Raw genomic sequence first — 54,197 nt, 5'->3', positions numbered from 1 at the left:
GAAATCCCGCCGGGTGTGCCGGTGACGCGTTCGACCAAGGTGTCGGCCATGACCTGGCCACGGGTCGGGACAACCCCACCGGACCTGACATCGCCACTGGAACGGGCAGAATCAGCCACCCGGCACAGAGCACCGTAAACAGCCACCCCTTGGGCCACCGGTAACAGGGCGGTCAGGTAAGTCATGGAGTCCGGCGCCGGACGCAGGCTCACCGTCCGCTCACCGGCGGCACGGCTCGCACGCCCAACCACCGGCCAAGGATCACGCCGATACGCAGCAGCCTTCGCCGCCGCAACGATCACCTTATCCCCGGCACCATCGAAGGTCCCGGTATCGGCGGCGAGCTCCTCATCCACCGCGGACCGGTCCTCGACAGACAAACACGCTGTTTCCTTCACCAAAAGCGTCGCCCGCCACTCATTCAACTGCCCCGACTCCAACGCGGCCAAAGTCCGCGGCATCTCCAACACAAGAGCCTTCGCCAAACCCAACAACCGGGACCCACGATTCGGCGACTCCCTCCGCGCCAACGCCACCTGCACACCCGAACCACTGCCACGTTCGGACGCAGGAACACCCGCCTCGGCCTGCTCGGCACGCTGGGCACGATCAAAAGCCAGAGCCGCCCGCGCCTGCAAAGCGGTAATGGCCGACTTCAGGTTCTCCAGTCCGCGGATTTGGTCGATCAGCCCGGCGCTGTCGGCGCCCAAGCTGACGGTGCTCAGGAGCGAGATCAGATCGGAAACCCCGGGCCCACCCGAGGAGCCGCCAACTTCCGGAACACGAAGAAGGCCTACGGCATCAATCGCCTCGCCCTCCCGCATTTGCTCCATGCCCCCACTCTTCCAGCCAGCCGAGGGCGCGATAAGACCGCGATGCTCCTATGTGGAAAACCATCCAGCCCGCTCCGAGGAACGCCCGCCGGTCACAAAAGAGAGGCCGCCGCTCACGCCTTGCGCTGGAGGGTGACTCCGGTCATACTAAATGAACGCTATTCATTTAGTGACTGTCGTCTCACGGAGTAAAGCCCCCCATGATTGAAATCAGACACCAGGAAGCCGCAACTTCCATCGCCGCCCGTCCGGCAATGAATGTCCGCCCGGTCGAACTGGCCTACCCCAACGCCAAGCCAGCCGCGAACCAAACCCAGGTAGCTGACGCGTGAGCGCTTGGCGCATGCCATCGGAAACGGCTCCGCAGGACCGCGTCTGGATGGCCATCCCCACCGGCGGCTACACCCTGGCGGAGTTATCGCGTGCACTTTCAACGACCCCGTGGACGAGAAGGCACTCCGCATTCTCTCCGACGCCTACCCCGGACGCCGCGTAGTCAGTATGGACGCGCGCGAACTCCCCGCACGGGGCGGCGGCATCCACTGCATTACCCAGCAGCAGCCTCGGCCATCTAGAAAGGGCCTCATATGAGCCAGACAATCCGCCGCAGCGGTAATGAAGCTGCCGAATCGCACCAGATCAGCGGCAAGGGACTGAAGACGGGGCAGTTGGGGCTCCTCGCCGTCGTCGTTCTTGGCATTTCAACCATCGCCCCGGCGTACACGCTGACCGGTGCGCTCGGTCCAACCGTCAATGAAGTCGGGCTCCAGTTGCCCGTCATCTTCCTGATCGGGTTCATCCCGATGATCCTCGTATCGCTTGCCTACCGGGAACTCAACGCAGACTCCCCGGACAGCGGCACCACCTTCACGTGGGTCACCAAGGCCTTCGGTCCGTGGGTGGGCTGGATGGGTGGCTGGGGCTTGCTTGCAGCCAACATCATCGTCCTCTCCAACTTGGCCGGCGTCGCCGTGGACTTCTTCTACCTGTTCCTTGCACAAGCCACGGGCTCACCCGAGCTTGCCGACCTCGCCTCAAACAAGCTGCTCAACGTTGCCACGTGCTTCGTTTTCGTGGCGCTTGCCGTCTGGGTGAGCTACCGGGGGCTGCACACCACCAAGATCGTCCAGTACGGCCTGGTGGGGTTCCAGCTGTTGGTCCTTGGCATGTTCGTTGCCATGGCATTCGCTAACTGGTCCACGTCCGAAACCGCTGTCCCGTTCAGCTGGGACTGGTTCGACGTCACCAAAATCGAAACCTTCGGTCAGATCGCTGCCGGCATCTCGTTGTCGATCTTCGTCTACTGGGGCTGGGATGTCTGCCTCACAGTGAACGAAGAAACCGCCAATGGCAAGAAAACCGCCGGTCTCGCCGGAACTCTGACGGCCGTGATCGTCTTGGGCATCTACCTCCTGATCACCATCGCGACGTTGATGTTCGCAGGTGTCGGAGACACCGGAATCGGCCTGAACAACGAGGAAAACCACGCTAACGTCTTCACCGCACTCGCGTCCCCGGTGATGGGTCCGTTCGCAATCCTCATGTCCCTCGCAGTGCTCTCCAGCTCCGCGGCATCCCTGCAGTCCACGTTCACCTCGCCTTCGCGAAGCCTGCTGGCGATGGCCCACTACGGCGCCCTGCCGGAGCGCTTCCGCCACATGAGCAAGAAGTTCTCGACGCCGGGCTTCGCCATCATTGCAGCCGGCGTCCTGTCCGCGGGCTTCTACGCGGTGATGCACGTGATCAGCGAGAACGTCCTGAACGACACCATCCTGGCCTTGGGCCTGATGATCTGCTTCTATTACGGACTCACGGCCATCGCCTGTGTCTGGTACTTCCGTAACAGCGTGTTCTCCAGCGCCAGGAACTTCTTCCTGCGGCTCGTGTGCCCCTTGTTTGGTGGCGTAGGCCTGTTCGTGGTGTTCCTGCAAACCGCCGTGGACAGCTGGGCTCCGGAGTTCGGCAGTGGCTCGGAGATCTTCGGTGTGGGGCTCGTGTTCGTCCTGGGCATCGGCATCCTGGCCTTGGGCGCCGTTGTCATGCTGATCATGTCCCGCGTTCGGCCCGGGTTCTTCCGCGGCGAGACCATCCGGAAGGATACGCCGGCTTTGGTAGTTCCGGAGTAACCGCGGCCCGGGTTCGCCTTCCACCGAGTTCGTGGGAAAGCGGCGAGTTCGCAGGGAAGTTTCCTGCGAACTCGCCGCTTTCCCGTGATTTGGGGAGTAGCGGCGGCCCTTCCTACCAGCGGTGGGCCACATCCACCACAAGGCGGGAACCGCCGTCGGGCCCGTCCAAGGTGAAGACCCGGAACGGAAGTCGGGCCCGAACTCCCAGACCGATGCTCGTGGTGCCCTCAAAACTGCCCGCGAAAACAACCTGCCGGAACGTCTGGTACCCGGAAACGTTGGACAGTTCGGCCTTGGCTGCCGGTTCGTAGGTCGGCTGGCTGTACTGGTTGTACGACGGCGCCGTAACCATTACTTGAAGATCAGCATCCCCCAGCACCGGGATGGGGTAGCCAGTAGCATCCTGGGTCACCACCGGAACGTACTGAACCACGTAACCGGCCACCTTGCCGGTCATGTCAATCACCAACCGGTCGTAGCAGGGCTGTTGACCCGTACGAACGTTGGTGACATGGGCGGAGCTCCAGTCGAGATCGGCCTTGGCCATGGAACCCCACGAGATACCGCAATATGTTGCTGCCGAGGCTGGCCCCGGCGCCACCAGGCCGAGCGCGGCGACTGCCAGGACCGCTGCCAGGCCCGCTCCAAATTTCCTCATTTTTTGTGCCCCCTTCAGGCGAAGTTGATACTTCAACAGTAGGAGGGCGTCGGGGGCTTTGGGTGGGTTGTGGCCGCTTCGGAGCGCAACCGTTAAACGGGCGCCAGCGGGGTCACAGGAGAGTCATTGAAGGTCAGTTTTGTGGGTCTTTAGTAGTCGCTTAAGGGCTCTTCGGGCACGTGTTCGTAACCAAAGATAACGAGACCCGGGCGTTACTTAGCCTTCGCAGTCCTTGCAGTACTTGAGACCGTTCTTTTCCAGCGCAATCTGGGACCTGTGACGGACCAGGAAGCAGGAGCCGCACGTGAATTCGTCGGACTGCTCCGGGACCACAATGACAGTCAGTTCTTCACCGGAAAGATCGGCGCCGGGAAGGTCGATTCCTTCAGCGGTATCGCTTTCCTCGACGTCGATGACCGCGGTCTGTGCAGTGTTCCCACGTGACGCCTGAAGGGCCTCAAGCGATTCAGCGGGAGACTCTTCTTCTGTCTTGCGCGGGGCATCGTAATCAGTAGCCATTGAGGGTTCGCTTTCGTTGCTGCATAGTGCCTATCTCGGCACCTCAGTGAAGCAGTTTAGGGCATGTTACACGCGATAAACGAATGGTGTGCCCAACGCGACATTCTGCAGCATTTCGAGCGCCTTCTAGGACCCTGCGCCGGCCCTTGCGGCGTGCGCTTGGATGGCCTGCGCACTGGCCACTGTGACACCGCTGAGGGCCGGGAGCCACGCCAGGTCACTCATGTACTCATGCCCAGCAGTGTCCTCTTCGGCAGTCCATTCCCGGACGTAGGCTGCCTCGATCCAGGCCGAAATAGTAGTACCGACTGAGGTGGCAAGCGAGGCCAGCGATCCGATCATGCAGTAACGGTAGCCACCTTGGGTTTGGGGGCAATTTCCGGTTGGTCACGAGCTTGTTAACTGTCAGGCAACACGGCCTAGCTGTCCTGCAAAGCCTTCTCCACGATGTACTCCGCTATCGCCATGGACGAAGTTGCTCCCGGAGAAGGTGCGTTGCGCACCAAGACCGCGTCCCGGCGTCGTGCGATGACAAAGTCGTCCACCAGCGAACCGTCACCATTCATGGCCTGCGCGCGTACGCCGCGAGTTCCGGGCAGAATCGTGGCACCCTCCAGTGAGGGTACAAAGCGCATGGCCTCCCGGATGAATTTTTTCTTACTTACTACGGTCTGGAATTCCCGAACCGCTGAAGGCACGTTCTGCCGGGCAAAGTTCCAGAACCCCGGAAAGAGCGTGTAATTCAGGACGTCGCGGACATTCACTTCGCTCCACGCATAGGACTCACGGCCGAAGGAAATAAACGCATTCGGACCAAGCATCATCTCTCCGTCGATGCGTTTGGTGAGGTGTACTCCCAGGAATGGATGTTTGGGGTCCGGCACTGGGTAAATCAGGCCTCGCACTTGATCCCGCGCTTCCTTACCCAGGAGGAAGTACTGCCCGAAGAACGGCACGATCCGCGGCGTTGCCGGTTCGCCGGCCGCCTCGGCCAAGCGGTCCGACTGGAGACCCGCACACGCCACCACGAGGTCATAATGTTCGCCGCCCTCTTCGGTGGTGACCACCACGCCACTACCCTGCTGCTCAAGCGCAATAACCTCCTGCCCAAGGCGGATGGTCCCGCCCGAGCTGCGGACGTCGTCGGCGAGCGCGTTGGTGATGGCCGTGTAATCAACGATCGCCGTCTCCGGCGAGTGCAAGGCGGAAAGCCCGACGGCGTTCGGCTCCACCTCACGTATCTGCTCACCCCGCAACATCCGTGCACCCGGGACGCCATTGGCTACGGCTCGGGCGAAAATGTTGTCCAAGCGGGTGGATTCCTCGGGACTTTGGGCAATGACCAATTTGCCGCAAGCCTCATAGGGCAGGTTCTTCATGGCGCAGAATTCCTGCAGCAGTTCCACTCCCCTGCGGCATAGCTTTGCCTTCAGCCCGCCCGGTTCGTAGTAAAGGCCCGCGTGAACCACACCTGAGTTGTGCCCGGTCTGGTGTGCTGCGAGCCGGTCTTCCTTTTCGTAGACGGTGACCTGGACGTCGTCGAGTCTGTTGGCCAGTTCCCTCGCGACCGCAACGCCGATGATCCCGCCACCAATCACGGCGCAACGCTTGACGGTTCTCGTTTGTGGAGGGTTGGGCATGGAGCTCCTCGTCATTGGGGTCGGTCCGTGTTAGTGACAGCATTTCACAGCCCGTGGCGTGGGCACGGAGAGGGCACGCAAAAAGGGGCGGTACGCGAAGTGCCGCCCCTTTATTTGATGCGTGAACGACTAGGCAGCCGTGGGCTTGTCGAAACGCTGACCGGCCGGGTTGGACGGCAGGAGCGAGAGGACGAATACTGCGAGGACGCCAAGGAACGGCACCAGGACAAGCAGGGCAAGCCAGCCAGTGAAGTTGCCATCATGCAGGCGGCGAACCAGCAGAGCCAGGGACGGGACGAGTGTTGCCAGGCCCCAGATGCCGAGGATGACGTAGAACGCAATGGCTCCGCCACCGAGAGTGACAGTTCCGGAGTCGCTGACGGTTGCTCCTGCTGAACCGACGACTGTTGCGAGGGTGTTGAGAATGGTGGTGACGATGACGGAAACCAGGGTCCACCACCAGTATTCGCTACGGCTCGCGCGGCCGGAGAAGTCGGCGTACTTCTTGAAGAAACGCTTTACAGCGGCGCCGATCGGGGCGCCGTAGTATGGGGCCCACAGCGGCGGCTCGCCGGCCTGTGCGCCGTACTGTTCGGTCTGCTGCGGTTGTTGCGGGTAAGTGCTCATTGTTATATCCCCCGGGTTAGGTGTGAGCTGTGACAATGCGTCTTGCTCAGAGTGAGTCGTGCTTATCGTAATGCCCCGACAGCGAATTAGGCAGTTCGATGGAGGAAATTAACCCGGATTTAGCTTGGTAACGGAATATTTCGTCCCGTGCGCAACAGAGGAACTCTCACTGGGCGTAGTGCTTTCGAAGGTCCATCTTCCGGATTTTCCCGCTGGCAGTCCGCGGCATCTCCTCAACGAACACCACCGATTTGGGGATCTTGTACCTTGCCAGCCGGCCCTCAAGATGCGAGCGGAGTTGTTCCTCGGTGAGGGATTCGCCCTCACGCAGAGTGACGATCGCCCGCGGCACTTCTCCCCATTTCTCGTCGTCGACTCCGATCACGGCCACGCTCCCCACCGCGGGCAGCTCCGCAATGGCAGCCTCCACCTCGGCCGGGTAGATGTTCTCCCCACCGGAAATGATCATGTCCTTGATGCGGTCGGAGACGAACAGGAAGCCTTCGCTGTCCTGGTAGCCCATGTCGCCGGAACGGAACCAGGACGCGTCGGAATAGCTTTCGGCAGTGGCCTCCGGCCGGTTCCAGTACTCCTTGATCACGTTGGGGCCGGAAATTTGGATCTCCCCCACCTCACAGAGGCCCGCAACGCCGCCCGTGGGGTCGGCTATCCGCACGTCCGTAAAGAAGTGCGGCAACCCTGCGGAGCCAGCCTTCTCCTTGGATGCAGAGACCGGCAACATGGTGGCCCCGGGCGCGGTTTCAGTCATGCCGTAGCAGCTGGTAAACCCGATGCCCCGCTGCTCGTAGGCGTCCAGCACCCTCTGCGGAACCGCGGAACCGCCGCAGGTGAGCTTGTCCAGTGACGTAAGGTCCGCCGTCGACCATCCCGGATGGTCACAGAGCATCTGGAAGGTGGTTGGGACGCCGTTGAGCGTGGTGACCTTGTGCTGCCCCATCAGGTCCAGTACGCGGCCGGCGTCAAATTTGGATTCAAGAATCACCGTTGCGCCCTTGAGCAGCATCGGGAGCAGGCCCATATCCAGGGACGCTACGTGGAACAGCGGTGAAATCATGAGCGCCACATCGTTGCGGTTCAGGTCCATGTCCACCACCGTGTTGATGCAGTTCCAGGTGATGTTGCCGTGCGTGAGGAGCGCCCCTTTGGGCTTGCCTGTGGTACCTGACGTGTAGAGGATCATGGCGGCGTCGTCCAGCGTTACGGCTTCATCCAGCGGCGTTGCGAATGCGGCCTCAAGCACCTCGCCATAGTGCTCGACGCCGGATGGCAGCTTCAGGGCGGCAGCGTCAGTGACGTCGTCGGGCGCCACCACAAGACGGTGGGCGACTTCGGTGTTGACGCACGATGCGGCGGCCACGACCTCCAAGGCTGCTGAACTGATCATGAGCCGTGCGCCTGAGTCCTGCAGCTGAAACTGCAGCTCCGGGGCCGCCAAACGAGTGTTCAGCGGGACGAAGATCGCACCGAGCAGCCCGCAGGCGAAAAACGTCTCCACAAAGGACGGGTGATTCTCGCCGAGGTAAGCCACCCTGTCCCCCTTGGCCACTCCCCTGTCCTTGAGGGCGTTGGCCAAGTGGTCGGTCCGGTCTGCCACGTCCCTGTAGCTCAAAGTCTGCCCACCGGAAATGACAGCCGTCTTGGCCCCGGACTTGATCCGGCGCCGGTGCAGCCAGGATCCAACTCCGTTGTTGTTCATGGTGCGGTACTCCTAACTGACCGTAGAGAGGTCGTTGTTCTTAGACTCCCGCGTCAGCAGGATGAAGACAATCGATACCAGCGACATGACGGACAGGAACACCACCACTGGGACGATGCTCTGGCCGGCGTCCTTGTAGAGTCCGGCAACGATTCCCGGGGTGAAACCAGCGCCGATCAGCGTCGCTAACTGGTAGCCCACTGCCGCGCCGGTATAGCGGTTAGTGGTGCCGAACTGTTCGGAGACGAAGGCTGCCAGCGGTCCGTAGAGGGAAGAATGCAGGATCAGCGCCACCGTGAAGGCCAGGAAGACCAACGCGATGCTGCCGGAGCTGAGCATTCCGAACATCGGGAACAGGTACAGGATAAACAGCGCCAAGCCCGTGACCATGACGGGACGGCGTCCGAATCGATCAGAGAGCCTGCCTCCCAGAAGGACGAACAGGATGGAGATGGCCGAGGCCCCTGCAAAGGCATAGAGCACGCCCTGCTGAGGTGCGCCCTTGGATACGGCATAAGTTACGGAGAACGTGGGCAGCACTACCTGGAGGCCGAATCCGGCGGCACCGGCAAACATGATCATGATGAGCGCCTTGGGACGCTTAAGCACTTCCAGCAACGGAATCTTGCGCTTGGTAGCTTGGGCGCTTTCCTTGGCGACAGCTTCGGCGAAGATGGGGCTCTCGGAAACCCGCAGCCTCACGAACATGCCCACGATCAACAGCACGAAGGACAACAGGAACGGCACACGCCAACCCCAGGCCAAGAACGCGTCCTGAGGAAGGGCCGAGAAGATGCCCATAACTACGGTACCGAGGACTGCGCCCGTGGGGGCACCGGCGTTCACGAACGACGCCGCGAAGCCGCGACGCTTGGGATCCGAATGCTCCAAAGCCATCAGTGCGGCCCCACCCCATTCACCTCCGACGGCAATTCCCTGGCAGACGCGCAGGACCACCAGAATCACGGCACCCCAAGGACCGATGACGTTGGCTCCAGGAATCAGGCCAATCAACGTGGAGGCAATACCCATCATCGCCATGGAGACAATGAGCATGCCCTTGCGGCCAATTCTGTCGCCAAAGTGCCCGAAGATGATGCCGCCCAAAGGGCGGGCAACATAGCCGGCAGCGAACGTGGCATATGCGGCCACGACGCCTACCCACTCATCAGTACCGGCAAAAAACACCTTGGGGAAGGCAACCGCTGCAGCCGTTGCGTACAGCAAGAAGTCGTAGAACTCGATGGTGCTGCCCAGATAGCTGGACATGATGACCGTGCGCGCCTCTTTGCGCTTGGCGGCCGTGCTCGACGGTGCGAGCGCAGTGTGTCCTGACATGGCTGTTCCTTGGGAGAGGAGGGACGGGATTGGTTTTTACTTGTAGAAACGCTTCCTACTTGTAGAAACGAGCCAGGAACTCGGCGACGACGGCGGGACGTTCCTGGCCTTCGATTTCGATGGTGGCGTTGACCTTGATCTGGGCGCCGCCTTTGACTTCGGTGACCTCGGCAATGCCGCCGTTCATGCGGACCTTGGAGCCGACCTTGACCGGTGAAGTGAAGCGGACTTTGTCCAGTCCGTAGTTGACCTTCGTGGTCACGCCCTCTACGTCGAAAAGTTCACCCCAGAACGGGATGATGAGGGACAGGGTGAGGAAACCGTGAGCGATCGGGGCTCCAAAGGGGCCCTCCTTGGCGCGTTCGGGATCGGTGTGGATCCACTGCTGGTCATCCGTGGCGTCGGCGAACAGATTGATCTGCTGCTGGGTAATTTCGCGGTAGTCGGTGCTGCCGAGGTCCTTGCCGGACATGGTGAGCAGGGTGTCGAAATCGACGACGAGATTGGGCATCGTTGCCTCCTGATGTAGTTGACTTGCTGATTGAGAAAGGGGTTAGCGGGTGAATGCGCCCTCGCCGGTGAGGGCGCGGCCGATGATGAGGGCGTTGATCTCGTGGGTGCCTTCGTAGGAATAGACGGCCTCGGCGTCTGCGTGGAAACGTGCGACGTCGGCGGCGAGCGTGATGCCGTTGCCGCCCACCACTTCGCGGGCCAGGGCGACGGTTTCGCGCATCATGAGGCTGGTCTGCATCTTGGCCAGGGCCGAGTCCTGGTCGCGGTAGATACCCCAGCCTTGCTGTTCAGTCAGCCGGACCACCAACGACAGCGACGCGGTAATGTTGCCGAGCATCCGGGCCAGCTTTTCCTGCACGAGCTGGAACGAACCCAGGTTCCGGCCGAACTGTTGGCGTTCCTTGACATAAGCCAAGGCAGCTTCGAACGCGCCGGCCTGGATGCCGGTCGCAATCCAGGCAACATCTGAGCGCATTGCCCGAAGCATCGCCGCGACGTCCTTGAACGAGTTCACATTATGCAGCCGCATGGCCTCCGGAACCCGGACACCCTCCAGGGTGATGTGGGCGTTCTGCATCATCCGCAGCGCAGTCTTACCGCGGATCTTCTCAAGGGACACGCCCTCGGAGGTCCGGTCCACGAGGAAGGCCTTGACCTGCCCGTCGGCGACGTCGCGGGCGAACACACACAACACGTCCGCTGCGGAAGCACCCCCGATCCACCTCTTGGCACCGTTTAGAACCCAGCTACCGCCGTCGGAATCTCTTTCAAAGCGAGCGGTCGTAGCCAGTCCGCCGGCGATGTCCGAACCATGCTCCGGTTCAGTCAGGGAGAAGACTCCCTTGAGCGAGAAGTCGATGACTTTGGGCATCCACTCCCTCTGCTGCTCCTCCGAAGCCCCCACCCGGATCGCGGTCCGGAACAGCCCGGCCTGCGCTGTGTACCAGGTGGCGACTGACGCATCCGTGCGGGCTAGTTCGAAGATCCGGAATCCATGGAAGATTCCCCTTGCGGGGGCCTCGACGGTGAGATCAGCCGGTTCCATGATGTCCAGATCGATCAACGGCCGCGCCAATTGCTCGGGGAACTCGCCACGCTCCCAGTACTCTGCCAACAAGGGCTTCGCCGTTGTGTCCAGGAAGTCCCGCAGCCGGCCCAAAACCTGTCGTTCCGCGGTGGTCAGCAGCGCTTCGGCGTCGTACCAGTCCGCCGCGGCATATAGCCGCTGATCCGTCACTGTTGCTGTCATCGTCGTCATCTCAGTCGCTCAATCCGAGCAGCCTGACGGCGTTGGCCTTGAGAATCTTGGGCCGCACTTCGTCCTTCAGCGGCAGGTCCGCGAACGCACCGAGCCATTTCTGCGGCGTGATCAGCGGGAAGTCCGTGCCGAACAGCACCTTGTCCTGCAGCACGGAGTTCGAGGCCTTCACCAAGGACTCCGGGAAGTACTTGGGCGACCAGCCGGACAGGTCAATGAAGACGTTGGACTTATGCGTCGCGATGGAATTCGCCTCGTCCTGCCACGGTACAGAAGGGTGGGCCATGATGATCTGCAGCCCAGGGAAATCAGCGGCCACAGCATCCAGCAACAAAGGGTTCGAGTACGCGAGCTTGATCCCGTACCCGCCCGGAAGACCCGCACCCATACCGTTCTGGCCCGTATGGAAAATACACGGAAGCCCAAGTTCCTGGAGGGTTTCCCACAGCGGATAGAACGCCTCGTTGGAGGGGTCGAAACCCTGTAGCGACGGGTGGAACTTGAACCCGCGGGCACCGAGTTCAACAGCCTGATGCTTCGCGCCGGCGATCGCGTCCTCGCCCGTGCGGGGATCCACACTGCCGAACGGAATCAACACATCGTTATTCCGCGCCGCCCCCGCGATCAGCTCCGGGATGCTGTTCGGCTCGTGTTTGAGCTGGGTCCGGGCGTCAACAGTGAACACGACGGCGGCCATGTTCAGGCCGCGGTACACCTCCGCGATCCTGTCCAGCGACGGCGTCCGATCCTCGGACTTGAAGTACTTCGCCGAAGCCTCCGTCAGGGCTTCCGGGAGTGAGCCATGCCCGCAGCTGTCCACTTCGAGGTGGACATGCATATCGATCGCGTCGAGCTTCGCAACGTCGACGCCCAGTTCGTAACGGTCAGCAGCCATGGTTAGCGAGCCTCGGCCGGTTCCGGTTGCAGTTCGGCGGGCAGCGGCAGGAATTCCTCCCCAAAGCTCTGTAACGTCCCCGGTGCAAACAGCGAGCCTGCGTTTTCCTGCAGCGCCTCGTAGCTCCAGCCACCCTCGCGGTACTCGGTGCTCGCCGGCGTCGGGTGCGTCCAGACCTGCAACCGGTCCCCACCGGCACCAATCGCCTGGCCCGTGATGCCGGCAGCCGCGTCAGAGGCAAGGAAGGCAATCAGCCCGGCAACGTCGTCGGCTGTTCCGAAGCCAAGATCGTGGCGGAAGAAGGAGGGCATAGCCTCGCCACGCTCTTCCGCTTCCACGGCCTTCTGGAAATACGGGACGGTCTTGGTCATCGCCGTGGCCGCGACCGGGATTACGGAGTTCACCGTCACCCCGGCTTTCTTCATTTCCAGGGCCCAGGTCCGGACCATTCCCACGATCCCGGCCTTGGCGGCAGCGTAATTGGTCTGCCCAAAGGTGCCGCGCTGGCCGGTCGGCGAACCGATGGTGATGATCCTGCCCGCAACGTTGTTTTCCTTGAAGTACGCAAACGCCTCTCGAACACAGGTGAACGTGCCCTTCAAGTGCACGTTGATGACCAGGTCAAAATCCTCATCAGTCATCTTCAACAAGCTCTTATCCCGCAGGATTCCGGCGTTCGTGACCAGAATGTCCAAGCGGCCGAACGCCTCAACAGCACCCGCCACCAGAGCCTTCGCAGCCTTCGTCGAACCCACCGGAACCACCACGGCGGTGGCCCGGCCGCCGTCGGCCTCAATCTGCGCAACAGCCTCCGCAGCAGTCTCAGCGTTCACGTCATTAACCACGACGGCGGCACCCTGGCGGGCGAGCTCCCTCGCGTAAGCGAGTCCAAGACCCTGTCCACTTCCAGTGACGATTGCAACCTTGCCGTTCAAGCTCATGGCGTGCTCCTTAGCATGCAGTAACCGGCTGGGGCCGGTGAGGCCGATCCCACTGCATCGTGAGATCCTTGTCATGATCAATGAGAATACGGATCATTGAAAAAGTCAACGATTGTTTTTCATTACTATTGGAGTTGTCATGGGCCCGCAAAGCACCGAAGTGGAAACCCCGCGCCTTGCCGCAGCAAAAATCGGCAGTGATGTGGGCCTGTTGCTGGCCAAACTGCACGCCACAGGTTCACTCCTGAACAACAAGGCACTGGCTGATTACGGCCTCCGGGAGCGGTCTTTCTCCGTACTGACTCTCGCGTGCAGCGGGCTGGAACCCACCCAGCGTGAGCTCGCCGATTTCCTCAGCCTGGATCCCAGCCAGGTGGTCAGCCTCGTCGATGACCTCGAACACCGCGGGCTGGTTAAACGAGCGCAAGGCAAGCAGGATCGACGAGCCAAGATCATCGTCTCCACAACCGAGGGCCGGCGGATCCACAACAAGGCACGGGCGGCATTGGAAGTGTGCGAGGAGACCCAGCTCGCGGCGCTTAGTGAGGAAGAGAACGTACAGCTGAGGGCCCTGCTGAAGAAGGCGCTGTGGGGTTAGGTCCGGCACGGCCGGGCCGGAGGCCGTCTGCCCGAACTTAGTGCGATCGATGGACATCTGCACAGCAGCCCCCAGCTACCGTATGCACCTGTCCATATCGGCATCGGGGTGCTTCTGTCAGGATCAGGGACTATGAACTTCCCTCTCTTCCACGATCCGCTCCAGGGCACCGTCACCGTTGACGCTCCTGTTCGGGATCCGCAAATCCACCGCCAAACCCGCAGCACCCATCGACCAGCCATGCCCGCAACACACCGACAGGAACGAGCAAGAAGCGTCAGGCAGCGAGAGGTAGCCAAGGTTGCCGAAGACCTCCAAGCTTTGATGGCGAGGTCTACCGGGCGGCGCTAGTCCTGCCAGCCGCCCGCCCCCGGCTGGAGAATAACCAGCTACCATCCACTTCATGGGCATCCACATCGGCACCTCGGGCTGGAGCTACGACCATTGGGAGAACGTGTTGTATCCCCCCGGCCTTCCTGCAGCCAAGCGCCTGGCCCACTACACAGCGCGATTCAACACGGTGGAGCTGAATGCGAGTTTCTACCGATGGCCTCGCGACACGTCCTTCGCGAGTTGGAGGGAGCGGCTCCCGCCCGGCTTTGCCATGTCAGTGAAAGCGCCACGGGGTCTCACGCACGGCAAGAAGCTATACAGTCCGGAAGTTTGGGTAGAACGGATCGTCCGCTGCTGGCACGTACTCGGCGATAAGAGGGCTGTGCTTCTGGCGCAGCTCCCACCCGATTTTGAACGCGACGACGCCCGACTCGACTACTTCCTGGCAACCGTTCCGCAGTGGATTCGCATCGCCGTCGAGTTTCGCCATGACAGCTGGGACCACCCGGACGTCTACGCCTTGCTGGAACGCCGAGGTGCCGCCTACTGCATCATGAGTGGTGCCCATCTGCCGTGCATCCTCCGGGCCACCGCACCATTCGTGTACATCCGACTGCACGGCCCGGACCATGAGCACCTGTACGGCGGCTCCTACTCCGATGACGATCTCCAATGGTGGGCGGACCGGGTTCGCGAGTGGGAGGGCTCCGGCAAGGATGTCTACGCCTACTTCAACAACGACGGCGGTGGTAACGCTGTGCGGAATGCTGACACTTTGCGGTGGCTGCTGGGGGTCAGTTGAGCTCGCTACGCCAAGCGTCCGCGCACGATCTCACTGACAGTCTTGCCGTCAAAACGTCCTGCAACCTTGGCGGTGACGGGCTTCATGACGGCTCCGATGGAACGCATGGAAAGCTCTTGGCCATCAGCCTTCAGTGCCGCGATGGCGTCGTCGACGATTGCCTCTACTTCTTCCCGGGTGAGGGCCTTCGGCAGGTAAGCCTCGATGATTTCAGCCTCAGCAACTTCGGCGGCTGCACGGTCGGTTTCGCCGGCCTCCGTGTAGATGCGGGCTGTGTCCCTGCGCTTGGCGGCTTCCTTTTGGAGCAGTGATGTCACCTGGGCGTCGTCCAACTCGATCGGCGTCTTCCCGGACTTCTCGCGGGTAGTAATTTCGCCCAGCACGTTGCGGACAGTGGTAAGGGCGGTCTTGTTGCCTGCCTTCATGTGGTCGACGACGTCGGCTTTCAAGCGCTCTTTGAGTGTCATGATGTTGCTCCTTGTTCGGGGTTCCTCCTGCCATCTTCCCAGCTTGGGCGCTCAAGCGGGTCTCCCTCGGCACGAACCCAGCCCCCAAAGCGTCCAAGCAGTCGGCAATACAAGCTCGTTGCCGCAGCCAAATTTATGCTTGAAATCTGAATAGTAAGCATGCTTAGCTTATCGAGTCACTGGAAATCAGGTTCGCCTGCGAAACCAGCTGACCCGCCAACCGCACAAAGGAGCCGTAGCGCTTAGGAGGATCTCCCATGCCACTTTCAGAAAGGGAGCGCAAAGTACTGCAGCAGCTTGAGCGCGAGCTCTTCATCCAAGACCCGCATTTGGCGCGGCAATTGGAATCCGGGGTTCCCGTACCCGGTCCTGTTCAACCCCGTATCCGCGACGTCATGGAAGCCGCCGTCGGAGTGCTGTTGATCCTGCTGTCCATCCCCCTGCACGTATTCCCGCTTGCCTTGGCCGGCATACTTCTTGTTGCCCACGCAATTTTGGCCCACAGGACTTACAAAAACGAGTCCTCGTCAAGCCTCCTTTGAAGGCAATGTACCTGGCGGATCCTGTTCCGTTGGTTCCTTCTCAATCGGGCCGCTGACCACTACCTGCGCAGGGCTGTGGAGGAGGTAACCGTTGAGCCAGGAGAACAAGGCCCGGATCTTTTGTTGGATCCCGGACAACAGCGCGAGGTGCACCAAAAGCCAGGACAGGAAGGCAAAGATGCCTTGCAACTGGAGGCGTTTGCGACCCAGTTCAGCCACGGCGGCGCCGCGCCCCACCATCGCCATATAGCCTTTATCCACATAACGGAAAGGCGTCCGGCTGCCACCACTGAGCTCCGCGAGGATGTTCTTCGCCGCCCATTTTCCGGCCTGCTGAGCGACCGAACCCAGTTGCGGCAGTTTTGCGCCCGTTGAATCCGTGATGTTGGCTGCATCTCCAATGACGTAGACGCCTTCCGGCTCGGGGGCAGTCAAGTCAGGCCGGACATCGATACGCCCGCCTCTCCCCTGGGCAAGACCCGATCCGGCAATGAGGTCGCCCGCTTTCAGGCCGCCGGCCCACACCACGATTTGCCCGGGTACAGAACTCCCATCCGCCAAAGTCACCCCGTCCTGCCGGACTTCGGTCACGCCCACTCCCATGTGGAGTCGGACGCCCACCTTCTTCAAATGATCAGTGGCGTAGCTTTGGGACTTCTTGGAAAACATGTTCAGGACACTGGGAACCATGTCCACCAGATGCACCCGACAGCGCGCTGCCAGCTCCGGCGAGAAGTACTTGCTCACAACGTATTTGACGTTTTCGGCCATTGCTCCAGCCGTTTCAACACCAGTGGGCCCGCCTCCCACCACAACGACATCCACAGACCCGTCGGGGTTTCTGTCAGCCTGGTCCAACAACCGGGTTAGGCCTGTCCCAAGCCTCGTAGCATCGGTGACCGAATACAGCGGAAAGGCATGCTCTTCCGCGCCGGGCGTGTTGAAGAAGTTCGGGACCGCCCCGACCGCGATGACCAGGATATCGGCACGCATGACGCGACCATCAGCAGTCCTGACCACTCTTTCAGCGGCGCTAACGGATTCCACCTTCGACGTCAGAACCTTGACTGTTTTGTACCGGCGGAAAACCGAACGAAGCGGCCTGGCGATGGCTGACACTCCAATTTGCGATGTCGCCACTTGGTAAAGGAGCGGCTGGAACTGGTGATAGTTGTTCGAGTCGATCAGCAAGACGCGAACACCCTTACGCCCGAGCTCCTTGGCTGCTGCTACGCCCGCGAATCCGGCACCGACAATGATGACTGGGTATGAGTCCTCCATGCGAGCAACTTACTTCACTCCACCTCCTGACAACAGGGGTTCGCGATCGCCGTCGAGCGTTTATCTTCTGGCCCTGTGGGTACGCAGTGGGTAGTGTTCTGCATTCGGCGACGCACGCGAAAGGGTGATCTTTGTGAATGAGGACGGGCTGACGGACGCAGTGCAGGAGGCCGGCGCTGTGGAGTTGCTCCTGGTCCGGCACGGCGAGAGCGAAGGCAACGTGGCCGCGACGGAGGCTCGCTTGGCTGGAGCCGAAGTGATCGATGTTCCGGCCAGGGATGCTGATGTGAACCTATCAGGCACCGGACGGGACCAGGCTAAAGCATTGGGTACGGCGTTGGCCCGGATCGCCGATGAACTCCGCCCGGATGCAGTTGTCTCCTCCCCCTACGCGCGGGCCCGGCAGACCGCGGAAATCGCTGTTGAGACCGCCGGCTGGCCCGTGAAAGTACTCACCGATGAACGCCTCCGCGACCGGGAATTAGGCATTCTGGACCGGCTTACACGATTAGGCGTGGAGACCCGATATCCGGACGAAGCCGAGCGGCGGCTGTGGCTGGGCAAGCTCTACTACAGGCCGCCCGGTGGTGAATCGTGGGCCGACGTCGCACTCCGCCTTCGTTCCATCCTGGATGAGCTCAACACCCTGGGAACAGGGCACCGGGTGATGCTGGTCTGCCACGACGCCGTCATCCTGCTGGTCCGCTATGTCCTGGAAGGCATGTCCGAGCAGGAAATCCTGGACCTTGCGGCAACGACATCAGTGCTGAATGCATCCATCACCCGGTACGTGCGGCCTTCGGGCGCGGGGCCTTGGGAACTGGAGAGCTTCAATGTGGCTGACCACCTTACGGAACAGGGTGTCACTGTCACGGAACACGCGGGAGATGCCAGTGTCCACCCACAGTGATTCCAACGCACCCACACTGGTGACACCGTCGCTTCTGCGTGATTGGCCGCTACCGGCGCCCGGAGAAGACAAGTACTCACGCGGTGCAGTGTTGGTCATTGGTGGAGCCCGGGCGACCCCTGGCGCGGCTTTGCTCGCCGGGACCGCAGCCCTTCGTGCGGGGGCGGGGAAAATTACCTTGGCCGTGGCCGAATCCGTAGCCGTGCAAGTTGGAGTTGCACTGCCGGAGTGCGGCTCAATCGCCCTGCCCGAGACCGCCGACGGGTCCGTGACAGGTGAAGGGTTGGACCGGATCTCGTCCTACCTGGAACGGGCCGACGCCGTGCTGGTCGGCCCGGGTTTGGATGATCCCGAACTCGCCGAATCGCTGCTGCGAGCGCTGCTGGAGCGGGAGGAACCCCGCGGTGCCACGGACGACGGCGGAGCTCCCGCCGTCGTTCTTGATGCCTACGCCTTGGGCGGGTTGGTGAAGATCAAGGACGACTTGGGACCGTGGCGTGGCCGGCTGATCCTGACTCCGAACCCCACAGAAACAGGAATTCTCCTGGGCAGGGACGTGGAGGATCTGGGGGCTGATGTTGCTGAGGTCGCCCGGCGATTTGATGCGGTGGTTAGTTGCCAGGGATACATCGCGACTCCGGGTTCCCTGGAAGACTCGACTCTGTGGAAGATCACCACGGGCTACGGTGGCCTGGGAACATCGGGAAGCGGCGATGTTTTGGCGGGGGCCATCGCCGGGCTCCGGGCGCGCGGTACCAGCGATGCCCAAGCCGCTTGCTGGGGGACTCATCTTCACGCGGCCGCCGCCGACCGGCTAGCGAGCAAGCTCGGCCCCCTGGGTTTCCTGGCCCGGGAGCTCGCTGACGAACTGCCCGCCCTCATGCTGGAGCTCAATACCTGATTCCCCTAGGCTGCCTCCATGGGGACTAGAGGAAGCAGCACTCAATCATCGCGTGTGATCGTAAGCCTCGTTGGGCTGCTCGCAATAGCGGCTTATGCACTCTGCGCGGCGTTGCAGATCCTGGTGTGGAACCCTCTCGCCGCTATTCCGGGCGCCACCCTGGACGAGATACATCAGGGCTTGGCCCGACGCAACGAGTCAATTTCGTTGGCTGCGGTGTTGACATGGTCAAGCATTGGATCGGTTCTTGGTGCCCTTGTGGTTTTGCTGACTGCAAGACGCGTTATCTCACGGATGAGAACCGTTGTGATTCTCCAGCTCTTGATCTTGGTGCTCGGCGCACCTATATATTTCTTCGCGTCCTTCTCCGCCGGAATGGCCTTGGCGGACGCGTTTTTCATATCCGGCGGCGATTACTCTCCTTGGGGCGGGGTGCTGTATCTCGTGAGCGGGACGGCTTTGACTGGACTGCTGATGGTGATGATCTTTCGTGGAAAGTCAGGCGTGCATCCGGCCCGCGCCTAAGCAAGCTTCAGCAATTCATGCTCAACGACGGCGGTGCGCGAAAGGGTCTTGTAGCCCTCCTGTTCGAACAGAACAGTCATGACATCGTCCTCATGCCGCATCACCAGGCCCGGACCCCATTCTTTGTGGATCACAGTGGACTGCAACGGAAACAGGTTCTCTGCGTCCGAGGTGGGGTGCCCGGTGGAACCCGGCCCGGCGTCGTCGTGAATTTCAGCGCAGGCATCGCAGTTGCCGCAAGGCTCCGGCAGGTCCTCGCCAAAGTAGCCCAGCAGGAACTGGCGACGGCAGGAATCCGTCTCCGCATAACCTCGCATCATGGTGAGCCGCGACTGGTCCACACGCTGCCGCGCCTCAGCCAGCTCGACGGCGCGGTCCACCAGTGTGGCCAGCTTGGCCTTGGAGCTGAGTCGGGTGCCGCGCTTACCTGTTGTCACCGCGCCGGCTTCCTCCAGCTGGTTTACCAGCGCCGTGACACGGCGGGCAGGGAAACCGCTGAGCTCCACCAAGGCCGTCTTCGGAGCAGGCGCGCCGGCGTTCTTGATGACTTGCAGGACGGCCATGAGCGACTCTGCGTCCGGAGAGTGGGTTGCGAAGAACTTTCGCAACCCCAAGTCCTCGGCACGGTAGTGCAGTATCGCAGCTGCCGGTTCACCATCGCGGCCGGCCCGGCCGATTTCCTGGTAGTAAGAGTCCAGGGACTCCGGAATATCCGCGTGCACCACAAACCGGACATTAGGTTTGTCAATGCCCATGCCAAAGGCAGTGGTAGCAACCACTACGTCCAGTTGGTCATCCAGGAATTGGTCATGGATGCTCTCCCGGTCGGTGTCTGTGCGGCCTGCATGGTAAGCCTCTGCGCGAAGACCTTCTTCTGTCAGCTTGGCCGCGTACTTCTCAGTGTCCTTGCGGGTGGCGGCGTACAACAGCCCCAGGCCCTCCGCCTTGGCAAGCGCTGCGACGTGTTCCACCACGGCTTGTCGCTTGCCTTTGTCGTCTTGGTGCCGGACAACGTCGAGGCTGATATTGGGGCGGTCGAAACCTCGAACCAGGACGGCCGGCTCTGTCATGCCGAGCCGCTTCACGATCTCGTCACGCACAGGTGGGGACGCCGTTGCGGTGAGTGCTATGACCGGCGGCTTACCCAGACGTTCGCGGACATTGCCCAGTTCGAGGTAGTCCGGCCGGAAGTCATGGCCCCAGGAGGAGACGCAATGTGCCTCGTCCACTACGAACATAGTGATGTCCAGCTTGGCGATACGCTCCACGGTCTCCTGCTTGGCCAATTGCTCCGGGGCAAGGAACAGGAACACCGCTTTGCCGGACTCAGCTGCCCGCCAAGCTTCCTCCACCTCTGAATCACTTCGGGATGAATTGATGGCGACGGCAGCGCCCTCACCCAAATCGTCAGTCAACCCGTCCAGTTGGTCTTCCTGTAAGGCGATGAGGGGAGAGACGACGACGGCGGGCCGCCCCGTTTGGTTGTAAAGGTGCAGCGCTGCGACTTGATAGATAGCAGACTTTCCGTACCCGGTGGGCATGACAGCCAGGACATCACGCCCCTCTACGAGGGCGGTCATGCCGGCGAGTTGGCCGTCGCGCAGCTCGGGCAAGGAAAAAGAGGAGGCCGCCAAGGCGGTCAAGGCAAGGTCATCGGACATTTAAGGTGTGGCTCCGCGTTGTGGTTCCTGCGGCCACTTGCATCAGCCGAGGTGACCAGCCTAGCGCGGGCGGGCACCCGCCGTCGTACGCTGTTTCTCCGGTTGTGGATAACCTCGCATTCGTGACGTCAGCGCGAGGCCGGGGAGCGTATCTGATAGACAAGATGGGTGACGCGGGTTCCAGGAACGATCACGGGATCATCGAGCAGGATGTCCGTTGCCAAGTCTCCGAACCAACGGATTCCGCTTCCGAGCAGTACCGGCACCAGGTCAACACGGAGTTCGTCCACCACACCGCGGCGCAAGCACTGCTGCACCACGTCCGCGCCGGCAACGCCAATCTCCCTGCCCGCCGCGAAGTGGGCGGCACGCTCCAGGGCCGAGTCCAGGTCCCCTACGAATTCAAACGGCGCGGGCTTCCCATCCCTCCTGGCCGGCGGCCAATCCTGCGGTGGTTCGCGATGCGTCAGGACGACCGTGGGTGACTCATCAGGCGGGTGACCGCCCCACCCCTTTGCCACGTCGAAGATACGTCGGCCGGAGATGAACGCGCCCTCCCTCGGAAGTGACTTCCAATAGTCGGCGTCGGCTTCGCTGAGATGAAACGGCACAGGGTGGCCGGGCATCCAGGTTTCCACGGATCCGGCCTCGTACCAATCAAACAAAGGGCCGATTCCGTCATCCTCGCGGGCGATGAATCCATCAAGGGACATGGAAAACTGGGCTGATACGCGGCTGTTCCCGTACATGGATTCAGTGTGGTGGCAACACCGGAGTTGTCAAGGATGCTGCCACCCCCAAGGGTCATCAGGGTACTTATAAACAGTGACAGTTGTGCCTATGCTTAGTCCATGGAGCCCACTTCAGCCATCCTCTTAGTGTTTATCGGAGTGGTTGTCTGGCTCGGAGCCACCATCCTGCCCTTGGCACTGCTTCCCTCGTCGCGTGCCGAGGAGGAGCATAAGCCGAGAGCACGCCACCCCCGTCATCCAAGGCGCGAGCCGCGCGCCGTCCACCGTTTTCGACCATCCTCACTGAAGGTCCGCTCGGGCCATCACGCCCATACGCGGCCGCACGGCGCTTAGCACCGAGGCGGCCGGCACCAGCCCGGCTACAGCGGATCGCCAAACTCCCGGATGGTGATTCCGGTGAAGTTCGCGGGGCCACCGTCCGCATACAGCGAAAGCCCTGTGTCGCCGTCTGCGAAGTGAACCTGCTGTGAAATCACCGTGTGCCCCGAGTTCACAAACACCTCAACGCTCTGCGTGTCCACGAAGATGCGTAGGTGGACTGACCGCGCGGTGGCATCAATAGGTGCTGCGGCCCGAGTGTACGGCACCAATGTGTAGCCACCCTGATCTGAAGGCGCCCGGTCGACGTATAACTCGTCGCCGTACTTGCCGATATTGGTATGACGGGAACCGTCCAGGGAACGGCCAACAGATACGCCAACGTTAGCGGCCAGGTTCCATGAAATGTCGAGCTCCAGCTCGTAAGCACGCCCGTTCCACGGCAGTATCACGCTGCCGTCAACCGTGCGGTCGGGCAGGACCGTGGTGGCGGTGACGTAACCTTGCAGCGCGCCGACCGGGGAGCTGAGCAAGCTGTACCAGCCTCCGGACTGGCGTTCCAACCGCAGTTCCCGCGTAATGGAGTTCTGCCCGTTGTAACCATCGGAGGCATCTGTGGGTACGTCGCGGGCGGCGTACTTCCAGTTGTTCATCCAAGCGATGGCCAGGCGCTTCGTATCGGGAGCCTCGACGGAGGGCCACGTCACGGCGGCGTACCAGTCCCATCCCCAGTCGAGCCACTGTGGCGTGAGGTCGTCAGCAACGAATGCCGTGCCATTCCAGGCACCCGTCCAATAAGCAAAGGTCATTGGAAGATCAATACTGTAGGCGTCCATGCTCGCGCCAAATACCCAATGCCGCGTGCCGTCGTCGGCAGTCATCTCAAACAGATCCGGGCATTCAATACCTCCGAGGGCGTGGTTCGGGTAGTCGAAGTTGGATTTCCAGTTCCAGTCCCGCAAATTTGCTGAGGTGTAAAACGCTGCGTACCGCGCCCGTCCGATCACACACACCCACTCATTGCGCACTCCGTCCCAGTGGATCTTCGGGTCGCGGAACCACTCTGCGTTCTCAATCTCAGCTTGGGTTGTGGCAGTTCGTCCGTCAGTGTTTACGATCACTGGGTCCGGGAGGGCGGCGAACGTGTAGCCGCCGTCGGTAGACCAATAGAGGTATTGCTCCTGGAACTTTCGAACGCCGTCAGTCGGCTGGGTTGCCAGCGCGACTACCGCCCCGGCACCGAAACCAGCGGTATTCGCCGAGTCCACTACGGCCGATCCTGACCACACCGGGAAGTCGGGCTGCAGGGGGATCGCCACACCATGGTGTGTGAAAGAGACGCCGTCACTTGTGGTCGCGTGGTCCCAACCACCCGGGCCGTTGTTCTGACCGGAGTGGAGGTAGTAGAGCTGGTAGGCGCCGTTGGTATGGACGGGGCGTTGAGGATCACACAGCCAGCCCGAAGGCGGAGTCATGTGGTAGATGGCCCGAAGTGATGCCGGGGTGCCTGCGGCTGCGGGGGCAGCGTTGCTCAAGAACAGCGCGATGGCGCCAGCCCCTGCACCCTGCAGTGCAGTGCGTCGAGAGATTTCGTACGTCATTGATTCGTTCCTCTCAAGATTCGGCGCAACAGCGCGCCAAAGAGTCGTTCATGCGGTGGGAAGCCGAAGCTATGCAGGACCCTAGCGGCACGGACTGGCTGTGGTCAAGCGTTTTAGCAGGAGTAAAAATAGTGGGAAGGAATTTTGCTAAAACGCTTGAACAGTCTGGAATTACACGCTAGCTTTCAGTGATCAAACGCTTTAGCAGAATGGACATCAGCGCAGATGAAACGCTCAGTCTTCTTCCAACCCGCCAACGGCTGGGTTGGGGACCTCATTCCCTTCGAGAAGGACGGGGAGTTCTGGCTCTTCTACCTTCACGAAGACCGCTCTTCCCCTAAACCCGGCACCTCGTGGAATCTGGTCACCACAAAAGACCTCACCCAGTTTGAGGACCATGGCGTTTCGTTGCACCACGGCAGCGAAACCGACCTGGACTTCAACGCCTACACGGGCAGCATCATCACGGACCTGTCCGGCGTCCATCACCTGTTCTACACCGGCCAGAACCCCCGCAACCTCGGCGCCGACGGAACTCCCCTTCAATTGGTCATGCACGCCACGAGCACTGACGGCATGGGTAGTTGGCAAAAACACCCCGAGCTCACCTTCGGAGCTCCGGACGGCTACGAGTCCGGCGACTGGCGGGATCCCTTTGTGTTTTGGGACGACAGCAAGAACCAGTGGAGGATGCTACTCGCGGCAAGGCATTCAACCGGCCCGACACGTCGCCGCGGCGTCATCGCGCAGTGTGTGTCCACGGACCTGATGACCTGGCAGCACACCGAACCGTTCTGGGATCCGCGCCGGTACATCACGCACGAATGCCCGGACGTTTTCCAGTGGGGCGACTGGTGGTACATGGTGTACTCCGAATTCTCGGAATCGTTCACCACCCGGTACCGCATGTCCAAAAGCCCCGACGGGCCCTGGACTGTGCCCGCATTGGACAGTATTGACGGCCGTGCCTTCTACGCGTCAAAAACCGCAGAGCGGGAAGGGCGGCGCTTCTTCTTCGGATGGATTGCCAGCAAAGAAGGCAACGCAGATCAGGGTCCATGGCAGTGGGCCGGAACAATGTCCGTGCTGGAAGCCCTCCAAAACCCCGACGGGACACTGGGTTTTTCCTTCGCAGATGAACTCGTGGAGAGCTTCTGGGACGACGTCCCCCTGTCACTAGCAAGTTCCTTACCGGCTCGGCTCCACGTGCCGGACGGTTACACCGCTATGGTCTCCGACGAGGAACTGCCCCAGCAGTTTTACGCCAAAGCTGTCATTGACATCGCCGCCGACACCAGCGAATGCGGGCTGCTGCTGCGTTCAAGCCACGACGGCGATCAATCCTACGTTCTGCGGTTGGAACCCAAACGCGGGCGGCTTGTCTTCGACCGCTGGCCGCGCACCATCACCGGGGACGCACAGTGGCATGTTTCGGGCGACGTCCCCTTCGACATCGAACTCGAACGGCCCTGCGACCTTACACCTGGCGAGCACACCCTTGAGGTCATCGTCGACGGCGACATTTGCGTCGCCGTCGTCGACCGTCAGGTTGCGCTCAGCACCAGGATCTACGACCTGACGGCAGGAAGGATAGGCGTCTTCGCGGGCGAAGGAACCGCCACCGTCACCGAACTTGAGATACGTCAGCGCACCGACAACTGAATACCGCCCCATCCCCAACCTCTGTTCAATCAAGGGAGATTGCCGCTATGAAGAAACTATTCCGTGCCGCTGCCGTCGCAGCCGCCGCTGCCTTGGCTTTGACAGCCTGCGGCGGCGGAGGAACCGCCAGTGACCCCTCCAACGTCAGCCCTACCGGCGAGATCAAGCCCCGCGAAATATCCTGGTTGCTCTCCAGGCCCGCCGACGGAGCTGTCATCAACATCATGAAGAAGCTCGCGGACGACTACGCCAAGGAACACCCGGGCTTCGCACTGAACCTCATCACCACCCCGGACCGGCCCTCTTACATACAAAAGCTTGAAACCCTGGCCGCAGCCAACAAGCTTCCCGAATTGTTCGATACCGATGCCACGCCTTTCGCCCAGGAACTGGCCAAGCAGGGCAAAATGGTGGACGCCCACAAGCTCCTGAAATCACTGGACGTCTACGACGATTACCGTCCCGGCGCACTGGACTACCAGCGCTTTGACGACGGCTCCCTGTACATGATTCCGTTCCAGTTCGAACTCGAATTCATCTGGTACAACAAGGCCTTGATGGAGAAGGCCGGCGTTTCCGTGCCAAAGTCCCTCGATGACATCCCCGCCATGTGCACCGCCCTTCGCAATGCCGGGATCACACCGATCGCCATCGACGGGCAAGACCAGTGGCCGCTGGAACGCTACGTCGCGTACCAGCCGTTCCGTGAAGCGGGGCCCGACTTCGTCCAAAAGCTGAAGAAGGGCGAAGCGTCCTTCTCGGATGCCGCTGGCCAGAAGACCGTGAAGTGGATGGCTGACCTTGGCAAGGCCAAGTGCTTCCAAGAGGGCTTCTCCGCCCAGGGATATTCGGATGCGCAGAACCAGTTCACCTCGGGACAGGCCGCCATGTACAACATCGGCACCTGGGAACTTCCGAGCCTCGCCACCGACAAACTCAACCCTGAGGTCCGCGACGACATCGATTTCTTCACCTTGCCCACCACTGAAGGTTCCGTGACCGCTGCAAACGAGTTCGTCTCGCCCTCCGGCATTGGAATGGCAGTGAACTCAAAGACGTACGACCCGTTGGTGAGCGACTTCCTGAAGTTCGCCCTGGAGAAGTACCCGGCTGAATACGCTGCCACCGGAGCCCTCTCCCCCACCACCAACGTACAAACGGCCATCCCGGCGAACGCGACTCCGCTGTACAAGAAGGCGCTGGAAACTGCCAACACCCTTGGGGACAAGCAAGCAATGCCGTGGGATACCCAGCTGGACCCCACCACCAACGGCCGGCTGCAACAGGAACTCGTCCTCCTGGTCCAGGGCAACATTACGCCCGAACAGTTCACCAAGACCATGGACGGTGCCATCAAGCAGAACGCCCCCAAGTTCTTCAAGTAAAACCGAAGCGGCGGGGGCTCCCAAGGCCCCCGCCCGAAAGGCTCACCATGCTACCCAACAGGTCAAGGACCTCGGTCCTGGTTTTCCTGCTTCCACCACTGTTGCTTTACTGCGCAGCCGTACTCTTCCCGATTCTTCAGTCGTTGTTCCTGAGCTTCTTCTCGTGGAACGGCATCAGCGAGATGGAGTTCGTAGGACTCGCCAACTATGTGCGGATGCTCACCGCGGACGACATTTTCTGGAGGTCCTTCTTCAACGCGCTCCTCTACCTGGCCATCTGCCTGGTGCTGCAGCTCGGCGGAGCACTGGTTGTAGCCAGCCTGCTCACGTCACTTCGCCGGGGCCGGGAACTCATCAAAACCCTGTACTTGCTGCCAGCCGTGATCTCCACCGTCGCGATCGCATTCCTCTTTGTCCGTATCTACTCCATTGACCCCGTGGGCTTGTTGAACCAGCTGCTGCATTGGGTAGGTTTGGGTTCCTTTGAGCGGGCTTGGCTCTCCGATGTGAACACCGTGTTGGCCGCCGTGTCCGCCCCTGAAGGCTGGCGGTTTACAGGGCTGTACATGCTCATCATTTACGCAGCACTGATAGCCGTGCCCAAGGAACTGGAGGAAGCAGCGGTCTTGGACGGCGCCTCGAAGTGGACCCTCTTCACCAAGATCAGGTTCCCCTATATACGTCCTGTGTGGATTACCACCACCATCATGGCCACTACCTACGGCCTGCGAGGCTTCGATATTCCATACCTCATGACCAACGGTGGCCCAGGGCAGTCCTCCGAACTGCTCACCACCTACATGTACAAGACAGCCTTCACCAGCACGGACTTCGGTTACGCAAGTACCATCTCCGTCTTCATCGTGATCGAGTGCCTCGTCGCCGTCGGCCTCATCTTGTTCATGCTCAAGCGGAAGGCAGATTCATGATCACCCAGACAGCCCCGTCTACGCCGCGCGGATCGGCTCTGTCTTCGACGGTCCATCAGCGACGGCGGCGCCAGCCGAGCCTGTACCGGACACTCTCCCGGGTCCTGATTATGCTCATCGTCGTCGTCCAGGTCTACCCGCTCGCCTGGCTGTTCCTTACCAGCCTGCGGACGGAACACGACTTTGCAACCGGCGATCCCTTCGCGCTCCCCAGCTCGCTGACGTGGGAAAACTATGCGAGGGCCTTTGAAACCGGCGACCTGGGCCGGAACATCCTGAACAGCTTCATTGTGACCATGGGCGCCAACATCCTCATCGTGTTGTTCGGCATGATGGCTGCGTATGCCCTTCAGGTTCTCGGCTTCCGCCTGAGCCGGTTCGTACGTGCATTGTTCCTGGTGGGGATCATTGTTCCCGTTCAGATCGCTTTGGTCCCGCTGTTCATCGACTACTCCGCAGTGAACCTGCTGGACACCTATCAGTCGATGATCATCCCTCTGGCAGGCTTCGCTTTGCCGATGTCCATTTACCTCTTCTCATCCTTCTTCGAGTACATTCCGCGGGAAACCTACGAGGCCGCGTCCTTGGATGGCGCCGGCCCGTACAGGATTTTCGGTTTGATAACCCTGCCACTGTCACTGAACACCGTGGTCACCGTTGTCCTGGTGAACAGCATCTTCATTTGGAACGACTTCATCTTCGCCAACACTTTTGTTCTCTCCGAGGACTTGAAGACGATTCCGCTGGGCCTGCAAAACTACATCGGCGCCATGGGCAAGGTGGACTGGACAGCGACCTTTGCTGCGGTCTGTGTGACCATTACTCCCCTGCTCCTGGTCTTCCTGGTCCTGAACAAGGCCATGATCCAGGGCCTTGAAAGCGGGGCGACGAAGGGATGACCGCCATGGCAGACGGATATACTCCAAAAGGAGGACAGATGATTTCGCAGGAGAAAAATCCAGGCAACGCGGCCGCCCCCGTCGTTCACGCCAGAGCGGGCCGTGCCCATCCGGTGACCCTCCGCGAAGTCGCTGAACTAGCGGGTGTGTCCACTGCCACGGTCTCCCTGGTCATCAACAAAAAGAAGAACGCGCGCATTGCTGACGAGACTCGTCAACGGGTCACCGAGGCGATTGCTCAGCTGGGTTACCGTCCGAATGCCATGGCCAAAACACTGGTCAGTGGAACCTCGAAGTTCATCGGGTTGGTGGCCGACGGCGTAGCCACCACACCCTTCGCCGGCCAGATAATCCATGGTGCTCAGGACGAAGCCTGGAAGCATGGCTACGCACTCCTGATCGCCAATACCGAAGGCAACCAAGACCTCGAAAAGGATGCCATCGCCATGATGCTGGAATACAAAGTCCGCGGCATCCTTTACTCAACGTGGTTCCACCGCCCCACCGGCATCCCGGATACCCTTCGCGAGGCGGATTTTGTCCTCGTCAACTGTTTCTCCCCCGACGCCGGGGCCGCGCGGGCCGTAGTACCGGATGAAGCGCAAGGCGGACAGTCTGCCACTCAGATCCTGCTCCGTAGCGGCCACCGGCGAATCGCATTTATCAACACCACAACCCCTGCACCCGCCAAAGACGGACGACTTCAGGGCTACAAGGACGCACTCGAAGATGCCGGCATTCCTTTTGATCCCGATTTGGTGCTCGAAGCGTACCCGGATCAGGAAGGCGGCTACGGCGCCACGGATGATCTGCTCCAGCTTGGGGTCAGCGCGGTGTACTGCTACAACGACCGCATGGCCATGGGTCTTTACGATGGCTTGCGGGAAAACGGCCTCTCCATCCCGGAGGACATCGCCGTGGTGGGTTTCGACAACCAGGAAGTCATCGCCGCCCACCTCCGGCCGCCGCTTTCAACGGTGTCACTGCCCCACTATGAACTAGGCGCTGCGGGCGTTCGCATGCTTTTGGGCCTTGACGCCGCGCCTCTTGAGTCCGCTGTGAAGATCGCCTGCCCGGCAGTTGAGCGCGACTCCGTTGCCGCTCATTCACCTGCCTAGCAACCTCGTGACATTGCTTGTTGCCCGAGGACGTGGATAGGAATAGCGTTGAGGTGGAAGCCCAGTGGTCCCCCATCACTGGGCTTCCCTTTGGAACCGGCAGCTTGCGCTTCAGGCCTTCACGGAACGTCCTTTATGAAAGGAGATCGACCTGATCAGCTTTCACAAGGCGACTGCTGCAGCCGAGGAATTAACCGGGATTGTCGGTATCGCCGCGCAGGTAATCGAAGCCCTCGGCGAATGGGGCGTGGGCTTATTGACACTTCTGGAGACTGTATTTCCGCCCATACCCAGTGAAGTGATCCTCCCATTGGCTGGATTCCTTACCCAGCAGGGAAGCATGAACCTGATCCTGGTGTTCGTCACCAGCACCCTCGGGGCATATGTGGGCGCAATGCTCCTCTACTGGCTGGGATACAAGGTGGGGTTGGAACGTTCCATTCGGTTACTTTCAAAACTGCCGCTGGTTGATCGGGAAGACTTTGAGAAGGCCGCCGACTGGTTCGAACGCCACGGCAAATCAGCTATTCTCTTTGGTCGGCTGCTACCCGGCGTGCGCAGCCTTATCTCCCTCCCGGCTGGTGCCGAACGCATGAACCTGACGACGTTCAGCCTCTTTACCGTGGCCGGGACCGGCGTGTGGAACGCGCTGCTGATTGGCGCGGGATCACTGCTCGGCAAGCAATATCATCTTGTGGACCAGTACTCACGGTTCCTCAATTACGCCGTATACGCAGGGCTTGCTGCCTTCATAGTGTGGCTCATCATCCGACGGGTCAAAAAGCGCAAGGAAAGCACTAGGTAGCCGGATCCATGGCCGATGCGGCCAACCCTTTTTGGCCCTTGGGCCCGTCTGGGCAAGGGCATTTTGCTTCTTGTTCGGATAGAACGCCTTGTAGACGGACTTGCCGTTGTACTCTTCTGCTGCCACATCAAGCCCTTCACTATTGACCTGCGTAGACGTAGACCGGGCTATGGCCTTCGCGTCAAATAACAATGGCCGGGATTTTCTGACCATTGTTATTTGACAGCCGTTCCTTCGACGCCATCAGCCGAATTTGAGGCGGTTAGCCGGCGGCAGACTGTGATTGGCGGCAAGTATGCGCAGTGTGTCCATGGCCGGTATTCGGTCGGCTGGGTCCAGCAGCGGCCGCGGCGTGCAGCCGCACCATGAGACCACCGATCAACGTCCATTGGGTGGACGGCAACGCCCCGGCCAGTTCCACGCACTGGGGCCACGGTGTTCCACAACCTCCCGGAGGCACGGGCACATCCCAGGTCTCGCGGTCGTCTGCCACTTCGGCGACGGCGTCCAGTTCAGCTTCAGACATGGAGCAGTTCGTTGATGACGCGTTGTCCTGCGCTGCGTTCGCGGGTCGCCAGGGAGTCCATGAGATCGACGGCGATGGCCGCCACCGGGGCACGGCCGTCGGCGAAGGGCTCATCCAGATCGACTTCATGAATGATGGCGTTCCCGTCGGGATCTTCAATCAGGCCGAACGCGTCCGCGAGGGCGGATACGTCGCCGACCATGACATATCCTTCGGCAGTCCCGCTCCCACCGGCCATCCCGAAGGTCCCTGCAATAGATTCCTCGCGCATGGCGGAGGCACCACTTGGGATCAGGTGGTCGTTAAGTGCGGCCACCCCGTCCGGGGTCGCCCGATAGCGGTGGGTTTTGTCCTTGTTCCGGGCAAGAACATGAACGGCATCGGCGTCCAGCTCACGCAGCCGGCTCTTCAACCGGGACTTCTCCGACGCGCTGATCCAGGTGGGGTTATGACCAGAGAGCAGAGCCAACGCGGCCCACGCAGTCTTGGCCGTCCACGCGCGGCCACGTCGAGTGCCGGCCATGGCCAGGCGCTCCACACGCAAGCTGGCGCCAATCCCTACCGTGGTGGGGTAAGTGTCAATAGTTGGACGTTCGGATGAGCACCCTAAACATGACAACGAGGAGCGCTGATATTCTCATTTCACTCCCATTATGAGAAAATCACGATACAGCCTTCTCAAAAGGAAACCATGACCTCCCAGATCCGACAGCCCCGCGGCATCCCTGCCGGCGGAGAGTTCACCGCCAGCGCGCACTTCGAACCTGGCATCTCCCTGACCCCAGGTACCGGTGTCTGGCCGGCCATTGGGTACGAGCAGCATCCTTGGGAAACCGACCCTGACCGTGGTGCCTCCCGACGGCAGCGGCTGCTCGCCCGCGGTCCCTACGAGGCCGCAATCGCCCCCGAGATCGCCGGTCTGGACCCAGCCATTGATTCCCGCACGCAGGCGCTGGCAGAGGCGGCAACGGTGGAGATGGTCCGCTTCGACGCCGAGCTGGGCCGGGACACCACGCCGTTCGCGGCGCTGCTGTTGCGCAGCGAGTCCGCCTCCAGCTCACAGATTGAGAACCTGACCGCCAGCGCACGCAAAATCGCCTTGGCCCAGCTCGGAGACACCTCCAGTACGAACGCCTCGCTGATCGCCTCCAACGTCCGTGCCCTGCAGGCAGCGATAGACCTATCCGAGGACCTGTCAGTGGAGAACATTGCAGTCATGCACCATGCCCTGCTGAATGCCTCCGACGAAAACATCGCCGGTGAGTACCGGGACGCCCAGAACTGGATCCGCGGCAATTCCCCGCACACCGCCGAGTTCGTCCCGCCCCACCCTCACTGGGTAAAGCCAGCGGTCGAGGACCTGGTCGCCTTTATGCGGCGTGACGACATCCCGGCACTGATCCAGGCGGCGATCGCGCACGCCCAGTTCGAGACCATCCACCCGTTCGCTGACGGCAACGGACGCACCGGGCGGGCCATCGTCAGTGCTCTGCTCCGGGCCAAGGGTGTTACCGAGAACGTCACCGTGCCAGTGTCCTCAGGTTTATTGACGGACACTCGTCTGTACTTCGATGCTCTGGGTGCCTACCGCGAAGGGGACATTAAGCCGATCGTGGAACGCTTTGCAGAGTCCGCTGTCCGCGCCGTCGACAACGGCCGGCAGCTGGCGGCAGACATCGGGGCGGTACAGGCAAGCTACCGGGAACGCCTGGTCGGCGGCTCCTCGTCCGTTCGCAAGGTCCTGGACCTGGTACCGCGGGAACCGGCACTGACCGCTGAGATGGTCGCAGAACACACCGGGGCTTCCCTGGCGACGGCCTACCGCGCCGTGGAACGCCTGGAGGAAGCCGGGGTTCTGGCATCCGCCGGCAAAATCCGCGGCGCCCGGGTGTGGGTGGCTCCGGACATCATTGCGGCCTTGGACGCTTTCGCCGACAGGGCAGGACGCTGGAACAGGCACGGCTAGATACCCGAAACTTTCGACTCAACCGCGCTGCCCGTGGCCTTCACAGCACGCCAGAGCAATCGCTTCCGTCATGCCTGACCGACCGAACCGAATGCTCAGCCCTCCGGCTCCTGGGCCGCGACGCTCCTGGCCTGGAGCTTCGGGCCGATGAACTGACCCAGAACGAGCCAAACGACGAGGTCGGCCACGACAATAGCCAAAGTGATCGGCCACAGCGGCCGCCGCCACGCGTACATTCTGTGTCCCAGCATTTCCGGTTCCCCCATAACAGTTGATGCTCCCACTGGGCCTGACCCGCTTTTGCGCCGCCCAGTCTTCAGATAGGGCGTCGGCACCGCAAGTCGTATGGCGGACAGCCCCTGAATTGCCAGAGCTGTCAGGCCGCGCTGCAACAGTACCAGTCTGCATGGTTCAATTCGCTGCTCGCTTCCTGAAAGCAGCCGCTTCATACAGGTCATGAGGTCCTGTCCTTGATGATCTTGTGCAGCGTCTCGTCGTCCGGGCATAGCTGATCACCGAATGGGCACCGTCCCTCTGCCAGGGCCGCCGGACCACCCGATGGTTTCGATGCACATCGTGCAGATCACGTGCGCCCGGCCCCAAGGTCTTGTCCGGCTTCTTGAAAGCGTGTAGTAAGCGTGTAGTGCCCTGAATTTCAGACACGAAAAACCCCTCCATCCGGACAAAATCGCCGGAATGGAGGGGTTCGTGGAGCCCCCTGTCGGATTCGAACCGACGACCCCCGCTTTACAAGAGCGGTGCTCTGGCCAACTGAGCTAAGGAGGCACACTCCGGCTACCCGAAGCAAAGCGCGAAAGAGCGCTAGATAAGGTTAGCCCAGACCATCCCCGTCAACGAAATTCACTACCTAAGCCTCAGCAGCAACAGCCCCAACACAACAACGGCCGGCCACCCGCAAAGGGTGACCGGCCGCCGTCGTAATGTTCCGAGGGTTAGCCCTTGGCGGTAATTGCAGTCTGGATCTCAGCGTTGAGGTCGGACCTGCCGTCCCACTGCTTGCCGTCGATGAACACGGTGGGCGTACCGGTGACGCCGATCGCTGCAGCCTCCTGCGTGGCAACCTTTACCCACGGACGGAACTGCTTGCTGTCGATGCAGGAGTCGATGTTGGCAGCACCGATTTCGGTGGCCATCTTCTTGAGGTCGTTGTCAGAGATGCCTGCTCCGCCTTCAGCCGGCTGGCGCTCGAAGAGCAGGTTGAAGAATTCCGCGTACTTCTCGGGGGAAGAGTTGACTACGCAAGCAGCAGCGTTGGCTGCGCGGGAGGAGTAGTTGGTGGTGGACTGCCGGTCCAGGAAGCCAAGGGCGCGGTACTCCACGGAAATTTTGCCTTCGTTGCGAAGGTTCGTGAGTGACTCGCCGTAAGCGGTCTCGAACTGCTTGCAGACGGGGCAGATGAAGTCGATGTAGGCAATAACCTTGACGGGCTTGCCGGCCTCGGCCTCGCCACCCGGCACGGTCACCGTGGCCGGCTTGGTGTCAAGCGGAGCTGGGACATCTGCCACGTTGACGGTGGCAGGTTCGGACTTCACAACTTCAGTATTGGCCAGCAGCGTGATGCCGCCGTGGACGTTGCCGTTGGCCGGCGTGGGCCCCTGATCGGCCACGGGTGCGTTGTTCTGAGCATTTCCGATAACTACAAACGCAATCAAAGCGATGATGACAACCACGGCCACCACGATGCCCCAGCCGACAAGAAGCTTGTTGCGCTTCTCCTTCTTCAACTGTTCTTCGCGGATAGCGCGCGCTTTCTCCCGCGCCTGGGCGGTCTTTTCGGCCTTGGACAGGCGTGGTTCGTTTGCGGGGCTCATCAGTTCCTCGGGGTATTCGACGTCAAAGTGCATAGCTAGGGCAACGGGGTCAGTTTACGGGAGCAAACTTGAAGCTTTGCTCCACACCTCATGACCCGGTTGTTGAACGATCAACTGCCGGGGAAGATTCCGCTAGTAGGCTGGGAGTTGAGTCACAGCAACCCCAGGGAGCGTTAATGCAGGATTTGGCAAGCGAAAAACTCACTACCGAACAAAGCACCAAGGCTTCTCCAACCAAGAAGCCCACGGCGAGCACGTTCGATTTCATGGTGGTCTCCAACCGGCTGCCCGTAGATCGGTGCAGCAGCGACGGAAACGGCGACGGCGGAGATGGCTGGCGTCGTTCGCCCGGCGGCCTGGTCACAGCTCTCGCCCCGATGATGACAAAGTCCGACGGCGCGTGGGTAGGTTGGCATGGCGCCCCGGACGAGACTGTGCGCCCGTTCAGCCACGAAGGCATGGACCTGGTTCCGGTTCAGCTCAGCAGCCACGAAGTGGAGCTCTATTACGAGGGTTTCTCCAATGCGACCATCTGGCCGCTCTACCACGACGTCATCGCACCGCCGGAGTTCCACCGTACGTGGTGGGATTCATACCGCCAGGTCAACAAGAAATTCGCCGACGCCGTCATTCGCCACGCCGCCGACCGCGCCACCGTGTGGGTCCAGGACTACCAGCTCCAGTTGGTTCCGCGAATGCTCCGCGAGGCCCGGCCGGACCTGAAGATCGGCTTCTTCAACCACATCCCCTTCCCTCCTCCGGAAATTTTCGCGCAGCTCCCGTGGCGCCGGGAAATCATTGATGGCCTGCTGGGCGCCGACCTCCTGGGCTTCCAGCGTCCCAGTGACGCGGGCAACTTCATGCGCTCGGCGCGCCGGTTCCTGGGTGCCAGCGTCAAGCAGCAGCAGGTTCACGTGAAGGGCCCGGACGGCGAAGTCACTCACATCGCGCGGGCGCAGGCCTTCCCCATCTCGATCGACGTTGACCAGATCCGCGAGCTTGCGGCCAGGCCGGACATCATCGAGCGGGCCAAGCAGATCCGCAAGGACCTGGGCGATCCCAAGACCATTTTGTTGGGTGTTGACCGCCTGGATTACACCAAGGGAATCGGCCACCGTTTGAAGGCTTTCGAGGAACTCCTGCGCGAAGGCAGCATCAAGGTGGAAGATGCCACCCTCATCCAGGTGGCGAGCCCCAGCCGTGAACGCGTAGAGCAGTACAGGCTGCTGCGCGAGGAAATCGAGGGCACGGTCGGCCACATCAACGGCACTTACGACACCATCCAGAACACCGCCGTCCGCTACCTGCACCACAGCTATCCGGTGGAAGAAATGGTGGCGCTGTACCTCGCTGCGGATGTCATGCTGGTAACCGCCCTGCGCGATGGCATGAACCTGGTGGCGAAGGAGTATGTCACAGCCCGCTCGGAAGACGATGGCGCTTTGGTACTCAGTGAGTTCGCCGGTGCCGCCGATCAACTCAAGCAAGCACTCCTGATCAACCCGCACGACATCGACGGCCTCAAGTCGGCCATCCTGCGTGCCGTGAACCTCCCGCCCAAGGAGGCCCGCCGCCGCATGAAGCTGATGCGCAAGCAGATCCTGGACCACGACGTTGATCATTGGTCAGCCGAGTTCCTGGCTGCGTTGGAGGAAAAGGTGGTGCGTGATGACAGCTGAAAACCTCACCCTCTCACCGGAACTGTTGGACGCCGTCCGACGTATTTCCGGCACGGAGCACCTCCTGGTTGCCCTCGACTTCGACGGTACGCTGTCCCCTCTCGTCGACCACGCGGAGGACGCACGCCCCCTGCCCCGGTCCGCCGCTGCGCTGGATGCCCTGGCAAAACTGCCACGCACGACGACGGCCCTCATCTCGGGCCGCGCACTGGACAGTTTGCGGCTGGTCGCCTCGCCTCCGGTGGATACGCTGCTGATCGGCAGCCACGGCGCTGAGGTCTGGCTGGGTGAGGGATCATTGGGCCTTGAACTGGACGAAGATCAGCGGCTCAAGCTGGCCGCGGTCCGTGAGGTCCTTGCGGAAATCGTGAACATCGCTCCGGGGACGTTGCTCGAAGACAAGCCTGCCGGCGTCGTCCTCCACACGAGGATGGCCGACGACGACGTTGCGGAAGACGCCGTCGAGGCCGCGATGCGGGTGCTCCGCGAGCATCCAGGTGTCTACCTGAAGACGGGCAAGCGGGTGCTGGAGACGTCCGTAATCCATGCTTCCAAGGGTGAGGCCGTGGAGTTCCTCCGTCAGGCAACCGGCGCTACGGCCATCCTGTTCGCAGGCGACGATGTGACCGATGAGGATGCCCTGGGCCGCCTGATGGGCGACGACGTTGGCATAAAGGTGGGCCTGGACTTCACTCAAGCGCAGTACCGCGTGGAAGCGCCGGTGCACGTGGCGGAGCTGTTGGAAGCCCTGCTGCGGGAGCGTCGCCGGGTCACGGCTGAGGCCTGATCTGTGACGAACTCAACATGTGACATTCGTAACATTTAGGTAGTTAGTCAAAAAGTCTGACATACTCTTGGTTGTGATGTGACGCACAGTACCGTGCGGCGTCACGCGATCCTCCCCGGCCATTGGCCGGGGAGTTCAACTGAAGAAAATGAACCATTCACAACGGATCGTCCGGCACGTACCTGCCGGTGAAGGGATTGATAACTGTGGCTACAGTTACTTTTGATAACGCTACGCGTCTGTACCCGGGCACAGATAAGCCCGCCGTCGATAAGCTCAACATCGACATCGCCGATGGCGAATTCCTGGTCCTCGTTGGACCCTCCGGTTGCGGTAAGTCCACCTCGCTGCGCATGCTCGCAGGCCTTGAGGACGTCAACGCCGGCCGCATCCTGATCGGTGATCGTGACGTCACGGACGTCCCGCCGAAGGACCGCGACATCGCAATGGTCTTCCAGAACTACGCCCTGTACCCGCACATGACCGTTGCGGACAACATGGGCTTCGCCCTTAAGATCGCCGGCGTCTCCAAGGAAGAGCGTGCCGAGCGTGTCCGCGAAGCCGCCAAGCTTCTCGACCTTGAGCAGTACCTGGACCGCAAGCCGAAGGCCCTCTCCGGTGGTCAGCGCCAGCGTGTTGCCATGGGCCGTGCAATCGTTCGTAACCCGCAGGTCTTCCTCATGGATGAGCCGCTTTCAAACCTTGACGCCAAGCTCCGCGTCCAGACCCGTACGCAGATCGCATCCCTGACCCGTCGCCTCGGCGTCACCACGGTTTACGTGACGCACGACCAGGTCGAAGCAATGACCATGGGCGACCGTGTTGCAGTCCTGAAGGACGGCCTGCTGCAGCAGGTCGACACCCCGCGCAACCTCTATGACCGCCCGCAGAACGTCTTCGTTGCAGGCTTCATCGGCTCCCCGGCCATGAACCTGCTTGAACTGCCTGTAGTCGACGGCGGCGTGCAGTTCGGCGGAACGGTTTACCCCGTGCCGCGCGACGTCCTCGAAGAGGCGCACGGCCAGACCGTCACGGTCGGTTCCCGTCCGGAAGACCTCGAGACTGTCGGCAACGGCGAAGGCCTCCAGGTTGAGGTTGACGTTGTCGAAGAACTCGGCGCCGACGCCTACGTCTACGGCCACACCATCCTTGATGGCAAGAGCCACGACATCGTTGCACGCGTCGACGGTCGTCGCCCCCCGATGAAGGGCGAGTCCATCTTCGTTCGTCCGCAGTCCGGCCACGTGCACTTGTTCGACACGAAGACCGGCCTTCGCCTGGGCGACTAGTCCCCACCGGCGCTGACGCGTCTGTACGTCTGCATTGTGATAGCGGCCCGACCCCTCCCGGTCGGGCCGCTCTCGCGTTAACCTAACTCCTGTGAAAGAACGGCATGAACACTACAGATAACCTGATCCCACGGCCTTCGCACGTGGCGCTCCTGGATGGCCCGGCTTTCACCCTCACACTCACAGCACGGATCACCGCTGCCCACCTGGCGGTACCGGTCGCTGAGCAGCTCGCCACCGTGTTGCGCCGCGGCACCGGTTTTGGACTGCCGATAGTTGAGGACACCCGGCCAGGCGACATCACACTGGAGCTGGTGGAAGCGTTCGACGGCGGCGCGGAAGCTTACGCGATCAGCGTCACCGAGGGCGGGGTCAGGCTTACGGCCTCCACTGCCGCGGGACTTTTTAACGGAATCCAGACGCTTCGCCAGCTCTTACCGGCGGCCGTTGAGGGCGCTGACTCAAGCGAACACACCTGGGTGATTCCCGCCGTCGAAATTTTCGATACGCCTCGCTTCGCGTACCGCGGCCTCATGCTGGACGTTGCCCGCAACTTCTTCACAGTGGAGGAGGTGAAGGAGCAGATCGACGTCATGACGCAGTTCAAGCTGAACACCCTGCACCTGCACCTTACTGACGATCAAGCATGGCGGATCGAGATCCACGATCCCGGGTCTGCGCGCAACCCTTCCGGAATGCCCTACGCGAATCTCACCGCGGTGGGCGGCCGAGGAGCTGTCGAGGTCCACACGGCGATGCCTGCACGGGGCCGCGAAGGGTTTTACACTCAGCAGGACTTCAAGGACATCCAAGCCTACGCCGCCAGCAAGAACGTCCTGGTTGTCCCAGAGATCGATCTCCCGGGACACGTCAATTCCGCCCTCGCCGCCATTCCGCAGCTCAACCCGGACGGCGTCGCAAAAGCCATGAGAACCACCGCGGAGGTGGGCTGGTCAACCCTCAGCGCGAACTTGCCTGCCACCTACGAGTTCGTCCGGGAAGTCCTCGGCCAGCTCGCGGCCATCACGGTAGGCCCATACCTCCACATTGGCGGCGACGAAGCCCTGGTAACCGGCCACGACGAGTACGTCGAGATGGTGCAGCAGTTCGTCCGAATCGGCGCGGACACCGGAAAGTCCGTGGTGGGCTGGAACGAATTCGCCGCCGTCGAGCTTCCTGAAGGTTCCGTGATCCAGTACTGGCACGGCGATTTCGCTCCCGTGGTGCGGCAGGCTGGTGAGGGCGGTTCCAAGGTCATCATGTCCCCCGCAGCCAACAGCTACCTGGATCAGAAGTACAACGACAGCAGCCCCATCGGACTCCAGTGGGTTGAAGGAGGACCCTTCACCTGGGCCGAGTACTACAACTGGGATCCTGCCCAGGGCGGCCTGGAAGACCACAATATCCTCGGCGTCGAAGGCCCTCTCTGGACCGAGACGGTCCGAAACAACCAACAGGCCTACTGGCTCCTGTACCCGCGGCTGGTTTCGTTGGCGGAAGTTGCGTGGTCCGGTCAGGAAGCCCGGAACACCGGTGACTTCCGACGTCGGCTGGGCGCCTTGGGCGAGCGGCTCGCCAAGCAGGGTGTCACCTTCCAGGAAGCGCCCGACGTCGAATGGGCCGCCAAGCCGGACTGGCCGTTTACAACCCCGCCCTCCCAGTACGGAACAATTGAGGCATGAGCGAGCAAAACGAAGCCCAGTGGCACGACGAACCCACCGACTACGGGCAGATCGGAAAGCTCCCCCGAACCGAAGCCGCGAGTGCCCAGGACTCCGCACCTCCCGCGAGCGTCATCGGATCCCTGAACATCACGGCCGCTGCGGCAGATCCGGAGTTACTGGACCTCCCGTGGCACATCGCGTTGGAAGACTGGCCTGCCGAGAACCTTGCCGCACTCCCGCGTGGTATTTCCCGGCACATCGTCCGCTTCGCGCACTTGGGTGGCTCTGTGATCGCCATCAAGGAAACCTCTGAGCACGTTGCCCGCCACGAATACCACATGCTGCGGAAGCTGGCCCGGCTGGACGTCCCCTGTGTTGAGCCGGTTGCTGTCATTACGGGCAGGACCACCGCCGACGGCAAGCCACTGAACCCGGTACTGGTTACGCGGCACCTGAAGTTCTCCATGCCGTACCGTGCGCTGTTCTCCCAGATGCTGCGCAAGGACACCCTGACCAGGCTCATCGATGCCCAGGCGCTGCTGCTGGTGCGCCTGCACCTTGTGGGCTTCTACTGGGGTGACGTCTCACTGTCCAACACGTTGTTCCGCCGTGATGCCGGCGCCTTCGCCGCGTACCTGGTGGACGCCGAAACGGGCGAGCTCTACCCGGACCTGTCCATGGGCCAGCGCGAATACGACCTCGAAATCGCCCGGGTGAACATCGCCGGTGAACTGATGGACCTGCTGGACGGCGGGCTCATCGAAGAGAAGGTGGACCCCGTGGCCACCAGCGAGCTGATCATGGACAGCTACCGTCGACTCTGGACCGAGCTGACGGAAAAAGAGTCCTTCGAACTCGGCGAACGCTGGCGCGTGGCGGCCCGCATCCGTCGCCTCAACGAGCTCGGCTTCGATGTGGAGGAGTACGCCATCAAGACCACGGCGGACGGCTCCACCATCCAGCTCCAGCCCAAGGTGGTCGACGCCGGGCACCACCAGCGGCGGTTGCTGCGCCTCACCGGCTTGGACGCCCAGGAGAACCAGGCCCGCAGGCTCCTCAATGACATGGACCAGTTCCGGGCAGACAACAACCCGGACCTGGACGAGGAAATCAGCGCGCACATCTGGGTCAGCCAGATTTTCGAGCCCATTGTGCGGTCTATTCCACGGCACCTCGCTGGGAAACTGGAGCCCGCGGAAGTTGTCCATGAAGTGTTGGAACACCGCTGGTACATGAGCCAGAAGCAGGACAGGTACGTTCCCCTGGCGGAGACAGTGCAGTCCTACTTGGACACCGTGTTGCAGCACCGCCGCGACGAAGCTGCCATCATGCTGAACCCGGACACGGAGCTGCTCAAGATCCTTGAGGTCGAGGTGGAGGAATCCGGCCGGTACGACGAAGCGGACGAGTACCCGGACGCGGACGACTAGTGGAGTTTCCCGGGTTCCCGGTGTTAGGGCTTACTCGCCTCGTGCCGTGGGGGCATTATCCAACGGAGTCCACCACGTCATAGCCGGGGTAACCGTGAAGCGACGGCCCGTCACTTCGCTAGGTGTGATGCGGATGAACTGGTCCTTCTGGCCTGCTTCCCACGGGAACAGGAGGAGTCCGATGGTATCCAGCACGTCCTGCGTCAGCTTCACGGCCGACGCTTGCCCCTTAGCCACCACGCTCCATGCCACCCCTGTTTCGGCGTTGACGCCGTCGGCTTCGATGGCCACAGGCGCGTCGCCTAGTGCTGCATGAAGTTTGGTGCCTTCACCGGTCCTGAACACCATGGTCCCGTGATCAACCTTGTAATTCACGGGAAAGATGTCCGGGTGGTCATCCACCACAACTGCGAGTCTGCCCACTGAGACGCCGCGAAGGAGCTCCCAGCATTCGTTGGTTTCCAGGATTTCCGTGGCAGGTGTTTCCGGTTGTTGAGTCCCTGATGGTGAGTTCGTCATATCGCCGAGGATACGCCGCAGAGGTCCCACTCGACAGGCCCCCTCTTGGTTCCGGGCAGCCGGATCGGTCTTGTTTTCCCAACTAGGTAACAGTTCAGGTCGTTCTCAGCCCTGAGAACGACCTGAACTGTTACCTAGTTGGGTGAGGAGGGAACCTGCAGGACGCCCCCCGAAGACAGCCACTCCGGGAACGCGCCTAGATAGCCTTTCCCGGGTTCAGAATCCCTTGCGGGTCGAACAGATCCTTGATGCGCCGCTGCAGCTCCCTCACGGGCTCGGGCTGCTCCAGGCCGAGCCATCGCAGCTTGTATTGGCCCACGCCGTGCTCACCGGTGATGGTGCCGCCCATCTCGAGGCCTACCCGGATGGATTCATCCAACGCCGCGTTGAGCCGCTCCAAAGCAGCCGCATCAGTAGCAGGGTCCACACGTTCCATCCAGAACGTCGGGTGCAGGTTGCCGTCTCCTGCGTGCGCCACCACCTTTAGCATCACGCGGAATCGGGCGGCCATCGCTTCCAGTTCGGCAACAAAGTCCACCAACCTGGAGCGCGGGACGGCGATGTCCTCCCCCACCCTGAATTCGTCGTCCACTTCGACGCCGCGGCTGTTGCGTCGCATTTCCACCAGCATCTCGGCTTCGGCGCTGACTTCCGTGGTCACCGTGGCGCCGCCTTCAGCGAGGACCTGCCGGACGACGTCGGCCTCCGCTGCGGCACCGAAGCCATCGGTCTGGATCAGGAGCAGCGACTTACCGCGCGTCTGGAGGTCACCACCATGCATTTCATCCAACTGCACCAGAGTTCCGTTATCCAGCAGTTCCATGATGGCCGGCTGTACCCGGGCCCTGCCCACGGCGAGCACTCCGGCGGCCGCCCTGCGGAAGTCTTGGTAGAACGCAGCAATGGTGTGGACCTCTCGCGGCAGGTATTTCAGGCGGACAGTCACGCCCACCACAATTCCCAGCGTCCCTTCGGAGCCCACCAGCAGCGCGGTCAGGTCATAGCCTGCGACGCCTTTGAAAGTCTGATGGCCGGTATGCATCAGTGAGCCGTCGGCCATCACAACGTCCAGGGCCAGCACGGAATCGCGTGTTACGCCGTATTTGGCGCAGCGCAGTCCTCCGGCGTTGGTGGCAACGTTGCCGCCGATGGTGGACATTTTGTAGCTGGCGGGGTCGGGCGCATACATGAGACCGTGCTCTGCGGCGGCGGCGTTCAGATCGGCGTTGATGACGCCGGGTTCGACGACGGCGGTCTCGTCGTCGGGATTGAGGTCCAGGATGCGGTTCATCCGTTCCAAACTCAGGACAATGCAGCCTTGCGTCGCGTGTGCTCCCCCGGAGACGCCGGTCCCGGCACCCCGGGGAACGATCGGCACCTGATGGGCGGCGCAGCTGCGAACAATGTGTTGCACGTCTTCCACGGACTCGGCCCACACCACAGCCAGGGGCAGGTGCCTTTCCAGCAGTGGTCCTTGATCCACTGAGTACACGCTGAGGGTTTCTTCATCGTCAGTCACCTGCCCAGCACCAAGTCCAGCGGCAAGCTTCTCCAAGAAAATCCCCTCGATGGCAGGTGGCTGGGTGGCTTCCCCACGGCCCACCGTGCGTTCCTTGATGCTTTCCCCCGATGTTCCGGCGATGGCCGTTTCGTCCGACAAGGCTTTCCCTCCACATGAGCACCGCGGACACGCCAAACCGGCAGTCTTCGCAGTCTTTTCCTTGCCAGTCTAGCCAGCACCTGCATCGCCTGGGGTGCCCTCTAGCGCGTGGGAAGCCGGGTTCCGGGGATCGCCCAGATTCCTGCGGAGATACCTTCCGAGCGTAGGCAAACACCTTCGACGCCGGATGGACCGGCAGTTGCCGATGCCACCGTTCCGGAGTGGTGCAGTGGAGACAGTAGCAATGCCTTAAGCTGCGTGTCGCTGAGAACCGAATCGTCGAGCACCACCTCGGCATTGTCCCTCGAGACGAAGACCAGCACTGACGACTCCACAGTTTCCCGGACAAAGATCATGGCGTCGCCCTCTGCGTGCAGCCATCGCACGCCGCCCACAGTCAGCGCAGGCAGTTCCCTGCGGAGCCTCACGAGGCTTGCGTAGACGGATCGTAGGTCCTTCACCACACAATCCTTGACCACAGGAGCCTGCTCACCATCCGATCCCGACTCAGCCCACGGCATGGGAGTCCTGGAGTCCTCGCCGTTGAACCCCTCGAATCCAAACTCATCGCCGGCAAACAGCACCGGAAGTCCCGGCAAACAGAAGGTGAGCACCGCGCCCACTTCCGGGCCGCCGTCGACCATCACCGTGGCTGCACGTGCTGTGTCGTGCGTATTGAGGGCGTTCATGTTGTTTTGTCGCACACTCCAGCTAAATCCCGCTGCGAGGTCTTGGTGCGTCGCGAGGAAATCTTCAGCCGGAATCCTGTTAGGCCCGGACTGGGGCGAGCCGAAGAAGTTAACGTCAGGTGCGTCTTTGGCGAGCCAGGACCATAGCGGCCGGGTGAGATTCGAGTACGACATGGCACCCTGCCAGTGCTCACCCGTGACGTCGGGGGCGGCATCGGAGGTGGACTCAGCGAGCAGGGACGCGTTCGGGTTGATCTCACGCACGCGGTCAGCGATGAGCCGGGCAACTTCATGGTTGAGATCTATCGCGCCCAGACGACCCGTCATGTTGCCGACGTCGATCCTCCAGCCATCCAGATTGAACGGCGGCTTAAGCCAGCGGGCAACCACGGAATCGTCGTCCGTCACGAAACGCCGGCGGAGTGCTTCCGAGGACCAGTTGAATTTAGGTAGTGACGGGACTCCCCACCATGACTCATAGCTGGAATGGTCCGTGCTGAAGTAGTAGTAGCCTGCTTCCTCTGATCCCGGATCGGCGAGCGCTTTGACGAACCACTCGTGGGCAGCGCCGGAGTGGTTTGCAGTGAGATCCCCCATGACGCGGATGTCCCGCGCATTTGCGGCTTCAACCAAATCCACCAAGGCCTGGTCGCCGCCCAAGAGCGGATCCACGGAATCGAAGGTGGAAGCGTCGTAACGGTGGTTGGAACGTGCTGGGAAGAAGGGAGTCAGGTAAAGGACATCCACGCCCAGTTCCTTCAGGTGGTCCAGTTTGCCGGTGATCCCGGGAAGGTCTCCTCCATAAAACTGTGCGGAGGCTTGCTCGCCCGTTCCCACCACCGGGGTATCCCAGGAGCAAGCGATGGCCCAGTCCGGCGTGGGATGTCCGTCCGCTTGCGTGGATCGGGCGAACCGGTCCGGAAACACCTGGTACATGGTGCCCTTGCCCAGCCACTCCGGTGGCGGGGCGAACGCCGTCAGCCTGAAGTCTGCTGAATCGGAAACGTCCCGTGCGAACAGGCCTTGGGCGTTGAGGTTCCAGTACCGCCGCCCCACCGTACCTGCGGCTCTAACTGGAGCATCGTCGTCGTGTGATACGGAGACCTCCAGCAGGAAGCGGTACTTCGCCACCGGATTCGCCACGAGCATCGCCGCTTCCCACCATTCCCAGCCATCGGCAGTGCCCAGCCGGATGGCGGCGTCGTAACGGGGTTCACCGTCCTGGACAGAACGGACCCAGACTTTCGACGCCGGTCCCCACCCCGACGGGACACGCACACGGAGCCGGACGGTTTCGCCGAGGGACACGGACCCGGGTGAGTACAGCGCGGACCCATCGTGGTGGGGAAGGGCGATGGGCATCGTCAGCCTTTCACGGAGCCGGCAGTGAGGCCACTGACGATGTACTTTTGCAGGAAGAGGAACAGTGCCATGACGGGGATCGCGGCGATTACGGCACCGGCCGCGAAAACACCCCAGTTCTCGGATCGTTGCTGGGCGACATAGGAATAGAGGCCCACGGCGAGCGTCTGGCTGTCCGGGTCGGTCAGCACTACGCTGGCGATGACGAACTCGCTGGAAATGCCGATGAAGGCCAACAGACCAACCACCGCCAGAATGGGCGTGACCAGGCGCAGGATGATGCCGAAGAAGATCTGGACGTGGCTGGCACCATCAATCTTTGCGGCTTCATCCAGTGACTGCGGAACTGTGTTGAAGAACCCGTACATCAGGTAGGTGTTCACGCCCAGCGCGCCGCCAAGGTAGACCATGATGAGGCCCAGCTGACTGCCCAGGCCCAAAGCGGGAATGACCTGTGAGATTCCGCTGAGGAGCAGGAAGATCGCGACCACCGCCAACAGTTGCGGGAACATCTGCAGCAGGAGGAGGGTCAAGAGACCCATCCGGCGGCCCTTGAAGCGCATACGGGAGAATGCGTACGCGGCCATGGCGCCAAGGAAGACGGTAGCAGCGGACGTCACCGTACCCACCACCAGAGTGTTTACGAACCAGCGGCCGAAAGGTCGAGTGGGGTCGCTGAAGAGCGCCACGAAATTGCCCGTGTCGAACCTGGAAAACAGTCCGTTGGAACCCACAAGCGTGCCATTGGAATCCAAGGCAGCGGACAAAACATAGAGGAGCGGGAAGACGGCGAAGATCGTGGTGACGACGCCCACCACATGCCGCCAGCCTTTGTCCTTGAACCAGACCCCAAAGGGACGGCGCTTGGGAGCCAGCGGCGAGGGGCCGCCGTCGAACGTCTTTTCCTTGCTGGAGGCGAGTGTGCGTACGCTCATCAGTTCACGTCCTCGAGTGCTTTGGTCTGCTTGAAGCTGATGGCCGAAATGGTGGCCACGATGATGAAGATGATGATGGCGAGCGCGCTGGCCAGGCCGTAATCGCGCCCGGTTCCCTGGCCGAATGCAACCTTGTACACCAGCGTGATGAGGATGTCTGTGGCGCCGATATCGCGGTCAGTGTCCGCGAAGCGCGGCCCACCGCCGGTGAGCATGTAGATGACGTTGAAGTTGTTGAAGTTGAAGGCGAAGGAGGAGATCAACAGCGGTGCCACGGATACCAGCAACAGTGGCAATTTGATGGAACGGAACACCCGCCAAGCTGAGGCTCCGTCCATTCGGGCTGCCTCATCGATTTCAGATGGCAGGGATTGCAGGGCGCCGGTGCAGACCAGGAACATGTACGGGAACCCAAGCCACACATTGACCACAAGCACGCTGATTTTGGCCAGGACCGGGTCCGTAAGCCAGCCGATGTTCGCGCCGCCGAGCAATGTTTGGTTCAGCCAGCCGAACTCGGGGTTGAGGATGCCGGACCACACCAGGCCGGACAGGAAGGCGGGGAAAGCGTAGGGCAGGATCATCAGGATCCGGTAAGCCTTCTTACCGCGGAGGTCCTCACGGTTGAACGTCATGGCCAGGAAGAGGCCCATCACAAAGGTGAGGGCGACGGATGCGATGGAGAACGTGAACGTCCAGAGGATCACGCCCAGCAGCGGTCCGCGAAGGCTGGGATCTGTGAAGGCCCGGACGAAGTTGTCCATCCCGACATCGATTTTCCAGCCGGTAGCCAAGGTCTCTCCGTTGGCATCAGCAAACGCGCCCTTGCCGTTGTCGCGGTATTCCGTGCCGGTTTCGGTGTCCACGAAGGTATCCGTAGCGGCGTCGTAGTTGAGCGCCGGTTTGAACTGATAAGCCGTGCTGCCGTCGGCTGTGCGCAACGTTCCATCGGCGGGATCCTCCGAAACCGGGACTGTGACCTTCAGGATCTCCTGCTGGTTGGCCACGATCTCCTGGAACTTCAGTGTCTGGTAGCCCGGCAAGGAGTTGGCCTTGCCCGTTGAGTCTTTGCCGGCGTCCGGGGCTTCGGCGAGCGGATCTTCGCTACTGCCGAATTGCGCCTTCCCTGCCGGATCGGTGAACAGCAGATAGAACTCGTTGTCCTTGGTCAGCACGGAAGCCTTGTACGCAGGCGAATCCGGGACGCGTTTCTGCGCTGTCAGCTGGATGGCCGAAATGGCATCGTCCTTAGTGCTGTTGTGCCCGTCTCCGTAGTTGGTAAAGGCGATGTAGCCGCTGAACACCACCACCAGGACTTGGAACACCAGCAGGAACAGCACCCCAGGAGCCAAGTATTTGGCCGGGAGCCCGCCCTTTCGGAGGTAGATCCAGTTAATCGCCAGAACCACCAGGGACGACACCGCCAGTGCCGCCCACGACTGGCTGAGGAAAAGCATCATCAGGACGTACACCGCGAAGGCGTCCACAAGTCCCAGCAGGACAACTTTGAGGATGGTGCCCTTGAGGGAATCCGGATGGCGTGCGGGCTTGGCTGGGCGCGCGGGTTTGGCTTGACGTCGGGCGCTGCTGACAGCCTCAGCCGGGGCCGCTTGGCCTTGGCTGGAGGGCAGTTCGCGGAGATCTGGTTTTGGCATTGTGGATCCTTGGGTGAAGCGGTTGGCGGCAGGCAGGGCCGGGCGGTGGAGTGCCGCCCGGCCCGGGGCAGACCGGTGGAGTTATCCGGTTGTGGTGTTAGCCGCCGATCTTGGACTTGATGCTGTCGGCCATCTTGGTCCAGGCCTCGGCCGGGTCGCCTTGGCCCTTGATGATGGCCAGCTCAGTGGCACCCCAGTCGGCCCACACCGCGCTCATTTCCGGGATGGCCGGCATGGGAACACCGGTGGCACCGATCTTGCCGAACGCCTCAACCACGGGGTCGCTGGCCGCCTTCTCGAACGACGCCTTGAGGGCCGGGGGCCGTCCTCCTGCTGCATACATGGAGTCCTGCGCCGCCTCGGAGGTGAGGTAGTTGGTGACGAACTCGTTGGTGGCCAAGGCATTGGCACTCTTGGCGCTGATGAAGAAGCCGTTGACGCCGATGAACGGCTGGGCGGGCTCGTTGCCCGCGGTGGGCAGCTCATCTACGGAGAACTTGATGCCCTTCTTCTGGACATCCGGAACGTTCCACGGGCCCGTCACGAAGTACGGGGATTCGCCGGCCAGGAACTTCTCCTTGGCAATGTCACCCGTGATGTTGGAGTTGATGATCTTCTCGCCGGCGTCGCCCCAGGCAGCCAGCTTCTTGGCGAATTCGACGCCGGCAGCGTCACCGATGAGGAGCTGCTTGGGATCATATTCGCCGTCGGCGTTCTTACCGAACACCTGTGAACCCATGGAGGACTGCAGCGGGTACAGGTGGTATGGGTCGCCCTGCTTCGGGTCCATGCCCACCAGGAATGGGAAAGTGGCTTTGCCGTCTGCCACGGCTTTCTTACCGTTGGCCACTACTTCGTCCAAGGTGGCAGCTTTGCTGTCCACGATGCTGGTGTTGCGCAGCAGGGCAATGTTTTCGATGGCGTAAGGGACGCCGTAGACAGCGCCGTTGTAGGTCATGGCTTTGAGGGAAGAATCCTGGAACTGTCCGGCTTTGTCTCCCAGCTCGACAGGTGCGATCACGCCGTTCTGGACGAACTTTCCAATCCAGTCATGGGGTCCGACAATCAAGTCCGGCCCCTGCCCGGTTGGCACCTGGGTGATGAAGTCGTCGCGCACAGCGGCAAAGTCCTTGACCACGAGCTTCACCTCGATGCCGGTATCGGACTTGAACTTCTCTGTGATGTCCTTCAATGCCGGGGAACGCTCGGCGTCCACCCACATGGTGATAACACCAGCTCCTGCGGCCTTAAGGTCCGGTTTTGCAGCTTCCGAGCTCGGCGCGGTGGAGGCGCTTCCACCGCACGCACTCAGTGCAAAGGCTGCGGCCACCGAGAGCGCCCCGGTGGCGAAAATGCGCCGGGTGGTGTGAGTCGCGAGGGTATTGTGCACCTTCATTGGTGTCCCTTTCGTTCTTTTGCTTCGGCGGCAAGGGGTCTAGGACCCGTCGCTTCGCCGGTGACATGGCTCACAACTGCAAGCGCTTCCACACACTACAGGGGAAGCAGCATATTTGAAAAGCCCACCCCACCTGGGTGCCGCAAAGACAGCACCCTTAGGACTGGAAACGTTTACAATCTTCCGGATTCTCTTCTACGATGTGTTCATGTCCGTTGATTCCCTGCTCTCGGTTGCGAGCCCCGAGCCCACTACTGTTTTCACGCATGTGACCCCGATCCACGACGCCTCAACGGCGCACGGATGGTGGCGTTCCGCTGTGATCTACCAGATCTATCCGCGATCCTTCCGGGACCTCAACGGTGACGGCATAGGAGACCTGGCGGGCATCACCGCCGAACTACCACAGTTGGCGGCATTGGGAGTCGACGCCGTGTGGCTCTCCCCCTTCTATCGATCACCTCAGCGGGATGCAGGATACGACGTCAGCGACTACTGCGACGTCGACCCCCTCTTCGGCACCCTGCACCACTTCGACGCCCTCATCGCAGAGGCCAACAGGCTCAACCTGCGCGTCATCGCGGACCTCGTCCCCAACCACTGTTCCGACCAGCACGTCGCTTTCCAGGCAGCATTGATTGCGGGGCCGAACAGTGCAGAACGGGACATGTTCATCTTCCGGGACGGCCTGGGACCTGACGGCAACGAGCCACCCAACAACTGGCAATCGCACTTCGGTGGCCCAGCATGGACACGCATCATCGAATCCAACGGTCAGCCCGGTCAGTGGTTCCTGCACCTCTTCGACTCTTCACAGCCGGACTTCAATTGGGACAACCCAGCCGTCCACGCCGAGTTTGAACGCGTCCTACGCTTCTGGCTGGACCGCGGCATCTCCGGCTTCCGGGTGGACGTTGCCCATGCGCTGGTCAAGGCTGCCGGCCTCCCCAACTGGGGTGGGCGTGCAGACGGCAACAGCACCGACGGCTTCCCGGGCCAGGACGCTCCCATGTTCGGCCAGCCGGCCTTGCACGATATCTACCGCCGGTGGCGGTCCATCCTGGAAGAGTACGGACCGGACCGCATCCTTTGCGCTGAAGCGAACGTCGACCCGCTCCCCCGTCTGGCGCAATGGGTCCGCCCCGACGAAATGCACCAGGCCTTCAACTTCCCTTACCTGCACGCAGGATTGGACGTGAACCGCCTCCGCCACATCATCACGGACTCGCTGGTCTCACTGGACGCCGTAGGTGCCCCGAGCACCTGGGTGTTGTCCAACCACGATGTCGTAAGGCACGTGTCCCGTTTCGGCTATGACGGACCAGGGCCCCGCGACGGTGACGGCATTGGGCCTGATGACGTTCAGCCCAATGAAGAACTCGGACGACGACGCGCTGCCGCGGCCACCATGTTCATGCTTGGTCTCCCGGGCGGCGCCTACCTTTACCAGGGCGAAGAGCTGGGCCTGCCCGATTCTTCCAGCATCCCAGGCAGCCTGCGCCAGGACCCCACGTTCGCCCGCACCGGCGGAGCCCGCATTGGCCGCGATGGCTGCCGCGTGCCGCTCCCTTGGCGTTCCTCCGAACCACACTCCGGGTTCGGCAACGGCATGGACCCTTGGTTGCCCCAGCCAGAGTCCTGGCCCGCGCTGGCAAGGGATAAGCAAGAGTCAGATCCGGCGTCGCACCTTAACCTGTACCGCCGGATGCTCGCCCTCCGGGCCACGCACCGGCTCGGCGAGGGCTCCCTCGCCTGGGTGGAGGACTACTGCAGTGAGACCTCTCTCGCCTACCTCAACGGCAACACCCTGGTGATCATGAACGTCGGGGCTGAGGCCATGCCACTTCCGGCCGGCGAAACGATCCTGCGGAGCTCCGCTGGAGAAGGCAGCGATTTACCAGGCGCTGATCTACCAGGCGTGGATCTACTAGGCTCGGGGGAGACAATCTGGCTCACAGCCAGCTAACTTTTCCCCCAAGGAGCAGCATGACCGGCATCAAGGACGTAGCCGAGCGAGCAGGGCTGTCCGTTGCCACGGTCTCACGGGCGCTGAGCGGGAAGGGCAACGTCTCTCCCACAAGCCGCGAACGTGCCCGTGCCGCAGCTGCGGAGTTGGGATTCGTGCTTTCCTACCATGCGTCGAGCCTGGCCTCCGGGCGCACGCACAATGTCGGCTTGGTGGTGCCCTCGGTCCACCGCTGGTTCTTCTCAGCGGTGATCGAGGGCGCCTCAGCCGCGTTGTTGGAGGCTGGCTACGATCTCACCCTCTATAACATCGGTGAAAACCCCGCGCACCGGCAGAGCGTCTTCAGCGACTTCCTGCTTCGCAAGCGGGTGGATGCGGTCATTGCAGTATCCCTGGAGCTCAGCGAAGACGAAATCGAGCAGCTTCACGCAGTGCACCGCCCCATAGTAGGTATCGGTGGCCCCTTGCCAGGGGCTTCCACCATCAGGATCGACGACTCCGGGATCGCGCACAAAGCCACCAACCACTTACTGGGTCTGGGCCACACCAAGATAGCGCACATCACCGGCCATGAAGCCTATGACCAAGACTTCCACCTGCCGGGAACCCGCCGCAGCGGTTTTGAAAAGGCAATGAACGACGCCGGCTGCCCGGTCAGGCCCGAATGGATAGTTTCTGCGGACTTCACCATAGAAGGCGCCTACGGGGCCGCGCGGCAATTGCTGGCCAGCGCACCTGAGCGTCCTACGGCCGTTTTCGCAGCGTCGGACGAAATGGCAATCGGCACTATCCTGGCCGCCCGGGACTTCGGCTTGCGCATCCCTGACGATCTCTCGGTCATGGGCATCGACGGGCACGACCTGGGCAATGTCCTTGGCCTGACCACCATCGACCAGGACGCCAAGGGGCAGGGGGCATTGGCCGTGCGCACCCTGCTGGGTGCGATCAACAATGGACTGGTTCTGGAACCTGCAGACACGGAGCACCCAACCAAGCTGGTGGTACGGACGAGTACCGCAGTGCCCAGGCCCGGCGCCTCCTAGCAGCCCCTTAGGGCGGCGGCCGTTCCATCACGAGCTCCAGCTTTGACGTGTCCTGCGGATAAGGCCGGCTAGCACCCGTTGTCTCGAATCCGTGACGCCTGTAGAACGCAAGCGCCCTTGAGTTGTCCTCATGCACCCCAAGCTCAATGCTTTCCGCTGCCAGTTCTTCCGCTGCGGTCCTGCACGCCTCGTTCAGGAGCTCGTCAGCCAGTCCCAGCCCGCGATGCTCGGGGGCGACATACACGCTGATCAGCATAGCCTGCAGCGGTTTCTCCGGGCTCTGGGGATGTTTGACCACCACGCGCATCAGACCGCAGAATTTGCTGCCGTCTTCGCCACCATCGGCAACCAGGGTGACACTGGCGTCCCCGGACATCGCGGCAGCTCGCTCCTGCCACTGGGTGTCCGTTTGCCGGCGCGCAGCATCCAAGCTTTCCACGTAGGCCATGGGCGTATCTCTGAGCATCTCCAGGCGGACGGCCCTCAACAGGGCCCAATCTTTCGCGTGGAGCCTGCGGATCCTAGGCAACTGCTCCGCCCATGAATCTCACGTAGCGCTCAAGGACACGGGGCCAACCCTCGGCGTAGGACGCGCGCGAGGCCGCGGGGTCTTCGGCGCCCTCCCAACCGTCGTGGACCAAGCGAACCTCAGTGCCCTCTTCCACGGCCCGGAACGATACACGGATCTCGGTGGACCACAGGGGTGTGCTCGCGGGATACCAGCTGGCGTGGAAGGACAATGGCGGCTGCCAATCGTCGATGGTTCCCCACACGGAGGTACGTCCATCCTCGGCCGTCTCGAGGATCAGGTTCTCTTCGAACTCAACATGTGATCCCTCGCCGAACACGCTCTCCTGTTCAAGCGGCCACCAAAGATGCGGGTGATCCGTGAATCCTTGAAAGGCATGAGAGACGTTGGTGGGGACCACGACGGTGATGATGAAGGGCTCCAAAGCATCGTTGTCCTGCTGGGACGGCTCGGGCTCCGACTCGGGGTGGCTGAAGAGGTTTTCCATGACCACCAACTCTACCGGGGGCAGGAGGCACACACTTGGGTTAATGAGGAGTGTTAAATGCAAAGAGCCCCGACCGTGATGGTCGGGGCTCTTTTCAAATTATGTCCGGCGGTGTCCTACTCTCCCACACCCTCCCGGGTGCAGTACCATCGGCGCTGTGGGTCTTAGCTTCCGGGTTCGGAATGGGACCGGGCGTTTCCCCCACGCTATGACCGCCGTAACCTTGTTA

At 61.6% G+C, this 54,197-nt stretch carries 51 protein-coding genes, 1 tRNA gene, 1 rRNA gene and 2 pseudogenes; 24 read left to right on the top strand and 31 right to left on the bottom strand.

Annotation, left to right across the window (positions count from 1 at the left end; all coding sequences use genetic code 11):
- A pseudogene (locus RIF72_RS16260) lies at positions 1 to 833 on the bottom strand (DUF222 domain-containing protein); the annotation flags it as partial.
- 200 nt (positions 834 to 1,033) lie between these two features.
- Here RIF72_RS16260 and RIF72_RS16255 point away from each other — a divergent pair.
- The 3 genes and pseudogenes from RIF72_RS16255 (at position 1,034) to RIF72_RS16245 (ending at position 2,959) form a co-directional block, all read left to right on the top strand.
- Complete coding sequence (locus RIF72_RS16255; protein ID WP_309075873.1) at positions 1,034 to 1,165, top strand: hypothetical protein; 132 nt, start codon at positions 1,034 to 1,036, stop codon at positions 1,163 to 1,165.
- 76 nt (positions 1,166 to 1,241) lie between these two features.
- Positions 1,242 to 1,424, top strand: a pseudogene (locus RIF72_RS16250) (agmatine deiminase family protein); the annotation flags it as partial.
- Positions 1,421 to 2,959, top strand: a complete 1,539-nt coding sequence (locus RIF72_RS16245; protein WP_309075872.1) for an APC family permease — start codon at positions 1,421 to 1,423, stop codon at positions 2,957 to 2,959. The pseudogene RIF72_RS16250 and the gene RIF72_RS16245, both read left to right, overlap by 4 nt.
- A gap of 112 nt (positions 2,960 to 3,071) precedes the next feature.
- Here RIF72_RS16245 and RIF72_RS16240 read toward each other — a convergent pair whose 3' ends face one another.
- The 11 genes from RIF72_RS16240 to RIF72_RS16190 all read right to left on the bottom strand — a co-directional run bounded on the left by RIF72_RS16240 (position 3,072) and on the right by RIF72_RS16190 (position 13,065).
- Positions 3,072 to 3,617: a hypothetical protein gene (locus RIF72_RS16240; RefSeq protein WP_309075871.1), complete on the bottom strand. Its 546-nt coding sequence runs from the start codon at positions 3,615 to 3,617 to the stop codon at positions 3,072 to 3,074.
- A gap of 216 nt (positions 3,618 to 3,833) precedes the next feature.
- Positions 3,834 to 4,136: a DUF4193 domain-containing protein gene (locus RIF72_RS16235; protein ID WP_309075870.1), complete on the bottom strand. Its 303-nt coding sequence runs from the start codon at positions 4,134 to 4,136 to the stop codon at positions 3,834 to 3,836.
- 126 nt (positions 4,137 to 4,262) lie between these two features.
- Positions 4,263 to 4,478, bottom strand: coding sequence for a hypothetical protein (locus RIF72_RS16230; RefSeq protein WP_309075869.1), 216 nt, complete (start codon positions 4,476 to 4,478; stop codon positions 4,263 to 4,265).
- A 77-nt stretch (positions 4,479 to 4,555) separates the two neighbouring features.
- Positions 4,556 to 5,776 carry an L-2-hydroxyglutarate oxidase gene (gene lhgO / locus RIF72_RS16225; RefSeq protein ID WP_309075868.1) on the bottom strand — a complete coding sequence of 407 codons (1,221 nt, stop codon included), beginning with the start codon at positions 5,774 to 5,776 and terminating at the stop codon, positions 4,556 to 4,558.
- A 129-nt stretch (positions 5,777 to 5,905) separates the two neighbouring features.
- Complete coding sequence (locus RIF72_RS16220) at positions 5,906 to 6,403, bottom strand: DUF805 domain-containing protein (RefSeq protein ID WP_309075867.1); 498 nt, start codon at positions 6,401 to 6,403, stop codon at positions 5,906 to 5,908.
- A 166-nt stretch (positions 6,404 to 6,569) separates the two neighbouring features.
- Positions 6,570 to 8,120 (bottom strand): o-succinylbenzoate--CoA ligase, encoded by a 1,551-nt coding sequence (menE, locus tag RIF72_RS16215; RefSeq protein ID WP_309075866.1) that lies wholly within the window; start codon positions 8,118 to 8,120, stop codon positions 6,570 to 6,572.
- Between the two features lie 12 nt (positions 8,121 to 8,132).
- A complete protein-coding gene (locus RIF72_RS16210) occupies positions 8,133 to 9,458 on the bottom strand; it encodes an MFS transporter (RefSeq protein ID WP_309075865.1) in 1,326 nt (441 codons plus the stop codon).
- Between the two features lie 55 nt (positions 9,459 to 9,513).
- The gene (locus tag RIF72_RS16205) at positions 9,514 to 9,969 is read right to left on the bottom strand and encodes a MaoC family dehydratase (protein ID WP_309075864.1); all 456 of its coding nucleotides are present in this window, start codon (positions 9,967 to 9,969) and stop codon (positions 9,514 to 9,516) included.
- Between the two features lie 42 nt (positions 9,970 to 10,011).
- Positions 10,012 to 11,220, bottom strand: a complete 1,209-nt coding sequence (locus RIF72_RS16200; protein ID WP_309075863.1) for an acyl-CoA dehydrogenase family protein — start codon at positions 11,218 to 11,220, stop codon at positions 10,012 to 10,014.
- Between the two features lie 10 nt (positions 11,221 to 11,230).
- Complete coding sequence (locus RIF72_RS16195) at positions 11,231 to 12,124, bottom strand: amidohydrolase family protein (protein WP_309075862.1); 894 nt, start codon at positions 12,122 to 12,124, stop codon at positions 11,231 to 11,233.
- Positions 12,125 to 12,126: 2 nt separating this feature from the next.
- Entirely contained in the window at positions 12,127 to 13,065 is a 939-nt protein-coding gene (locus RIF72_RS16190; RefSeq protein WP_309075861.1) for an SDR family NAD(P)-dependent oxidoreductase, read from the bottom strand.
- 139 nt (positions 13,066 to 13,204) lie between these two features.
- Between RIF72_RS16190 and RIF72_RS16185 the strand changes: the two genes are divergently transcribed.
- The 3 genes from RIF72_RS16185 (at position 13,205) to RIF72_RS16175 (ending at position 14,798) form a co-directional block, all read left to right on the top strand.
- Positions 13,205 to 13,663 (top strand): MarR family winged helix-turn-helix transcriptional regulator, encoded by a 459-nt coding sequence (locus tag RIF72_RS16185; RefSeq protein ID WP_309075860.1) that lies wholly within the window; start codon positions 13,205 to 13,207, stop codon positions 13,661 to 13,663.
- A gap of 132 nt (positions 13,664 to 13,795) precedes the next feature.
- Positions 13,796 to 14,014, top strand: a complete 219-nt coding sequence (locus RIF72_RS16180) for a hypothetical protein (protein WP_309075859.1) — start codon at positions 13,796 to 13,798, stop codon at positions 14,012 to 14,014.
- A 52-nt stretch (positions 14,015 to 14,066) separates the two neighbouring features.
- Positions 14,067 to 14,798: a DUF72 domain-containing protein gene (locus tag RIF72_RS16175; RefSeq protein WP_309075858.1), complete on the top strand. Its 732-nt coding sequence runs from the start codon at positions 14,067 to 14,069 to the stop codon at positions 14,796 to 14,798.
- A gap of 5 nt (positions 14,799 to 14,803) precedes the next feature.
- Here the strand turns inward: RIF72_RS16175 and RIF72_RS16170 are convergent, their stop codons facing one another.
- Positions 14,804 to 15,265 carry a GatB/YqeY domain-containing protein gene (locus tag RIF72_RS16170; protein WP_309075857.1) on the bottom strand — a complete coding sequence of 154 codons (462 nt, stop codon included), beginning with the start codon at positions 15,263 to 15,265 and terminating at the stop codon, positions 14,804 to 14,806.
- 257 nt (positions 15,266 to 15,522) lie between these two features.
- On the opposite strand from RIF72_RS16170, the gene RIF72_RS16165 reads away from it, so the two are divergent.
- On the top strand, positions 15,523 to 15,807 hold the full coding sequence (locus RIF72_RS16165) for a DUF3040 domain-containing protein (RefSeq protein WP_309075856.1): 285 nt from the start codon (positions 15,523 to 15,525) through the stop codon (positions 15,805 to 15,807).
- Here the strand turns inward: RIF72_RS16165 and RIF72_RS16160 are convergent.
- Positions 15,793 to 17,088, bottom strand: coding sequence for an NAD(P)/FAD-dependent oxidoreductase (locus RIF72_RS16160; RefSeq protein WP_309075855.1), 1,296 nt, complete (start codon positions 17,086 to 17,088; stop codon positions 15,793 to 15,795). The genes RIF72_RS16165 and RIF72_RS16160 overlap by 15 nt on opposite strands.
- 124 nt (positions 17,089 to 17,212) lie before the next feature.
- On the opposite strand from RIF72_RS16160, the gene RIF72_RS16155 reads away from it, so the two are divergent.
- Genes RIF72_RS16155 through RIF72_RS16145 form a run of 3 tightly spaced genes read left to right on the top strand, consistent with a single transcriptional unit; the run spans position 17,213 to position 19,424 of the window.
- On the top strand, positions 17,213 to 17,998 hold the full coding sequence (locus RIF72_RS16155) for a histidine phosphatase family protein (protein WP_309075854.1): 786 nt from the start codon (positions 17,213 to 17,215) through the stop codon (positions 17,996 to 17,998).
- Positions 17,976 to 18,899, top strand: a complete 924-nt coding sequence (locus RIF72_RS16150) for an NAD(P)H-hydrate dehydratase (RefSeq protein ID WP_309075853.1) — start codon at positions 17,976 to 17,978, stop codon at positions 18,897 to 18,899. The genes RIF72_RS16155 and RIF72_RS16150 overlap by 23 nt, the downstream gene beginning before the upstream one ends.
- Positions 18,900 to 18,917: 18 nt before the next feature.
- Complete coding sequence (locus tag RIF72_RS16145; protein WP_309075852.1) at positions 18,918 to 19,424, top strand: hypothetical protein; 507 nt, start codon at positions 18,918 to 18,920, stop codon at positions 19,422 to 19,424.
- On the opposite strand, the gene RIF72_RS16140 is transcribed toward RIF72_RS16145, so the two are convergent.
- The 3 genes from RIF72_RS16140 to RIF72_RS16130 form a co-directional block, all read right to left on the bottom strand.
- On the bottom strand, positions 19,421 to 21,085 hold the full coding sequence (locus tag RIF72_RS16140; RefSeq protein ID WP_309075851.1) for a RecQ family ATP-dependent DNA helicase: 1,665 nt from the start codon (positions 21,083 to 21,085) through the stop codon (positions 19,421 to 19,423). The genes RIF72_RS16145 and RIF72_RS16140 overlap by 4 nt on opposite strands.
- A 128-nt stretch (positions 21,086 to 21,213) precedes the next feature.
- Positions 21,214 to 21,834: a dihydrofolate reductase family protein gene (locus tag RIF72_RS16135; protein WP_309075850.1), complete on the bottom strand. Its 621-nt coding sequence runs from the start codon at positions 21,832 to 21,834 to the stop codon at positions 21,214 to 21,216.
- Between the two features lie 362 nt (positions 21,835 to 22,196).
- Positions 22,197 to 23,756, bottom strand: a complete 1,560-nt coding sequence (locus RIF72_RS16130; RefSeq protein ID WP_309075849.1) for a glycoside hydrolase family 32 protein — start codon at positions 23,754 to 23,756, stop codon at positions 22,197 to 22,199.
- Positions 23,757 to 23,981: 225 nt separating this feature from the next.
- On the opposite strand from RIF72_RS16130, the gene RIF72_RS16125 reads away from it, so the two are divergent.
- The 6 genes from RIF72_RS16125 (at position 23,982) to RIF72_RS16100 (ending at position 30,554) form a co-directional block, all read left to right on the top strand.
- Positions 23,982 to 25,418, top strand: coding sequence for a family 43 glycosylhydrolase (locus RIF72_RS16125; RefSeq protein ID WP_309075848.1), 1,437 nt, complete (start codon positions 23,982 to 23,984; stop codon positions 25,416 to 25,418).
- Between the two features lie 47 nt (positions 25,419 to 25,465).
- On the top strand, positions 25,466 to 26,803 hold the full coding sequence (locus RIF72_RS16120) for an extracellular solute-binding protein (RefSeq protein WP_309075847.1): 1,338 nt from the start codon (positions 25,466 to 25,468) through the stop codon (positions 26,801 to 26,803).
- A gap of 47 nt (positions 26,804 to 26,850) precedes the next feature.
- Positions 26,851 to 27,732 carry a sugar ABC transporter permease gene (locus tag RIF72_RS16115; protein WP_309075846.1) on the top strand — a complete coding sequence of 294 codons (882 nt, stop codon included), beginning with the start codon at positions 26,851 to 26,853 and terminating at the stop codon, positions 27,730 to 27,732.
- Positions 27,729 to 28,631: a carbohydrate ABC transporter permease gene (locus RIF72_RS16110; RefSeq protein WP_309075845.1), complete on the top strand. Its 903-nt coding sequence runs from the start codon at positions 27,729 to 27,731 to the stop codon at positions 28,629 to 28,631. Before RIF72_RS16115 ends, RIF72_RS16110 begins: the two co-directional genes overlap by 4 nt.
- 38 nt (positions 28,632 to 28,669) lie before the next feature.
- A complete protein-coding gene (locus tag RIF72_RS16105) occupies positions 28,670 to 29,749 on the top strand; it encodes a LacI family DNA-binding transcriptional regulator (RefSeq protein WP_309075844.1) in 1,080 nt (359 codons plus the stop codon).
- Positions 29,750 to 29,900: 151 nt separating this feature from the next.
- Positions 29,901 to 30,554, top strand: a complete 654-nt coding sequence (locus RIF72_RS16100; RefSeq protein WP_309075877.1) for a DedA family protein — start codon at positions 29,901 to 29,903, stop codon at positions 30,552 to 30,554.
- A gap of 262 nt (positions 30,555 to 30,816) precedes the next feature.
- Here the strand turns inward: RIF72_RS16100 and RIF72_RS16095 are convergent, their stop codons facing one another.
- A complete protein-coding gene (locus RIF72_RS16095) occupies positions 30,817 to 31,080 on the bottom strand; it encodes a hypothetical protein (RefSeq protein ID WP_309075843.1) in 264 nt (87 codons plus the stop codon).
- Entirely contained in the window at positions 31,073 to 31,618 is a 546-nt protein-coding gene (locus tag RIF72_RS16090) for a DNA-binding protein (protein WP_309075876.1), read from the bottom strand. The genes RIF72_RS16095 and RIF72_RS16090 overlap by 8 nt, the downstream gene beginning before the upstream one ends.
- Positions 31,619 to 31,771: 153 nt before the next feature.
- On the opposite strand from RIF72_RS16090, the gene RIF72_RS16085 reads away from it, so the two are divergent.
- Positions 31,772 to 33,046 carry a Fic family protein gene (locus RIF72_RS16085; RefSeq protein WP_309075842.1) on the top strand — a complete coding sequence of 425 codons (1,275 nt, stop codon included), beginning with the start codon at positions 31,772 to 31,774 and terminating at the stop codon, positions 33,044 to 33,046.
- A 95-nt stretch (positions 33,047 to 33,141) separates the two neighbouring features.
- On the opposite strand, the gene RIF72_RS16080 is transcribed toward RIF72_RS16085, so the two are convergent.
- The 3 genes from RIF72_RS16080 to RIF72_RS16070 all read right to left on the bottom strand — a co-directional run bounded on the left by RIF72_RS16080 (position 33,142) and on the right by RIF72_RS16070 (position 34,878).
- Entirely contained in the window at positions 33,142 to 33,297 is a 156-nt protein-coding gene (locus tag RIF72_RS16080) for a hypothetical protein (RefSeq protein ID WP_309075841.1), read from the bottom strand.
- Between the two features lie 458 nt (positions 33,298 to 33,755).
- Positions 33,756 to 33,832 (bottom strand) — tRNA-Thr (locus RIF72_RS16075).
- Between the two features lie 167 nt (positions 33,833 to 33,999).
- Positions 34,000 to 34,878: a thioredoxin domain-containing protein gene (locus RIF72_RS16070; protein ID WP_309075840.1), complete on the bottom strand. Its 879-nt coding sequence runs from the start codon at positions 34,876 to 34,878 to the stop codon at positions 34,000 to 34,002.
- A gap of 176 nt (positions 34,879 to 35,054) precedes the next feature.
- Here RIF72_RS16070 and RIF72_RS16065 point away from each other — a divergent pair, with 176 nt between their 5' ends.
- From RIF72_RS16065 to RIF72_RS16045, 5 genes are all read left to right on the top strand, one after another.
- Positions 35,055 to 36,557, top strand: a complete 1,503-nt coding sequence (locus RIF72_RS16065; RefSeq protein WP_309075839.1) for a trehalose-6-phosphate synthase — start codon at positions 35,055 to 35,057, stop codon at positions 36,555 to 36,557.
- On the top strand, positions 36,547 to 37,344 hold the full coding sequence (gene otsB / locus RIF72_RS16060) for a trehalose-phosphatase (RefSeq protein ID WP_309075838.1): 798 nt from the start codon (positions 36,547 to 36,549) through the stop codon (positions 37,342 to 37,344). The genes RIF72_RS16065 and otsB overlap by 11 nt, the downstream gene beginning before the upstream one ends.
- Before the next feature lie 206 nt (positions 37,345 to 37,550).
- On the top strand, positions 37,551 to 38,633 hold the full coding sequence (locus RIF72_RS16055; protein ID WP_017199921.1) for an ABC transporter ATP-binding protein: 1,083 nt from the start codon (positions 37,551 to 37,553) through the stop codon (positions 38,631 to 38,633).
- 104 nt (positions 38,634 to 38,737) lie between these two features.
- Positions 38,738 to 40,315, top strand: coding sequence for a beta-N-acetylhexosaminidase (locus tag RIF72_RS16050; protein ID WP_309075837.1), 1,578 nt, complete (start codon positions 38,738 to 38,740; stop codon positions 40,313 to 40,315).
- Positions 40,312 to 41,727 carry a DUF4032 domain-containing protein gene (locus RIF72_RS16045; RefSeq protein WP_309075836.1) on the top strand — a complete coding sequence of 472 codons (1,416 nt, stop codon included), beginning with the start codon at positions 40,312 to 40,314 and terminating at the stop codon, positions 41,725 to 41,727. Before RIF72_RS16050 ends, RIF72_RS16045 begins: the two co-directional genes overlap by 4 nt.
- Positions 41,728 to 41,757: 30 nt before the next feature.
- Here RIF72_RS16045 and RIF72_RS16040 read toward each other — a convergent pair whose 3' ends face one another.
- From RIF72_RS16040 to RIF72_RS16015, 6 genes are all read right to left on the bottom strand, one after another.
- The gene (locus RIF72_RS16040) at positions 41,758 to 42,246 is read right to left on the bottom strand and encodes a pyridoxamine 5'-phosphate oxidase family protein (RefSeq protein WP_309075835.1); all 489 of its coding nucleotides are present in this window, start codon (positions 42,244 to 42,246) and stop codon (positions 41,758 to 41,760) included.
- A gap of 196 nt (positions 42,247 to 42,442) precedes the next feature.
- Complete coding sequence (locus RIF72_RS16035) at positions 42,443 to 43,906, bottom strand: FAD-binding oxidoreductase (protein WP_309075834.1); 1,464 nt, start codon at positions 43,904 to 43,906, stop codon at positions 42,443 to 42,445.
- A gap of 101 nt (positions 43,907 to 44,007) precedes the next feature.
- On the bottom strand, positions 44,008 to 45,957 hold the full coding sequence (locus RIF72_RS16030) for a glycoside hydrolase family 13 protein (protein WP_309075833.1): 1,950 nt from the start codon (positions 45,955 to 45,957) through the stop codon (positions 44,008 to 44,010).
- Between the two features lie 2 nt (positions 45,958 to 45,959).
- Positions 45,960 to 46,892, bottom strand: coding sequence for a sugar ABC transporter permease (locus tag RIF72_RS16025; protein WP_309075832.1), 933 nt, complete (start codon positions 46,890 to 46,892; stop codon positions 45,960 to 45,962).
- Complete coding sequence (locus RIF72_RS16020; protein ID WP_309075831.1) at positions 46,892 to 48,547, bottom strand: ABC transporter permease subunit; 1,656 nt, start codon at positions 48,545 to 48,547, stop codon at positions 46,892 to 46,894. The genes RIF72_RS16025 and RIF72_RS16020 overlap by 1 nt, the downstream gene beginning before the upstream one ends.
- A gap of 97 nt (positions 48,548 to 48,644) precedes the next feature.
- Positions 48,645 to 49,943, bottom strand: coding sequence for a maltose ABC transporter substrate-binding protein (locus tag RIF72_RS16015; protein ID WP_309075830.1), 1,299 nt, complete (start codon positions 49,941 to 49,943; stop codon positions 48,645 to 48,647).
- A 208-nt stretch (positions 49,944 to 50,151) separates the two neighbouring features.
- Between RIF72_RS16015 and RIF72_RS16010 the strand changes: the two genes are divergently transcribed.
- The gene (locus RIF72_RS16010; protein WP_309075829.1) at positions 50,152 to 51,909 is read left to right on the top strand and encodes a glycoside hydrolase family 13 protein; all 1,758 of its coding nucleotides are present in this window, start codon (positions 50,152 to 50,154) and stop codon (positions 51,907 to 51,909) included.
- A gap of 20 nt (positions 51,910 to 51,929) precedes the next feature.
- Complete coding sequence (locus RIF72_RS16005; protein WP_309075828.1) at positions 51,930 to 52,952, top strand: LacI family DNA-binding transcriptional regulator; 1,023 nt, start codon at positions 51,930 to 51,932, stop codon at positions 52,950 to 52,952.
- A gap of 7 nt (positions 52,953 to 52,959) precedes the next feature.
- On the opposite strand, the gene RIF72_RS16000 is transcribed toward RIF72_RS16005, so the two are convergent.
- The 3 genes from RIF72_RS16000 to rrf form a co-directional block, all read right to left on the bottom strand.
- Positions 52,960 to 53,481 carry a GNAT family N-acetyltransferase gene (locus RIF72_RS16000; protein WP_375164240.1) on the bottom strand — a complete coding sequence of 174 codons (522 nt, stop codon included), beginning with the start codon at positions 53,479 to 53,481 and terminating at the stop codon, positions 52,960 to 52,962.
- Positions 53,474 to 53,968, bottom strand: coding sequence for an SRPBCC domain-containing protein (locus RIF72_RS15995; RefSeq protein ID WP_309075827.1), 495 nt, complete (start codon positions 53,966 to 53,968; stop codon positions 53,474 to 53,476). The genes RIF72_RS16000 and RIF72_RS15995 overlap by 8 nt, the downstream gene beginning before the upstream one ends.
- A gap of 103 nt (positions 53,969 to 54,071) precedes the next feature.
- A 5S ribosomal RNA gene (gene rrf, locus RIF72_RS15990) occupies positions 54,072 to 54,188 on the bottom strand.
- Positions 54,189 to 54,197: the final 9 nt, after the last annotated feature.

The sequence above is a fragment of the Paenarthrobacter sp. genome (assembly GCF_031180005.1).
Lineage (GTDB): Bacteria > Actinomycetota > Actinomycetes > Actinomycetales > Micrococcaceae > Arthrobacter.
This window is presented reverse-complemented; position numbering and strand designations above follow the sequence as displayed.

Coding starts and splice junctions, on each gene's coding strand:
- RIF72_RS16200 (WP_309075863.1), bottom strand. CDS start 11,220: ATGACAGCAACAGTGACGGATCAGCGGCTATATGCCGCGGCGGACTGG.
- otsB (WP_309075838.1), top strand. CDS start 36,547: ATGACAGCTGAAAACCTCACCCTCTCACCGGAACTGTTGGACGCCGTC.
- RIF72_RS16210 (WP_309075865.1), bottom strand. CDS start 9,458: ATGTCAGGACACACTGCGCTCGCACCGTCGAGCACGGCCGCCAAGCGC.
- RIF72_RS16140 (WP_309075851.1), bottom strand. CDS start 21,085: ATGTCCGATGACCTTGCCTTGACCGCCTTGGCGGCCTCCTCTTTTTCC.
- RIF72_RS16180 (WP_309075859.1), top strand. CDS start 13,796: ATGAACTTCCCTCTCTTCCACGATCCGCTCCAGGGCACCGTCACCGTT.
- RIF72_RS16070 (WP_309075840.1), bottom strand. CDS start 34,878: ATGAGCCCCGCAAACGAACCACGCCTGTCCAAGGCCGAAAAGACCGCC.
- RIF72_RS16130 (WP_309075849.1), bottom strand. CDS start 23,756: ATGACGTACGAAATCTCTCGACGCACTGCACTGCAGGGTGCAGGGGCT.
- RIF72_RS16040 (WP_309075835.1), bottom strand. CDS start 42,246: ATGACGAACTCACCATCAGGGACTCAACAACCGGAAACACCTGCCACG.
- RIF72_RS16080 (WP_309075841.1), bottom strand. CDS start 33,297: ATGCTGGGACACAGAATGTACGCGTGGCGGCGGCCGCTGTGGCCGATC.
- RIF72_RS16085 (WP_309075842.1), top strand. CDS start 31,772: ATGACCTCCCAGATCCGACAGCCCCGCGGCATCCCTGCCGGCGGAGAG.
- RIF72_RS16020 (WP_309075831.1), bottom strand. CDS start 48,547: ATGCCAAAACCAGATCTCCGCGAACTGCCCTCCAGCCAAGGCCAAGCG.
- RIF72_RS16030 (WP_309075833.1), bottom strand. CDS start 45,957: ATGCCCATCGCCCTTCCCCACCACGATGGGTCCGCGCTGTACTCACCC.
- RIF72_RS16025 (WP_309075832.1), bottom strand. CDS start 46,892: ATGAGCGTACGCACACTCGCCTCCAGCAAGGAAAAGACGTTCGACGGC.
- RIF72_RS16005 (WP_309075828.1), top strand. CDS start 51,930: ATGACCGGCATCAAGGACGTAGCCGAGCGAGCAGGGCTGTCCGTTGCC.
- RIF72_RS16240 (WP_309075871.1), bottom strand. CDS start 3,617: ATGAGGAAATTTGGAGCGGGCCTGGCAGCGGTCCTGGCAGTCGCCGCG.
- RIF72_RS16195 (WP_309075862.1), bottom strand. CDS start 12,124: ATGGCTGCTGACCGTTACGAACTGGGCGTCGACGTTGCGAAGCTCGAC.
- RIF72_RS16095 (WP_309075843.1), bottom strand. CDS start 31,080: ATGTCTGAAGCTGAACTGGACGCCGTCGCCGAAGTGGCAGACGACCGC.
- RIF72_RS16110 (WP_309075845.1), top strand. CDS start 27,729: ATGATCACCCAGACAGCCCCGTCTACGCCGCGCGGATCGGCTCTGTCT.
- RIF72_RS16185 (WP_309075860.1), top strand. CDS start 13,205: ATGGGCCCGCAAAGCACCGAAGTGGAAACCCCGCGCCTTGCCGCAGCA.
- menE (WP_309075866.1), bottom strand. CDS start 8,120: ATGAACAACAACGGAGTTGGATCCTGGCTGCACCGGCGCCGGATCAAG.
- RIF72_RS16120 (WP_309075847.1), top strand. CDS start 25,466: ATGAAGAAACTATTCCGTGCCGCTGCCGTCGCAGCCGCCGCTGCCTTG.
- RIF72_RS16175 (WP_309075858.1), top strand. CDS start 14,067: ATGGGCATCCACATCGGCACCTCGGGCTGGAGCTACGACCATTGGGAG.
- RIF72_RS16145 (WP_309075852.1), top strand. CDS start 18,918: ATGGGGACTAGAGGAAGCAGCACTCAATCATCGCGTGTGATCGTAAGC.
- RIF72_RS16165 (WP_309075856.1), top strand. CDS start 15,523: ATGCCACTTTCAGAAAGGGAGCGCAAAGTACTGCAGCAGCTTGAGCGC.
- RIF72_RS16245 (WP_309075872.1), top strand. CDS start 1,421: ATGAGCCAGACAATCCGCCGCAGCGGTAATGAAGCTGCCGAATCGCAC.
- RIF72_RS16235 (WP_309075870.1), bottom strand. CDS start 4,136: ATGGCTACTGATTACGATGCCCCGCGCAAGACAGAAGAAGAGTCTCCC.
- RIF72_RS16255 (WP_309075873.1), top strand. CDS start 1,034: ATGATTGAAATCAGACACCAGGAAGCCGCAACTTCCATCGCCGCCCGT.
- RIF72_RS16065 (WP_309075839.1), top strand. CDS start 35,055: ATGCAGGATTTGGCAAGCGAAAAACTCACTACCGAACAAAGCACCAAG.
- RIF72_RS16105 (WP_309075844.1), top strand. CDS start 28,670: ATGATTTCGCAGGAGAAAAATCCAGGCAACGCGGCCGCCCCCGTCGTT.
- RIF72_RS16150 (WP_309075853.1), top strand. CDS start 17,976: ATGCCAGTGTCCACCCACAGTGATTCCAACGCACCCACACTGGTGACA.
- RIF72_RS16010 (WP_309075829.1), top strand. CDS start 50,152: ATGTCCGTTGATTCCCTGCTCTCGGTTGCGAGCCCCGAGCCCACTACT.
- RIF72_RS16230 (WP_309075869.1), bottom strand. CDS start 4,478: ATGATCGGATCGCTGGCCTCGCTTGCCACCTCAGTCGGTACTACTATT.
- RIF72_RS15995 (WP_309075827.1), bottom strand. CDS start 53,968: ATGGAAAACCTCTTCAGCCACCCCGAGTCGGAGCCCGAGCCGTCCCAG.
- RIF72_RS16015 (WP_309075830.1), bottom strand. CDS start 49,943: ATGAAGGTGCACAATACCCTCGCGACTCACACCACCCGGCGCATTTTC.
- RIF72_RS16135 (WP_309075850.1), bottom strand. CDS start 21,834: ATGTACGGGAACAGCCGCGTATCAGCCCAGTTTTCCATGTCCCTTGAT.
- RIF72_RS16220 (WP_309075867.1), bottom strand. CDS start 6,403: ATGAGCACTTACCCGCAACAACCGCAGCAGACCGAACAGTACGGCGCA.
- RIF72_RS16050 (WP_309075837.1), top strand. CDS start 38,738: ATGAACACTACAGATAACCTGATCCCACGGCCTTCGCACGTGGCGCTC.
- RIF72_RS16115 (WP_309075846.1), top strand. CDS start 26,851: ATGCTACCCAACAGGTCAAGGACCTCGGTCCTGGTTTTCCTGCTTCCA.
- lhgO (WP_309075868.1), bottom strand. CDS start 5,776: ATGCCCAACCCTCCACAAACGAGAACCGTCAAGCGTTGCGCCGTGATT.
- RIF72_RS16190 (WP_309075861.1), bottom strand. CDS start 13,065: ATGAGCTTGAACGGCAAGGTTGCAATCGTCACTGGAAGTGGACAGGGT.
- RIF72_RS16170 (WP_309075857.1), bottom strand. CDS start 15,265: ATGACACTCAAAGAGCGCTTGAAAGCCGACGTCGTCGACCACATGAAG.
- RIF72_RS16045 (WP_309075836.1), top strand. CDS start 40,312: ATGAGCGAGCAAAACGAAGCCCAGTGGCACGACGAACCCACCGACTAC.
- RIF72_RS16160 (WP_309075855.1), bottom strand. CDS start 17,088: ATGGAGGACTCATACCCAGTCATCATTGTCGGTGCCGGATTCGCGGGC.
- RIF72_RS16205 (WP_309075864.1), bottom strand. CDS start 9,969: ATGCCCAATCTCGTCGTCGATTTCGACACCCTGCTCACCATGTCCGGC.
- RIF72_RS16125 (WP_309075848.1), top strand. CDS start 23,982: ATGAAACGCTCAGTCTTCTTCCAACCCGCCAACGGCTGGGTTGGGGAC.